Annotated in this window: 44 protein-coding genes and 1 pseudogene (1 of these 45 running past the window's edge); 25 read left to right on the plus strand and 20 right to left on the minus strand. The window is 63.7% G+C overall.

Annotation, left to right across the window (positions count from 1 at the left end; translation table 11 throughout):
- Window positions 1-365 precede the first annotated feature (365 nt).
- The 5 genes from J4P02_RS27990 to J4P02_RS28010 all read left to right on the plus strand — a co-directional run bounded on the left by J4P02_RS27990 (window position 366) and on the right by J4P02_RS28010 (window position 4438).
- Entirely contained in the window at window positions 366-929 is a 564-nt protein-coding gene (locus J4P02_RS27990) for a histidine phosphatase family protein (RefSeq protein WP_426196529.1), read from the plus strand.
- A gap of 80 nt (window positions 930-1009) precedes the next feature.
- Entirely contained in the window at window positions 1010-1771 is a 762-nt protein-coding gene (cobF, locus tag J4P02_RS27995) for a precorrin-6A synthase (deacetylating) (RefSeq protein ID WP_426196531.1), read from the plus strand.
- 268 nt (window positions 1772-2039) lie between these two features.
- Window positions 2040-2819, plus strand: a complete 780-nt coding sequence (locus J4P02_RS28000) for an ABC transporter substrate-binding protein (protein ID WP_426196533.1) — start codon at window positions 2040-2042, stop codon at window positions 2817-2819.
- Between the two features lie 103 nt (window positions 2820-2922).
- Window positions 2923-4035, plus strand: a complete 1113-nt coding sequence (locus tag J4P02_RS28005; protein ID WP_426196535.1) for a succinylglutamate desuccinylase/aspartoacylase family protein — start codon at window positions 2923-2925, stop codon at window positions 4033-4035.
- Window positions 4036-4057: 22 nt separating this feature from the next.
- Entirely contained in the window at window positions 4058-4438 is a 381-nt protein-coding gene (locus tag J4P02_RS28010; RefSeq protein ID WP_426196538.1) for a hypothetical protein, read from the plus strand.
- 14 nt (window positions 4439-4452) lie between these two features.
- Here the strand turns inward: J4P02_RS28010 and J4P02_RS28015 are convergent, their stop codons facing one another.
- Window positions 4453-5250, minus strand: a complete 798-nt coding sequence (locus J4P02_RS28015) for a hypothetical protein (protein WP_426196540.1) — start codon at window positions 5248-5250, stop codon at window positions 4453-4455.
- A 130-nt stretch (window positions 5251-5380) separates the two neighbouring features.
- Here J4P02_RS28015 and J4P02_RS28020 point away from each other — a divergent pair, with 130 nt between their 5' ends.
- Complete coding sequence (locus tag J4P02_RS28020) at window positions 5381-6097, plus strand: alpha/beta hydrolase (protein ID WP_426196542.1); 717 nt, start codon at window positions 5381-5383, stop codon at window positions 6095-6097.
- A 13-nt stretch (window positions 6098-6110) separates the two neighbouring features.
- Here the strand turns inward: J4P02_RS28020 and J4P02_RS28025 are convergent, their stop codons facing one another.
- The 3 genes from J4P02_RS28025 to J4P02_RS28035 form a co-directional block, all read right to left on the minus strand.
- Complete coding sequence (locus J4P02_RS28025) at window positions 6111-6689, minus strand: hypothetical protein (protein ID WP_426196544.1); 579 nt, start codon at window positions 6687-6689, stop codon at window positions 6111-6113.
- A gap of 160 nt (window positions 6690-6849) precedes the next feature.
- Window positions 6850-7764 (minus strand): DMT family transporter, encoded by a 915-nt coding sequence (locus J4P02_RS28030; protein WP_426196546.1) that lies wholly within the window; start codon window positions 7762-7764, stop codon window positions 6850-6852.
- Between the two features lie 99 nt (window positions 7765-7863).
- A complete protein-coding gene (locus J4P02_RS28035; protein WP_426196548.1) occupies window positions 7864-8640 on the minus strand; it encodes a helix-turn-helix domain-containing protein in 777 nt (258 codons plus the stop codon).
- A 635-nt stretch (window positions 8641-9275) separates the two neighbouring features.
- Between J4P02_RS28035 and J4P02_RS28040 the strand changes: the two genes are divergently transcribed.
- Window positions 9276-9791, plus strand: coding sequence for a chalcone isomerase family protein (locus J4P02_RS28040; protein WP_426196550.1), 516 nt, complete (start codon window positions 9276-9278; stop codon window positions 9789-9791).
- Window positions 9792-9902: 111 nt separating this feature from the next.
- Here J4P02_RS28040 and J4P02_RS28045 read toward each other — a convergent pair whose 3' ends face one another.
- The gene (locus tag J4P02_RS28045) at window positions 9903-10352 is read right to left on the minus strand and encodes a thiol-disulfide oxidoreductase DCC family protein (RefSeq protein ID WP_426196552.1); all 450 of its coding nucleotides are present in this window, start codon (window positions 10350-10352) and stop codon (window positions 9903-9905) included.
- Window positions 10353-10509: 157 nt separating this feature from the next.
- Here J4P02_RS28045 and J4P02_RS28050 point away from each other — a divergent pair, with 157 nt between their 5' ends.
- Window positions 10510-11835 (plus strand): Nramp family divalent metal transporter, encoded by a 1326-nt coding sequence (locus tag J4P02_RS28050; protein WP_426196554.1) that lies wholly within the window; start codon window positions 10510-10512, stop codon window positions 11833-11835.
- A 122-nt stretch (window positions 11836-11957) separates the two neighbouring features.
- Here the strand turns inward: J4P02_RS28050 and J4P02_RS28055 are convergent, their stop codons facing one another.
- Complete coding sequence (locus tag J4P02_RS28055; protein WP_426196558.1) at window positions 11958-12890, minus strand: LysR family transcriptional regulator; 933 nt, start codon at window positions 12888-12890, stop codon at window positions 11958-11960.
- 191 nt (window positions 12891-13081) lie between these two features.
- Here J4P02_RS28055 and J4P02_RS28060 point away from each other — a divergent pair, with 191 nt between their 5' ends.
- Both J4P02_RS28060 and J4P02_RS28065 read left to right on the plus strand, forming a co-directional pair.
- Window positions 13082-13507: a DMT family transporter gene (locus J4P02_RS28060; protein ID WP_426196660.1), complete on the plus strand. Its 426-nt coding sequence runs from the start codon at window positions 13082-13084 to the stop codon at window positions 13505-13507.
- A 2-nt stretch (window positions 13508-13509) separates the two neighbouring features.
- Window positions 13510-13959, plus strand: a complete 450-nt coding sequence (locus tag J4P02_RS28065) for a DMT family transporter (RefSeq protein WP_426196560.1) — start codon at window positions 13510-13512, stop codon at window positions 13957-13959.
- 19 nt (window positions 13960-13978) lie between these two features.
- On the opposite strand, the gene glcF is transcribed toward J4P02_RS28065, so the two are convergent.
- The 4 genes from glcF to J4P02_RS28085 form a co-directional block, all read right to left on the minus strand.
- The gene (gene glcF, locus J4P02_RS28070) at window positions 13979-15211 is read right to left on the minus strand and encodes a glycolate oxidase subunit GlcF (protein WP_426196562.1); all 1233 of its coding nucleotides are present in this window, start codon (window positions 15209-15211) and stop codon (window positions 13979-13981) included.
- Window positions 15212-15214: 3 nt separating this feature from the next.
- A complete protein-coding gene (gene glcE, locus J4P02_RS28075; RefSeq protein WP_426196564.1) occupies window positions 15215-16279 on the minus strand; it encodes a glycolate oxidase subunit GlcE in 1065 nt (354 codons plus the stop codon).
- Entirely contained in the window at window positions 16279-17778 is a 1500-nt protein-coding gene (gene glcD, locus J4P02_RS28080; protein WP_426196566.1) for a glycolate oxidase subunit GlcD, read from the minus strand. Before glcD ends, glcE begins: the two co-directional genes overlap by 1 nt.
- Before the next feature lie 98 nt (window positions 17779-17876).
- Window positions 17877-18104 carry a DUF6555 family protein gene (locus J4P02_RS28085; RefSeq protein WP_025130690.1) on the minus strand — a complete coding sequence of 76 codons (228 nt, stop codon included), beginning with the start codon at window positions 18102-18104 and terminating at the stop codon, window positions 17877-17879.
- 214 nt (window positions 18105-18318) lie between these two features.
- On the opposite strand from J4P02_RS28085, the gene J4P02_RS28090 reads away from it, so the two are divergent.
- The 3 genes from J4P02_RS28090 (at window position 18319) to J4P02_RS28100 (ending at window position 20387) form a co-directional block, all read left to right on the plus strand.
- Window positions 18319-19095: an AraC family transcriptional regulator gene (locus J4P02_RS28090; RefSeq protein WP_426196569.1), complete on the plus strand. Its 777-nt coding sequence runs from the start codon at window positions 18319-18321 to the stop codon at window positions 19093-19095.
- Between the two features lie 130 nt (window positions 19096-19225).
- Window positions 19226-19399, plus strand: a complete 174-nt coding sequence (locus J4P02_RS28095; RefSeq protein WP_426196571.1) for a DUF1427 family protein — start codon at window positions 19226-19228, stop codon at window positions 19397-19399.
- Between the two features lie 31 nt (window positions 19400-19430).
- The gene (locus tag J4P02_RS28100) at window positions 19431-20387 is read left to right on the plus strand and encodes a quinone oxidoreductase family protein (protein ID WP_426196573.1); all 957 of its coding nucleotides are present in this window, start codon (window positions 19431-19433) and stop codon (window positions 20385-20387) included.
- A gap of 74 nt (window positions 20388-20461) precedes the next feature.
- Here the strand turns inward: J4P02_RS28100 and J4P02_RS28105 are convergent, their stop codons facing one another.
- The 3 genes from J4P02_RS28105 to J4P02_RS28115 all read right to left on the minus strand — a co-directional run bounded on the left by J4P02_RS28105 (window position 20462) and on the right by J4P02_RS28115 (window position 25397).
- On the minus strand, window positions 20462-21490 hold the full coding sequence (locus J4P02_RS28105; protein WP_426196575.1) for a purine-nucleoside phosphorylase: 1029 nt from the start codon (window positions 21488-21490) through the stop codon (window positions 20462-20464).
- A gap of 108 nt (window positions 21491-21598) precedes the next feature.
- Window positions 21599-22555 (minus strand): nucleoside-specific channel-forming protein Tsx, encoded by a 957-nt coding sequence (locus J4P02_RS28110; RefSeq protein WP_426196577.1) that lies wholly within the window; start codon window positions 22553-22555, stop codon window positions 21599-21601.
- 256 nt (window positions 22556-22811) lie between these two features.
- On the minus strand, window positions 22812-25397 hold the full coding sequence (locus tag J4P02_RS28115) for an autotransporter domain-containing protein (protein WP_426196579.1): 2586 nt from the start codon (window positions 25395-25397) through the stop codon (window positions 22812-22814).
- A gap of 768 nt (window positions 25398-26165) precedes the next feature.
- Here J4P02_RS28115 and J4P02_RS28120 point away from each other — a divergent pair.
- Window positions 26166-36641, plus strand: coding sequence for an autotransporter-associated beta strand repeat-containing protein (locus J4P02_RS28120; protein ID WP_426196662.1), 10476 nt, complete (start codon window positions 26166-26168; stop codon window positions 36639-36641).
- 127 nt (window positions 36642-36768) lie between these two features.
- Here the strand turns inward: J4P02_RS28120 and J4P02_RS28125 are convergent, their stop codons facing one another.
- Window positions 36769-37176: a hypothetical protein gene (locus tag J4P02_RS28125; RefSeq protein WP_426196581.1), complete on the minus strand. Its 408-nt coding sequence runs from the start codon at window positions 37174-37176 to the stop codon at window positions 36769-36771.
- 175 nt (window positions 37177-37351) lie between these two features.
- On the opposite strand from J4P02_RS28125, the gene J4P02_RS28130 reads away from it, so the two are divergent.
- From J4P02_RS28130 to mnmH, 3 genes are read left to right on the plus strand one after another with little or no spacing between them, the layout of a single operon-like run.
- Window positions 37352-37717, plus strand: a complete 366-nt coding sequence (locus tag J4P02_RS28130; protein WP_426196583.1) for a DUF4440 domain-containing protein — start codon at window positions 37352-37354, stop codon at window positions 37715-37717.
- A 44-nt stretch (window positions 37718-37761) separates the two neighbouring features.
- Window positions 37762-38796 (plus strand): selenide, water dikinase SelD, encoded by a 1035-nt coding sequence (gene selD / locus J4P02_RS28135; RefSeq protein WP_426196585.1) that lies wholly within the window; start codon window positions 37762-37764, stop codon window positions 38794-38796.
- Window positions 38796-39896 carry a tRNA 2-selenouridine(34) synthase MnmH gene (gene mnmH / locus J4P02_RS28140; protein WP_426196587.1) on the plus strand — a complete coding sequence of 367 codons (1101 nt, stop codon included), beginning with the start codon at window positions 38796-38798 and terminating at the stop codon, window positions 39894-39896. The genes selD and mnmH overlap by 1 nt, the downstream gene beginning before the upstream one ends.
- Before the next feature lie 52 nt (window positions 39897-39948).
- Here mnmH and J4P02_RS28145 read toward each other — a convergent pair whose 3' ends face one another.
- The 3 genes and pseudogenes from J4P02_RS28145 to J4P02_RS28155 all read right to left on the minus strand — a co-directional run bounded on the left by J4P02_RS28145 (window position 39949) and on the right by J4P02_RS28155 (window position 42260).
- Entirely contained in the window at window positions 39949-40290 is a 342-nt protein-coding gene (locus tag J4P02_RS28145) for a DUF6124 family protein (RefSeq protein ID WP_426196589.1), read from the minus strand.
- Between the two features lie 420 nt (window positions 40291-40710).
- Window positions 40711-40917 (minus strand): annotated as a pseudogene (locus J4P02_RS28150) (type II toxin-antitoxin system HicB family antitoxin); the annotation flags it as partial.
- A gap of 554 nt (window positions 40918-41471) precedes the next feature.
- A complete protein-coding gene (locus tag J4P02_RS28155) occupies window positions 41472-42260 on the minus strand; it encodes a hypothetical protein (protein WP_426196591.1) in 789 nt (262 codons plus the stop codon).
- A gap of 533 nt (window positions 42261-42793) precedes the next feature.
- On the opposite strand from J4P02_RS28155, the gene J4P02_RS28160 reads away from it, so the two are divergent.
- A complete protein-coding gene (locus tag J4P02_RS28160) occupies window positions 42794-45133 on the plus strand; it encodes a hypothetical protein (protein WP_426196593.1) in 2340 nt (779 codons plus the stop codon).
- A 606-nt stretch (window positions 45134-45739) separates the two neighbouring features.
- Here J4P02_RS28160 and J4P02_RS28165 read toward each other — a convergent pair.
- Window positions 45740-46795: a permease gene (locus J4P02_RS28165; RefSeq protein WP_426196595.1), complete on the minus strand. Its 1056-nt coding sequence runs from the start codon at window positions 46793-46795 to the stop codon at window positions 45740-45742.
- 362 nt (window positions 46796-47157) lie between these two features.
- On the opposite strand from J4P02_RS28165, the gene J4P02_RS28170 reads away from it, so the two are divergent.
- The 6 genes from J4P02_RS28170 (at window position 47158) to J4P02_RS28195 (ending at window position 54499) form a co-directional block, all read left to right on the plus strand.
- Window positions 47158-47862 (plus strand): glutathione binding-like protein, encoded by a 705-nt coding sequence (locus tag J4P02_RS28170; protein ID WP_426196597.1) that lies wholly within the window; start codon window positions 47158-47160, stop codon window positions 47860-47862.
- Window positions 47863-48222: 360 nt separating this feature from the next.
- Entirely contained in the window at window positions 48223-49074 is an 852-nt protein-coding gene (locus tag J4P02_RS28175; RefSeq protein WP_426196599.1) for a PhzF family phenazine biosynthesis protein, read from the plus strand.
- A gap of 266 nt (window positions 49075-49340) precedes the next feature.
- Complete coding sequence (hemB, locus tag J4P02_RS28180; protein ID WP_426196602.1) at window positions 49341-50315, plus strand: porphobilinogen synthase; 975 nt, start codon at window positions 49341-49343, stop codon at window positions 50313-50315.
- 116 nt (window positions 50316-50431) lie between these two features.
- Window positions 50432-50953, plus strand: coding sequence for a sigma-70 family RNA polymerase sigma factor (locus J4P02_RS28185; protein ID WP_426196604.1), 522 nt, complete (start codon window positions 50432-50434; stop codon window positions 50951-50953).
- On the plus strand, window positions 50950-51921 hold the full coding sequence (locus tag J4P02_RS28190) for a FecR family protein (RefSeq protein WP_426196606.1): 972 nt from the start codon (window positions 50950-50952) through the stop codon (window positions 51919-51921). Before J4P02_RS28185 ends, J4P02_RS28190 begins: the two co-directional genes overlap by 4 nt.
- A gap of 103 nt (window positions 51922-52024) precedes the next feature.
- Complete coding sequence (locus tag J4P02_RS28195) at window positions 52025-54499, plus strand: TonB-dependent siderophore receptor (protein ID WP_426196608.1); 2475 nt, start codon at window positions 52025-52027, stop codon at window positions 54497-54499.
- Here the strand turns inward: J4P02_RS28195 and J4P02_RS28200 are convergent.
- Complete coding sequence (locus tag J4P02_RS28200) at window positions 54496-56046, minus strand: FAD-dependent oxidoreductase (protein ID WP_426196611.1); 1551 nt, start codon at window positions 56044-56046, stop codon at window positions 54496-54498. The two genes, J4P02_RS28195 and J4P02_RS28200, sit on opposite strands and share 4 nt — an antisense overlap.
- An 82-nt stretch (window positions 56047-56128) precedes the next feature.
- Entirely contained in the window at window positions 56129-56743 is a 615-nt protein-coding gene (locus J4P02_RS28205) for a LysE family translocator (protein WP_426196613.1), read from the minus strand.
- A gap of 258 nt (window positions 56744-57001) precedes the next feature.
- On the opposite strand from J4P02_RS28205, the gene J4P02_RS28210 reads away from it, so the two are divergent.
- Window positions 57002-57671: the 5' portion of a DUF1615 domain-containing protein gene (locus tag J4P02_RS28210; RefSeq protein WP_426196615.1), read on the plus strand. Its footprint extends 425 nt past the window's final position; the window shows 670 of its 1095 coding nt (coding positions 1-670); the start codon lies at window positions 57002-57004; its stop codon lies beyond the right edge, outside the window.

The raw sequence follows: 57671 nt of genomic DNA on the forward strand, positions 1-57671 counted from the left end.
GCCGGGTTAGCCGCCCCAGGCCATGGATGGCCTGTGGCGGCGGCCCACGGATCAATGCCGGAGTGCGGGCATGCCGAGCCTCAGCGAGGCACCGAGTGGAGGGGCAAGCGTTTTTGGTTCCTTTTTAGGCGACTGTAAAAAGGGACTCGCTGTAAGAGCGAAACCAATAGCCGCAACACCCGCAGAAACGGATATGTACCCAGTCCCTGGGCACCTTCCCAGCACAAGAAAAAAGCCAACCAAAATCAGCTTCCAGAGAAACTTAGACCTTTCAACTAACAGCCACTGCCCACTTCAGAATCCACCTTCTCTACCTCTGCCAGGCAGCGTAGGCTTGCCAACCAACAACCCCAGAGTAAAGCACCGTGCCGGCCACCCACCTGACCCTGATCTGCCACGCCCGCACCGCCGCCCAGAAGCTCGCGCGCCTGCCCCGGGACGAACCCCTGGAACTGGATTGGCAGGCCCAGGCCCTGAGCCGCGCCGGTGAATTCAAGCGCAGCACCCGGGTGCTCTGCGGGCCGGAACTGCGCACCCGCCAGAGCGCCCAGCTGTTCAGTGCCGAACATGAAGTGCAGGACGCCCTGCGCGACTGTGACTTCGGCGCCTGGCAGGGAATGCGCATCAAAGAATTGCAGGAACGCCAGCCCGAGGCGCTGCAGGCCTGGCTCATGGACCCGCAAGTGGCGCCACCGGGAGGCGAGTCGGTGGCCCAGCTGTGCAAGCGGGTAGGGCAGTGGCTGGAGCTGATGGCCGGGCTTCCCGGCCACTGGCTGGCGCTGACCCATCCCTTCGTCATGCGTGCCGCCTTGTTGCAGGTGATGCAGGCACCGCTTGCCAGCTTCAACCTGATCGACATCGAGCCCCTGTCGCGGATCGACCTGAGCCACGCCGGCCGCTGGCGCCTGCGTCTGGATGCTCGCGACTGAAGCGTTGCCCCGAGGCATTTCCCGGCGTGGCCGGGCCCTGCATACTGGTCCCCCGGCAGCGCTATGAGCACCTGAACCCCATGAAAAACCTCCTGGTCATCGGCATCGGCGCCGGCAACCCCGACTACATCACCATTCAGGCGATCAAGGCGCTGAACCGCTGCGATGTGGTGTTTCTCATGGACAAGGGCCCGAGCAAGGACTCGCTGATCGATCTGCGCCGCGAGCTGTGCGAGCGCTATATCAGCGAGCGACCGTTTCGTTTTGTCGAGGCGCAAAACCCCGAGCGCGAGCGGGGCGATGTGGATTACCGGGCCAGTGTGCAGGGCCTGAACCGCGACAAGCAGCAGGTCTTCGAACGGCTGATCAACGAGGAGTTGGCGGACGGTGAAACCGGGGCCTTCCTGGCCTGGGGCGATCCGGCGCTGTACGACAGCACCTTGCGCATCCTGCAAGCGATCCTGGCCAGTGGCGCGGCGCAGTTCGACTACCAGGTGATCCCCGGCATCACCAGCGTCCAGGCCCTGGCGGCCCAGCACAAGGTGCCGCTCAACAGCATCGGCCGCTCAGTGGAGATCACCACCGGCCGGCGCCTGGCGGCAGGGCAGGTGAGCGACGCCGACAGCCTGGTGGTGATGCTCGATGCCGAGGACTCCTATCGGCAGTTACGCGATCAGGACCTGGATATCTACTGGGGCGCCTACCTGGGCACCGCGGATGAAATCCTCATCAGCGGCCGTCTCGACGAGGTTGCCGACGAGATCCGCCGGGTGCGCCTGCAAGCCCGGGCGACCCATGGCTGGATCATGGACACCTACCTGCTGCGCAAACCCCAGGACTGAACCCCATTGCCTGTAGGAGCGGGCTTGCCCGCGAAAGCGCCGGCATCGACACCAGCGCACTTGCAGTGCGGCCTGGGCGCTTTTTCAATGGCCCATGCACCGGTTCGGGGCATGCACCCTGACCCTTGAATGGGCTTGTATTTTTCTATAAGTATTTGTCGCATAAACACAATTTGCATCCCGGGAGCCGCTCTAGACTGCTGGCCACTTCGATTTGCCCAAAATCGAAACCAGCCAATATAAAAGCCTCCGTCTCCTGGAGTTATAAATGAACAAGTTTGTGCTGTTTGGTGCTCTGGCACTGTCGCTGTTTTCCTTTACCGCTTCGGCCGACGAGGCCAAGCCGATCCGCATTGGTATCGAAGCCGGCTACCCACCTTTCTCGATGAAGACCCCCGACGGCAAGCTCACCGGCTTCGACGTCGACCTGGGCAACGCCCTGTGCGAGCAGATGCAGGCCAAGTGCACCTGGGTCGAGCAGGAGTTCGACGGTCTGATCCCGGCGCTCAAGGTGAAGAAGATCGACGCCATCCTGTCGTCCATGACCATCACCGACGACCGCAAGAAAAACGTCGATTTCACCATCAAGTACTACCACACCCCCGCGCGCTTCGTGATGAAGGCCGGCACCACCATCAAGGACCCGCTGACCGAGCTCAAGGGCAAGAAGGTCGGTGTGCTGCGCGCCAGTACCCACGACCGTTTCGCCACCGAAGTGCTGGTGCCGGCCGGCATCGACCTGGTGCGCTACGGCTCGCAGCAGGAAGCCAACCTGGACATGGTTTCCGGGCGTATCGACGCGCTGCTGGCGGACTCGGTCAACCTTGACGACGGTTTCCTCAAGACCGACGCCGGCAAGGGCTTTGCCTTCGTCGGTCCCGAGTACAACGATCCGAAGTACTTCGGTGGCGGCGCCGGCATTGCCGTGCGCAAGGGCGACAAGGAGCTGGCGGAGAAATTCAACACCGCCATCACCGAGATCCGCGCCAACGGCAAGTACAAGCAAGTGCAGGACAAGTACTTCAACTTCGACGTCTACGGCGAGTAAGCCGCTGGCGTGAAAAAAGGTGGCGCCCGCGGTTCGGGCGCCACCTTTTTTATGCGCCGCTGTTTTATTCTGCGCCACGCCTTTTCGATCCCCTGGAGCTGCCATGCAACGCATCGACCATTCCCTGCCCTGGGGCCACTTGGGCACCTCGCGCCAGCTCAGCGTATTTCGCTTCGGCAGCGGCCCGCGCAAGGTGTATATCCAGGCCAGCCTGCACGCCGACGAACTGCCGGGCATGCGCACTGCCTGGGAACTCAAGCAGCGCCTGGCCGAGCTGGAGCAGCAGGGGCGCCTGCAAGGGGTGATCGAACTGGTGCCGGTGGCCAACCCCATCGGTCTCGACCAGCAGGTGCAAGGCAGTCACCTGGGGCGTTTCGAGCTGGGCAGCGGCAAGAATTTCAACCGTTCCTTCGTCGAGCTCAGTGGCCCGGTGGGCGACCTGATCGGCAAGCAGCTGGGGGCGGATGCGGCGGCCAATATCAGCCTGATCCGCCGCAGCATGCTCAAGGTGCTGGACGATCTGCCAGCCCCCGCTTCGCAGCTGGAGGCCCTGCATCGCCTGCTGCTGCGCCACGCCTGCGACGCCGATATCACCCTCGACCTGCACTGTGATTTCGATGCGGCGATCCATCTCTACGCCTTGCCCCAGCACTGGCCCCAGTGGCAGCCCCTGGCGGCACGGTTGAAGGCCGGGGTGGCGCTGCTGTGCGAGGATTCGGGCGGCAGTTCCTTCGATGAATCCTGTTCCGCGCCCTGGCTGCGCCTGGCCCGGGATTTCCCCCGGGCCGCCATTCCCCTGGCCAACCTGGCCACCACCCTGGAGCTGGGCAGCATGGGCGACACCCGGGTGGATCAGGCCCAGGCCAACTGCGAGGCGATCCTCGGCTTCCTCGCCGAGCGGGGGCTGATCAGCGGTCAGTGGCCGGCGGTCCCGGATACCTGCTGCGAAGGCATGCCCTTCGAAGGCACCGAATACCTGTTCGCCCCGCACCACGGGGTGGTGAGTTTCCTGCGTGAAGCCGGGGACTGGGTGGAGCGCGGCGATGCCCTGTTCGAAGTGGTGGACCCGCTCAACGACCGGCTCAGCACCGTACGCGCCGGTACCAGTGGCGTGCTCTTCGCCCTGGATCGCGGGCGCTACACCCAGCCAGGCATCTGGCTGGCCAAGGTGGCCGGGCGCGAAGTGATTCGCGAAGGCAAGTTGATCAACGATTGAACCCTGGCCGGCGTTGGTAAGCATGAGCCGAGTTTCCCAGAGCATCCGCCTGCTGTTCGCCCTGTGCCTGCTGGCGGCGACCTTCAACCACCTGCGCGCGGCCTTCGAGCATGGCTTGCTCTGGGACTATGGCTATGGCGTCGACACGCCCCTGGCCAGCCGCGCCTTCTGGGGCTCGCTGACCCTGTTCGATCCGCTGGCGGCGCTGCTGCTGTGGCGGCACCCGCGCTGGGGCCTGCTGCTGACCCTGGCGATCATCCTGCTGGACGTGCTGCACAACAGCTTCTATGTGGCTGCCCATGACCAGTGGCTGGCAAGCTTCTACCTGTCCCAGGTGGGCTTCCTGCTGCTGGTATTGCTGTTGCTGCCCCTGGCCTGGCGCGGGCTGTCGGCGAGAAGCTGAGTTCGAGCGCCGGGTCAGGGCGCCTTTTTCTCCATGGCGTCGAACAGGCTCCCCAGGCTGATGGGGTCGAGGCAATCCGGAGCCTGGTCGCGGGCCTTCTGGAAATAGCCCCGGGCTGCGGGCTTCTCGACATCGCCCTTGATCGCCAGCAGGTAGTAAGCGTCGGCGCGGAACTGCTGCAGGCTCAGTTGCACCGGGGTGTAGAGCTCTTTCAGGGTGGCCAGCGGCCGCTTGCGATCGACCTCGGGCATCTTCCATGGCTTGAAGCAGAAGGAGTTGAGGGCCGGCAACGGGTAGTGCTCCGCATACGGATCTGGCCGCTCCAGGGCCTTGAGCAGTTGCGCCTGCAGGCGCAGCAGTTCGGGGTCATCGAACTTGAAGCGTTGGAACGCCGTTTCGCAGTCACGCAACTGCAGCACGGCGGCCGCCAGCAGGCCCTGATCCGCAGCGCTCTGGTACAGCGTGCAGGCCTTGTTGTGTTGCGCGCTGTAGTCATGGCCGGGCAAGGTCTTGCGGCCTTCCTCGATGTTCGCCAACAGGTAGCTGGCGACCCCATGCCCGCCGTCGCTGGCCTTGCGCAACTGGTTCTCGTAGACCTCTGCTTTCTGTGCCGCTTGCTGCATGGCCTCGACCAACACCTGTCGATCCGCCGATTGCTGTTCCTGCTCGAGCAATTGCTCAAGCCGTTGCAGGTTGTCCTCGTTCATGTGCAGGGCGTTCTGGAAGGCGGCCTCGGCTTCGGCACTGGGCGCAGCCTGCAGCGCAGTGCACAGGCCAAGGCCGAACAACAGGGGTAAAAGATGCCGCTTCAATGACGTTTCCTCCTTGAGTGGTCGCGCAGGATACGGGGCATAAAGGCAATAGGCCAGTATCTGGGTGATTATCCTTCGGGCCGGGCGATGCTAGGCTCTGGCGATCTTTTTTACCCTCAAGGAACCCCACATGATTCGCTACCTGGCGCTGTTGGCGCTGTTGGCCGCGCCTTTGGCCCACGCCGACAACAGCCTCCATCACGACCTGCCGCTGCCCTATCTGGAGCAGGCCCCGCGCGACACCCGCAACCAGCCGCTGGTGATCTTCCTGCATGGCTATGGCAGCAACGAGGCCGACCTGTTCGGCCTGCGCGAGGGCTTGCCGGCGGGCTACACCTACCTCTCGGCGCGGGCGCCGCAGACCCTGGAGGAAGACAGCTTCCAGTGGTTCCAGCGCAAGGGCCAGGGCCCCTATGACGGGGTGACCGAGGAGCTGGCCAGCAGCGCCGAACTGATCGGAGAGTTCATCCGTGCGGCGCAGGCCAAGTACCACACCCAGGCGGACAAGGTGGTGCTGGTGGGCTTTAGCCAGGGCGCGGTGATGGCTTATGAAGTGGGCCTGCGCCAGCCGCAGTCGGTGCGGGGGATTGCCGCCCTGAGCGGGAAGATCCTGCCGCTGTTGGCCGGGCAGGTGCAGAGCAGCCCGGCGCTGCAACGGCTGGGGATCTTCATTGGCCATGGCACCCTCGATCAGCGCCTGCCCTACAGCGATGCCGAGGCGGCCAACCGCCTGCTGCGGAGGTTGGCCCTGGCGCCCCAGTTCCATGCCTACCCGGGCATGGGCCACAGCATCAGCCAGGTGGAAATCGACGACCTGAAGCGCTGGCTGCAGGGGCTCGAACCCTGAGCCGGCAACGGCCTCACTGACCGAGAATCTGCTTCATCAGCGCGGCGTGGCCGGCCTTGTCGGCGGCCCGGGAAATCACCTGGATCACCGCCATGCGCGAGCCGGAACCGGCGATCAGGGTCGAGTTCAGGGTCTGGCCGCCGCCCTGGGTGGCGGTGCTGTCGACCTGGCGCACGCCGAGGCCCTTGAGGGTCAGGCTTTTTTCGCTCTGCTTGCTGAAGTCCGGCAGGGCTGCGGCCTGTTGCGAGAGAAACCCGCTGACCGCCGCATCGAGAAAGGCCCCGTCGTTGTCCTTGACCTGGGCGCCATTGGGAATGGTGTTCTGCGCGGCGATCACCACGGTGCGGGTGCTGGCATTGGAATACAGGGTGCCGCTGGCGCCACCGGTGCCCTTGGCCTCATCGCCGGCCGGCAGGGCGGAGGCACTGAAGCCCTTGGGCAGGGTAAAGCTCAGCTTGCCGTCGAGCATCGACACCTTCTCCCCCGGCGCCTGTTTGGCCGTGGCTTTGCCGGCGGCACTGGCGTTCAAGGCGCCGAGGCCCGCGACGGCGGCGAACACCAGGATCAGGGCTTTTTTCGCGAAGGATGACATGGGCAATCTCCAGGCATGGAATCAAGGGCGCGCATCATCCCATGGCCGTCCCGGGCGCCTCCAGAGGGATTTTTTGCTACGGACCAGTGGCCGTTTCTACCCGGTTGCGCGGGGGCCTGCTCAACTGCATTTTTCTGGAGTTCCTTACAGACGATAAATTTCAGTGGCGAGATTTGTGCTGCTGTGAAGTCGCGATGACCGCCCCGGTAATGATGAGCAGCGCAGGTACGAGCAAGATGGGGCTGGCATCGGTCTGGCCAACCAGGATCAACAACAGCGTCGAGAACAAGGGTGCGAGATAGGAAAGGGCGCCGAGGCTTGCCAGGTTGCCGTGCTTGGTGGCGTGATCCCAGGCGAAAAACGCCAGGCCGACCGGACCAAGACCAAGGGCGATAATGGCAACCCATTGGCCTGTATCAGGGCGAACAGTGGTTTCGAAGGCCAGATGACCGATGAGCCCGGCAACTGCCACCAAACCGCATATGCCCCCGATAATGCTGCTGGGTACGTTATTGAACCGTCGATTGATTACCGAGTAGCTGGACCACACCAATGCGCAGAGCAAGGCTGCTGCATAGCCGGCAAGCGGCATGGCGCCAACGCTGTTTTGTGACCGCAGTTGCATGATGAACGCGGTGCCAGCGAGTCCGAGGATCGCCCCCAGCAGTTGCCGTCGGTGTAGCGTTTGGCCTCCTGTCATGCTTGCCAGAAGTACGATCAACAGCGGCCAAAGGTAGGCAATCAGGCTGGCTTCGGCTGGGGGGGCGGCTTTGAGTGCGAAAAAATACAGCGCGTGATAGGAAAAGATGCCCAGAAATCCTGTCGCCCAGACATTCCAGGGCTGACGCCAACCGCGAAATCCCTCCGCACCACGTAGACCGAGAATGCCCAGGCTGGCTAGAAATGCCACGGCGAAGCTCAAAGCCAGTAATTCGAAGGGTGGGATGCCCGAAGTAAAGCTGGTGAGCAATGCCAGGCAGGACCAGAGAAATACCGCAATCACTCCGATGACTGTGGCTGAACCTACTGTCTGGGTGGTCTGGCTGGTACTGGAAGGTGTTGTCGTTTGAGTCATGAGCCCGTCCGATGAGCATTTCGCAACGGGGATGGTAGAGAGTCCGATTAATTCGGTATTGGTATTTGCTGCTGGATCTTTGTTCCAGACTGCATGTTTTCAGCCGGCTCTGGAGATTTTTCTGGCGAATGCTGGGGTCAAGTCGTGGCTTTTCTTTAATGCATGGTTCAAGGCGCTCTGGTCGGAGTAACCCACCCGGTGGGCAATCTCGGCGATCGACAGTTGAGTATCGCGCAGCAAGTCCATCGCCAGGTTCAAGCGCAAACGGGTCACATGAGCAAAAGGAGTGGTTCTCAAGTGCTGCTCGAACACAACATACAAGCGTCGTTCGCTGGTGCCTGAGACTCGGGCGATCTCTGAGACGGTCAGATGCTTCTCGAGATTGTTCTCTATATAGGTAAGCGCTCTGGCAAGGGTGAACTGTCCATGGTCGGGTGTGTTGTTGTGAGGTAGTACCAGGGACGACATCAACAAGGTGCTCCAGGATTGCGCCACCTCTGAAGAGCCAGTCAGCAATGCTGCGCTGTGTGTCGCGTAGTCAAGCAAATGGCGGATTTCGGGACGTACCGGGAAGAAGCTTCTTTCATTGAGTTTCTTGATGGTTTCAGCTTCAGTTTTTTGCATGCCGGTAGAGGGAAGCGGTACATCAAGAACCAGGAAGGTATTGGAAGTCTTGGCGGAAAACGCGTGAGGGGTTCCGGCTGGAATGATCACGCCTTGGTTCCAGTCGACTTTACCGCCACGGCCGTCGACTTCGATGTCCATTGAGCCTGTTTGGGGCAAGACTATTTGGTGGTAGTCGTGAGCATGCAGTTCGACCTCTCCTGAGTAGGACCGAAGGGCCAGCGAAGCCTTCTGTGTGTCTGTATTGCTCATCAGACTCTTCCCTAGGCTTTGTGCGAAAAGCCTTGATACTCGGTGATGCAGCGTTGAAAACGGTCTCGGAATGCTCATTTACAACTCGTAAACTCCGCTTCCTCGACCGTTTTTGCCTTGCCTGACCTTCGTCTCAAAACTTTTCGTACAGAGCCTAAGACCAAGGAGGCATGATGCATGAGTGACTCAAGCCGGCGCCAGTACCCCGATATCAGGCGAACGCAGACATTTTTGCACTGCTCTAGCCTGTCATCTAGCAGTCAGACCTGCTCAACCCCAGCGCCGGCTGGCGAGAGCGATCAGCCAGAGGAAGACAGGCACGGTCGACCGTTCCAACAGCAGCATGGGCAGGCTCGGCGATGAACGGTAGGTCACGCTGGCATCCCAATGGCTTTTTCGCGCGTAAGAATGGGCGAGGGCGGGAGAGGTCAGCGGCGGCTGGCACCTTGACACGCTGCAATGGGGCGGCACGGAAACCGGGCGCTGGGGAGTGCCTGCGGGTCTGTGGCTCGCCCCGCCTTTACGGACCTGGGGCCAGGCCCCGATACGGGGCCGGGCCAGTTCTGCGGTCGGCTGCCTCAGGTCCCCTTTTTTCATCGGCCAGTGCTGCGCTGGCCTGGCTGGAGAGGCACGGCATGACAGCGATAGGGCGTTACCTGGCTTGCGCCCTGCTGTTGTTCTGCGGCGCAGCCCATGCCGATTGGCGGGACGCGGTGCCCGAGGCCCGGATGCTGGGTTCGGGGCAGTTCAGCTGGTTTGGTTTCAAGGTCTATGACGCGCGGTTGTGGAGCCCGCAGCGGCCCCTGGCGGCGGACCAGCCGTTTGCCCTGGAGCTGACCTATCAGCGGCGCATCAGCCGCGACGAACTGGTGCAGGCCAGCCTCGACGAGATCAAGCGCTTGTATGGCGCAGGGGTCAGCGCCGCCCAGCTGGCGGACTGGCGGCAGCAGATGCAGCAGTCCTTTGTCGATGTGACGCCGGGGCAGCGGATTACCGGTGTTTACCTGCCCGGGCGCGGGGCGCAGTTCTTCGTCGACCAGCGCTTGCAGCACACTGTGGCGGACAGCGCCTTTGCCCAGGCATTTTTTGCCATTTGGCTGGACCCGCGCACCCGCAATCCGCAGTTGCGTGCACAGCTGTTGGGCCAGTAGGAGCCGGCTTGCCGGCGAAGAGGCCCTTGAGTCGGGTGCAAGCCTTGCCGACGCCTTCGCTGGCAAGCGGAACGCCGCCCGGCCAGCTCCTAGGGGTGAAGGGGCCTGCGGTTACGGGTTGTCGAGAAAACGCCCCTGATGGTCGGGGCTGGGTAGCAGGCAGACGTCGTAACGGCCGAACAGGCGATAACGATGGCGCGCGATCAGATCGTAGCCCCAATCCCGCAGCGGCCGCGGAACCCAGCGCAGCAGGCGCAGGCAGCACCAGGGCGCGGGCAACTGCGCCATCAGGCGAATAAAGGCGTCGGAGCGCTGGGACGGGCGCTGGCCCTCGATCAGCACCACGCTGTCGAACCGGTTCAAGGGCAAGCCGAACCAGGCCAGCAGCGCCTGGCCCTGGGGCGACTGCACCGAGGCCAGTTTGATCTTGCGTTCGCTGTCGTGGCGAATCACGAAGCGCACCGAGGCATTGCACAGCTTGCACACCCCATCGAACAGCAGCACCCGGTCGCCGGGTTGCAGGAAAGGGGGCTGGGTGTCGCGTGTCGTGGAGCAGTTCACAAGGCAATCCGGGAATGGCGATCGAGGCCCGGAATGGGCTTCGACAGGGTCTGGAATCTTCGCAGCATACTCGCCTTGGCCGGGAAAATTCAGGCTTGGGCCTCTGCGCCGAAACCTCTAAGCTGGGCTCCTGCGCCCATTCGCCCTCGGATCCTTCGTGAAATTCAGCCTGCCAAAAACCGCCACTGCGCCCTTCTGTCCGCCGGAGGTGGCGGGTACGGTCACCGTCGATCCCCGCGCTTCGCTGTTCCAGCGGCTGCTGCGTTTCGCCGGCCCGGGGTTGCTGATATCCATCGGCTACATGGACCCGGGCAACTGGGCCACGGCCATCGAGGCCGGCTCGCGCTATGGCTACAGCCTGCTGTTCGTGGTGCTGCTGGCGAGCCTGGCGGGCATGGCGGTGCAGTGCCTGTGCTCGCGCCTGGGCATCGCCACCGGACGAGATCTGGCCCAGCTCTGCCGCGAACGCTACAGCACCCGCTCGGCGCGAACCCAGTGGCTGCTGGCGGAAGTCTCGATCATCGCCACCGACCTTGCCGAGGTGCTGGGCTGCGCCCTGGCTTTCCACCTGCTGCTGGGGGTGTCGCTGAGTACCGGGATTGTCATCACCGCCTTCGACACCTTGCTGGTGCTGGCCCTGCAGAACCGCGGCTTTCGCCGGCTGGAGGCGATCATGCTGGCGCTGGTGGCGACCATCGGCGTGTGTTTCTTTATCGAGCTGTTGCTGATCAAACCCTACTGGCCGGAGGTGGCCCGGGGCTTTGTGCCTTCGCTCTCGGCCATCAACGACGCCGCGCCGCTGTACCTGGCGATCGGCATTCTCGGTGCCACGGTGATGCCGCATAACCTGTACCTGCACACCTCCATCGTGCAGACCCGGCTGGTGGGCCGGGACCACGCCAGCCGCGCCGATGCCATCAAGCTGGCGCGCATCGACACCATCGGCTCCCTGGCTTTGGCGCTGCTGGTGAACGCGGCGATCCTGATCCTCGCCGCCGCGGCCTTCCACAACAGCGGCCACAGCGATGTGGTGGAAATCCAGGACGCCTACCACCTGCTCGACCCGCTGGTGGGCGGGGCCCTGGCCAGTGTGCTGTTCGGCGTGGCCTTGCTGGCCTCAGGGCAGAGTTCGACCTTCACCGGGACCATTGCCGGCCAGGTGATCATGGAGGGCTACCTGAACCTGCGGATTCCCTGCTGGCAGCGGCGCCTGATCACCCGCGGCCTGGCCTTGATCCCGGCGTTTATCGGCGTCTGGCTGCTGGGCGATGGCGCGGTGGGCAAACTGCTGGTGTTGAGCCAGGTGGTGCTCAGCCTGCAACTGCCATTCGCTCTGTACCCGCTGATCCGCATGACCGGCGACCGACGCCTGATGGGCGAGTTCGTCAACCGCTGGCCGACCCGGGTACTGGCCTGGAGCCTGTTTGCCCTGATCAGCGCGGCCAATGCCTGGCTTCTAGTGGAAGCAGCGGCAAGCTTCTAGCGACAAGCGACAAGCCAGAGCCGCCCGTTGGAGGCAGCTGCAAGCTTCTAGCGGCAAGCCGCAAGCCAGAGCCATCCGCGCAAGGCTTTGAGCTTGCAGCTTGCAGCTTGCCGCTGCTCACGCTAGCGATCCCAGTAAGGCACCGGGCCGAATTTTTCGACGAAGAAGTCGATCACCGTGCGCACTTTCAGTGACAGCCGGCGGCTGCCGGGCCACAGGGCGGCGATCTGCTGCGGTTCGAGGCTGGTGGCCACCTCGTAGTCCTCGAACAGCGCCACCAGCCGGCTCTGGTGCAGGGCCTCGCCAATCAGCCAGGAGGGGAACAGCACCAGCCCCAGGCCCTGTTCGGCGGCCTGGGTCAGGGTGTCGGCGTGGTTGCCGGTGAGCGGGCCCTTGACGCTGTAGGGACTCCACTGTTCAGCGCCCTGGCGGAAGAACCAGCGCTGCTGGCCGCTTTCGCCCTTGTAGGCCAGGCACTGGTGCTGGTGCAGCTGCTCCGGGTGGCGCGGGGTGCCGTGGCGGGCCAGGTAGGCTGGGCTGGCCGCCACCCGGTAGCGCTGCGGGGCCAGCAGGCGCGCCTGCATCGAGGAATCTTCGAGAATGCCGATGCGAAACAGCAGGTCGGTGCCGTCCTGCAAGGGGTCGATGTAGTTGTCGGTTTGCTGGATATCCAGTTGCAGCTTCGGGTAGCGGCCATGCAATTCACCGAGCCAGGGCGACAGGTGACGCTGGCCGAACACCACCGGGGCATTGATCCGCACCAGCCCGGTGGGTTCGTCCTGCTGTTCCTGCAGCGCCTGTTCGGCTTCCTCCCACTGCGCCAGCACCCGCCGCGCATGCTGCCCCAGCAGGCGGCCGGCCTCGGTGGGGCTCACCGCCCGGGTATGGCGATAGAGCAATTGCTGGCCCAGGGCCTGTTCCAGCAGCTGGATCTGCCGCGAGATCGAGGAGGGCGCCAGCCCTTCGCGGCGGGCCACGGCGGAAAAACTGCCCTGGTCGAGCACTGCGATATACAGGCGCAGGGCCTTGAAACCGAGGTCGTTGAAACCTTGCATGGGACATCCTTGCTGTGCGTTCTGCGCAAAAGTGTTGTCTGCATGCTGGCATTTATCGCAAAGCATCGGCAATCGATAATGCCCGCCATTCCTTGATGCCGAACAGGTGCCCCATGTCTTTCGATGCTTTGACTCCCGCGCTGCCGACCCCGGCGGCGCACCCAGAACCGCGCGCTGGCTGGCAGCGCCTGATGCTGTTGCCACTGGTGATCCTGGCGGGCATGGGCCTGTCGGTGGAGGCCGGCCTGCTGGGCCCGCTGGGAGCCCAGGTGGGGCATCTGTGGGCGACCCTGAGCATCTTCGGCGTGGGTACCGCGCTGCTGTTGCTATTGCTGTTGTTCAGCGGCCCGCAGCCGGGCCCGGCCTTCAGCCAGCTGCCGCGCTGGCAACTGCTGGGCGGGGTGCTGGGGCCGATCTACGTGGTGGTGCTGACCCTGGCCACACCCCATATCGGCGTGGCCATGACCATGATCGCGATCCTTTCCGGGCAGGTGGGCAAAAGCGTGCTGATCGATCATTACGGCTGGTTCGGCAGTGTTCGCAAGCCGGTCAACGGCGAACGCTGGCTGGCCCTGGTGCTGATCGTGCTGGCCCTGATCCTGATTGCCCGAGGTTGAAGATGAACCTGATTCTATTGCTGGTCGTGGTGGTGGCCGCCGGTGCGCTGCTCAGTGTGCAGGCGGCGATCAATGGTCGCCTGGGGGAAGGTGTGGGGGTACTGCGCAGCAGCCTGCTGACCTTTGCCGTGGGCGCCCTGATCACCGGGTTGCTGATTGTGTTTTTCCAGCCGCCCCAGGCCATGAGCCTGCTGCAGGCGCCGAAATGGCAGCTCTGCGGTGCGCTGTTCGGGGTGTGCTACATGCTGGTGATGGTGGGCGCGGTGCCTCGGGTCGGTACTGCGGTGGCCACGGTGGCGGTGATTCTCGGGCAGTTGGGCATGGGCCTGCTGATCGACAACTTCGGCTGGTTCGGCAACCCGGCCATCGAACTGTCCGGCAGCCGCCTGCTGGCGATGGCGTGCCTGGCCCTGGCACTGCTGTTCATGTACCGCAGCAAAGCGGCGACTTAGCAGTCGCAAGTTCCAAGTTTCAAGCTTGCCGCTTGGAGCTTGCCGCTGACTCCACTGCTTCTATCCAGTGCCGCACCGGGGTGCGGCCGGCGCTGTCGAGGTGGATCTGGCAGCCGATATTGGCGGTGACGATCAGCTCCGGTTGGCCGCTTTCCAGGGCCTGCAGCTTGGCGTCTCGCAGTTGCCGTGCCAACTCCGGTTGGGTCAGTGAGTAGGTGCCCGCTGAGCCGCAGCACAGGTGGCTGTCGGGCACCGTGGTGAGCTGGAAGCCCAGGCCTTGCAACAGGCTTTCCACGGCGCCGCCGAGTTTCTGCGCGTGCTGCAGGGTGCAGGGGCAGTGGAACGCCAGGCGCTGTTGGCCATGGACGCCGAGCTGTTCCAGGGGTTCGTCGCGCAGCACTTCCACCAGGTCCCGGGCCAGGGCGCTGACCTGCCGGGCCTTGGCGGCATATTGCGGATCGTCCGCCAGCAGGTGCCCATAGTCCTTGATAAAGGCGCCACAGCCGCTGGCGGTCTGGACTATGGCTTCGGCGCCTTGTTGCAGGTGCGGCCACCAGGCGTCGATATTGCGCCGGGCGCGTTGCAGGCCGGCCTCCTGGGCGTTCAAGTGGTAGTCCACGGCGCCGCAGCAGCCGGCCTCGGGCACCGGTTGCAGGCTGATGCCCAGGCGATCCAGCACCCGCGTCGCTGCGGCATGGGTATTGGGCGACAGGCCCTGCTGCACGCAGCCTTCGAACAGCAGCACCCGCCGTGCGTGGCGCAGGGCCGGCAGTGGCGTGGCCTTGGGCACCTGGCGCGGCAGCTTATGCTGCAGGGCTTGCGGCAGCAGCGGGCGCAAACGACTGCCGCCCTTGATCAGGGCCTTGAACAGCTGCGGGTTGGCGCTCAGCGCTCGCAATCCCTGGCGCAGCAATTGCTGGCCGGCGGGCCGGGGCACGGCGGCATCCACCACGGCGCGGCCGATATCCAGCAGGTTGTGGTAGTCGACCCCGGACGGGCAGGTGGTCTCGCAGTTGCGGCACGACAGGCAGCGGTCCAGGTGCATCTGTGTGAGCGCGGTGGCCGGGGCGCCTTCGAGCACCTGCTTGATCAGGTAGATGCGCCCCCGCGGGCCGTCCAGTTCGTCGCCCAGCAATTGGTAGGTGGGGCAGGTGGCGTTGCAGAAGCCGCAGTGCACGCAACTGCGCAGGATGCGCTCGGCCTCGGCGGCCCGGGGCAGTTGCCGGGCCTCGGCGCTGAGGGTGGTCTGCATGGTCTAGAGCTCCGCGTAGAGTCGGCCGGGGTTGAAGATCCCTTGCGGGTCCAGCTGCGCCTTGAGGCGCTGGTGGTAGTGCAGCAGGGTCGGCGCCAGAGGGTGAAAGGGGCTGTCGTGCAGGCCATGGCTGTAGCAGCTGGCGTGACCACCGACGGCGCTGACGGCGGCGCGGATCTCTGCCGCCGCGGCATCGGTCTTCAGCCAGCGCTGGGCGCCGCCCCAATCCAGCAGTTGTTCGCCGGGCAGTGCCAATAGCGGCGTGTTGTGGGGCACCGACAGCCGCCACAGCGGCAGGCCAGGATTGAAGAACTCCAGCTGCTGTTCGTTGAGCCGGCTCCAGTAGCCCGAGTCCAGGGGCTCGCCGCCGAGGCGCTGATGGGCCGCCGTCACCGAGCCTTCACCGCCTTCCAGGCGCAGGTGCAGGCGCTGGCCATCATGGCAGGCGGCACTGATGGGCAAGGGCTGCTGGCCCCATTCGGCCAGCAGGGCCAGGGCGCGCTGGCGGTCCATTTCAAGGCTCAGGCTCAGGCATTGCCGGGGCTTGGGCAGGACCTTCAGCGACACTTCGGTGATCAGCCCCAGGCAGCCGTAGCTGCCGGCCATCAGCCGCGACAGGTCATAACCGGCGACATTCTTCATCACCTGGCCGCCAAAGCGCAGGTGCTCGCCGCTGCCGCTGATGATCCGCGTGCCGAGGACGAAATCCCGCACCGCGCCGGCCCAGGGGCGGCGCGGCCCGGACAGGCCGCTGGCGAGCATGCCGCCCAGGGTCGCGCCGGCGCCGAAGCCTGGCGGTTCGCAGGGCAGCATTTGCCCGGCGGCGTCCAGGGTGGCGTGCAATTCTTGCAGCGGGGTGCCGGCCCGGGCGCTGATCACCAGTTCCGTAGGGTCGTAGCTGAGGATGCCGCGGTGGCTGCGGGTATCGACAATCTCCCCGGCCGTCTCACGGCCGAGAAAGGCCTTGCTGTTGGAGCCCTGGATGCGCAGCGGGGTATTGGCTTGCAGGGCCGCGCGCACCTGCTCCAGCAAGGCCTCGGCGGCATCGAAAGCGCTGGGCGCATTCATCAGAATCGCTCCAGTTCGGGGAAGGGCAACTGCCCGTGATGGACATGCATGGCGCCGAACTCGGCGCAGCGCTGCAAGGTCGGGATGTTCTTGCCCGGGTTGAGCAGGCCGCTGGGGTCGAAGGCCGCCTTGATGGCGTGGAACAGGCTCAGCTCGTGCGGGTTGAACTGGGCGCACATCTGGTTGATTTTCTCCCGGCCCACGCCGTGCTCGCCGGTGATGCTGCCGCCCACCGCCACGCACAGTTCGAGGATCTTGCCCCCCAGGGCCTCGGCCCGTTCCAGCTCGCCGGGCTGGTTGGCGTCGAACAGGATCAGCGGGTGCATGTTGCCGTCGCCGGCATGGAACACATTGGCCACCCGCAGCTGGTGCTGGCCGGCCAGGCGCGCGATGCCCCGCAGCACCCCCGGCAACTGGCGGCGGGGAATGCTGCCGTCCATGCAGTAGTAGTCCGGCGCCAGGCGCCCCACCGCCGGGAAGGCATTCTTGCGCCCGGCCCAGAAGCGCAGGCGCTCGGCTTCGTCCCGGGCCTGGCGTATTTCACTGGCGCCGGCCCGCTCCAGCACCTGGCGCACCCGCTCGCAGTCGTCGTGGACATCGGCTGCCACACCGTCCAGCTCGCACAGCAGGATGGCCTCGGCGCCCACCGGGTAGCCGGCGTGGATAAAGTCCTCGGCGGCACGCAGCGCCAGGTTGTCCATCATCTCCAGGCCAGCGGGGATGATTCCTGCGGCAATGATCTCGGCGACGGCGCGGCCGGCGGCTTCCACCGAGTCGAAGGCCGCCAGCAGCACCTTGGCGATCGGCGGCTTGGGCAGCAGCTTGACCCTGACCTCGGTGATCACCCCCAGCAGGCCTTCGGAACCCGTGAACAGTGCCAGCAGATCGAAGCCCGGCGCGTCCAGGGCATCGCTGCCCAGGGTCATGGGTTCGCCCGCCACGCTGAGCACCTCGACCTTGAGCAGGTTGTGCACGGTCAGGCCATATTTCAGGCAATGCACGCCGCCGGCGTTTTCCGCGACGTTGCCGCCGATGGTGCAGGCTATCTGCGAAGAGGGGTCGGGGGCGTAGTACAAGCCGAAGGGCGCGGCGGCCTGGGAAATCGCCAGGTTGCGTACTCCGGGCTGGAGCCGGGCGCAGCGCGCGGCGGGATCGATCTGCAGGATCTCCTTGAAGCGCGCCATCACCAGCAGCAGGCCCTGGGCCAGGGGCAGGGCACCGCCGGACAGGCCCGTGCCGGCGCCCCGGGCCACCACCGGCACCCGCTGCGCGTGGCAGATCTGCAGAATGCGCTGCACCTGGTCCAGGCGCCGGGGCAGGGCCACCAGCAGCGGCGTGCAGCGGTAGGCGCTGAGGCCATCGCACTCGTAGGGCTTGAGCTGCGGCTCTTGGTCCAGCAATTCCAGGTCTGGCAGCTGTTGGCGCAGGGCCTGGATCAGGGCCTGCTTGTCGACCCTGGGCAGGGCGCCGTCGAGGGCTTCGTCGTGGATCAGGCTCATGGGCAGGACCTGGAGAGCGAGCGCCAAGCTTTTGGCTGCGAATTTTTGGCTGCAAGCTCAAGGCGTGCAGCCGGCCGCTTGCAGCTTAGCTGGTGGTGCTAGACCGATGGGCGCCAGGTGACATTCTCGATGCCGAACTTTTCTGCCATGGGCTTGCTGGTTTTCTTCACCTGTTCGCGACCGAACCGGCCGATCCGACCCACTCCCGCGTCGCAACTGGCCCAGTGCCAGGCCTCGGCGTTGTCCATCTTTTCCTGGCGGATGATGAAGGACTTGGGCGCGCCGTGGAGGGTGTATTCGATGACGAAGAGCTTTGCATTGTTCATAGAGCCGTTATTCCTCCCTGTGGTTCTTGAATGATCCTTGGCGTGTGGAAAAATTCATTTCAATTGGCACCCGGCGGGACCAAGGGTCGTGACGCCGTGCCGGTGCCAGGGCAACCACATATTGCGCTTGGATGAAACAACGAGTTGGCCGCTGTGGCGCCCCTGCCAACGGCATGGTTACCATGGGCGCCCAACTGCCTGCCGCGACCCTGCCATGGCCCTAGCCGCCCCTCCCGACCTGAGCGACACCGCGATACCCGTGCAGCCCCTGGCGCGCACCTACCCGCGCGGGTTGTTTATCGAGCCCCACGAGCACACCTGGGGCCAGTTGCTCTATGCCATGAGCGGGGTGATGTGGGTCGAGACGCCCCACGAGGCGCTGGTGGTGCCGCCCCAGCGAGCGGTGTGGCTGCCGCCAGGAGTGGTGCACGGGATTCGCGTGGTCAGCGATTTGCAGATGCGCAATATCTACCTGCGGCCGTCCCTGGCGGCGACCCTGGATGCCGGGGTGCAGGTGCTGCAGGTGGACAACCTGTTGCGGGAGTTGATCGTGCGCCTGGTGGAGCTCGATCCACCGCAGCCGGAGTATTACGAGGCGCTGGCGGGGTTGGCCCTGCTGGAGTTGCAACGGGCCCGCCGCTGGCAGTTGAAGATCGCCTTGCCGGACGCATCCGACCGGCGTTTGTCGAGCCTGTGCCAGGCGGTGATGGCGGAGCCGTCCCTGGCCATTTCCTTCGAGCAGCATGCCGCCGCGGCGGGGGCCAGCGTGCGCACCCTGGCGCGGCTGTTCAAGGAACAGTTGGGCCTGGGCTTTGCCGAATGGCGACGCCAGGTGCAACTGGCCACCGCTGCCGCGGAGCTGATCCAGGGCGTGCCGGTCAGCCGTATCGCCCGGGAGCTGGGTTATTCCCCCAGCAGCTTCAGCGACATGTTCCGCCGCGAACTGGGGGTGGCGCCGTCCCAGTATGCCGCCGGTGAAGCCTCCGCCTGAGCCGTGTTGCGAGCGCTTTGGCCGAAATCCTGAAGTACTTGACCGACCCCGCGCCGTCCTGCTGCCTAGACTCTGCCCACCGCCACACTGGCCGGGTGCCAACCCACCCGGTTCGCCTCTGGAGCCTTGCATGAATTACCTGATGTCCCTGGCAGTCGGCCTGTTGGCCGGGCTGCTTTACGGCGCCTTGCAGGTGCGTTCCCCGGCGCCGCCGGCCATTGCCCTGGTGGGCCTCTTGGGCATGCTCGGCGGTGAACGGTTGTGGCCCCTGGGGCGACAGTTGCTCAGTGGCTGGCTGTCCTGAATCTCTCTATTTCGACGCGATGGAACTGACGATGAAAGCATTGCAATTTTCCGCCACTGGCGACTTGGCCGCCCTGCAGGTGGTCGAGGTGCCGACCCCGGTGCCGGATGCCGATCAGGTGCTGGTGCGGATCAAGGCCGCGGGCCTCAACCCCAGTGATGTGAAGAACGTTCTCGGGCGGTTTCCCTACACCACGCTGCCGCGGATTCCCGGTCGGGATTTCGCCGGGGTGGTGGAGCAGGGCCCGGCCGAGCTGATCGGCCAGGCAGTCTGGGGTACCGGCAAGGAACTGGGCTTTTTCGCCGATGGCAGCCATGCCCAGTACCTGGTGCTGTCGGCCCGGGGCGTGGCCCACAAGCCCGAGCACCTGAGCTTTGCCCAGGCGGCGAGCCTCGGCGTGCCCTACACCACCGCCTTCGATGCCCTGGAGCGCAGCGGCGTGACCCGCGACAGCCGCTTGCTGGTGATTGGCGGCGGCGCGGTGGCCACGGCGGCCCTGGCCCTGGCCAAGGTGCGCGGGGCCCGGGTGCTGGCAGCGGTGCGCCGGCCAGAGCAGGTGCAGGCGCTGGCAGCCCAGGGGTATCCGACCTTGCACCTGCAGCAGCCGGAAACCCTGGCGGCGCAGGTGGCCGAGCACTATGCCGGCGGCGCTGAAGTGATTTTCGACACCACGGGTTTCTGGCTGCCGGCGGCGGTGCCGGCCCTGGCCACGTTCGGCCGCATCGCGATCATTGCCGCGCCGCTGGACGGCCATGTGCAATTGCCGGCCTTGGCCCTGTACCGCAAGGGCGGCTCGGTGGTGGGGATCAATTCGCTGCTGTATGGCGTAGAGGAGTGCGCGGCGATGCTGGAGCAGTTCGGCCGCTATTTCGATGAAGGCCTGCTGCCGTTGCCGGAAGGTTTGTACGAGTCGCCGCTGGAGGAGGGGTTGGCGCGTTACGCCGAGGTCAACCAGGGGCGTGGCGAGAAGGTCATCCTGATGCCCTGAGCCGTTTTGCTCAGGGGCCCCTTCGCCGGCAAGCCGGCTCCTACGACAACCGGCTTGCCGTTCGGGTGTTGCGATCAGGCTTCGGGCACGCCTTTTTCCCAGGTCGACCAGTGCTTGAGGATGTCTTGCACCAGCGGGTTGCCGGCCCGGTAGAGGTTTTCCAGGGCCGGGATAAAACCGCCCTGATCGGCGTACTTGAGCAGGTTGTCCACTTCGCTGGCACCCGGTGCCGGGCGGTCGAAGTCGGAGCCGGCGCGCACCACCGCCAGGCGCTGGATGTCCACCAGGCCCTCGCGGCTGGCCCGCAGCAGGGCTTCGTAGGTGGAGTTGTCTTCCTGCTGGGTGGTGCAGTAGGTGCCTTTGCCGTCGGTGAGCAGGCGGGTCCAGACTTCGGCCCGTTCACTCAGGCGCGTGCCGGAGAACCAGGTGTTGCCCGCCAGGGTGTCGCAGCGGGTCACCACCGGCGGCTGGTTGGCCGGTGCCTGGGGGTATTTCAAGCGCCAGGCCGCGGATTCCTTGCTCTCGCTGAGGGTTACCTGGTGACTCAGGGCGAAGGCCTTGGCCTGGAGTTTCGGGTTCAGCTCGAAGACTTCGGTCTTGTAGTCCAGGGGCGGCTTTTCGTTGGGGCCCTTGGTGTTGATCCCCAGGTAGCCGGTGGGCCAGTCCTTGGGTGCATCCCGCGAGTCCAGCTCCCACTGGGTGCCGAATTCCACCAGGTAATGGGCCCAGGCAGCGGTGCCGATGGTGCCGTGTTGCGGGCTGATGCCGGCAATCCCGGCGATCAGGAAATAGCTCTTGCGCAGGTCGAATTTCGGCGACAGCGCCAGGGCCAGGGTCGAGGCCGCGGCATTGGTCTGGCCCATGCCGGTGGTCAACAGGCACACGTCCTGGGTATTGCAACGAATGGTCGGATACTCCGCCGACAACCCCGGCACGCGGATCTCGCGCTTGAGCTCCAGGCGCTCGATCCAGTGCTGCGCCTCCGGCGCGAACATGCTGATCAGCACCACCTTGGGCTTGATCGGCGCCTCATTGGCCCAGGCGCCGCTGGCGAGTACAACACTCAAGCCCAGTCCCCATGAAACCTTTTGAATCCCACGCATATAACCTCCATGACTGCCGTTAACCGGCGCTTATCCTGCCTGATCAAGATGGCAACTCATCGCACTGTCCCTGACTTGCCGCTTATCGCTTGTAGCTTGCCGCTGCTTCTAGAACTGATAGCCGACCCCAGCGTAGTAGCCCCAGCCATTGGAGCGGGCGCGGAACTCGCCGTCGCCGAAGTTCAGCACGCTGCCGTCCTCCCAGTTGCCGCCGTTGTGGAAGTAGCGGCCCACCAGGGTGAAGCGCAGGTGGGTGAAGGAATACAGCAGCACGTTGGTGGCCACGGTGGCGTTGGCGGTGCGCGCCGGATTGTCCTTGTGCAGGTCGGAGCCGAAATCGAAGTTGGTGAAGCCGATGTAGGTGAGCGAGGCGCCGTTGCTGAATTTGTCGATGGGCACGATGTATTTGAGCTGGGCGCGGTAGCCGTCCCAGGAGTACTCGTTGCTGGCGCCGTAGTTTTCCCACTGGTAGCGGCCATAGAAGTTGGCCGAGAGGTTGACCCGCGAATGGGTGTCGATATCGGTGCCCAGGCCGCTGTACAGGGTATTGGCGCGGTTGGCGGTGCGGCTGCCGTGGTCGTAGATCCAGTCGAAGGCCACATACCATTCCTTGATTGGGCCTATGGCCAGGCTGCGGCCGGCCAGGTAGTCGATGGAAATCCGTGGTTCGTGCTCCATGAACAGTGGCGAGCCGTGGTCCCAGATGCCCTTGTCGTGGCTGTTGCCGATATCGAGGATTTTCGGCAGGTCGATGTAGCCGTACAGCTCGAACGGGCCCTTGCGCCCGAAGTATTCGTATTCCAGGTAGATATCGTCGGCCGGGCGCGGGCCGAAGCTGATGTCCTTGCTACCGATCAGCATCAGGTCCTGGTTGTACCAGTCGGAGAGGTAGGCGCCGGGCTTGGCCGGTTGTGCGTCGGCGCTCAGGCTTTCGCCCTGGGCCGAGGTGTCGGAAGTGGGCGTGGCTGCCTGGGCGAGGGCGCTGGGTAGTCCCGTAACGCCAAGCAGAAAGAGTGAAGCAGCCAAGGTGTGGCAGGACGCGAAGCGTCGCAAAGCGCTGTGCATGGAAAGTCCCTGTTCTTGCGGTGTGAAGTCCCTGATGTTCGATTCCAGGCTAGACGGAGGCGAACACCCACGAAATAACAGCTAGCAAACGTTTGCACAAGGCGTACCAATTCGCAGTGGCACTTTCGAAATCACTCGGAATACCCCGGTTGCAGCTGCCGGCAGCCCGGCATCCGCAGGTGAGGGGGGGATATTGCGGGGCATCTTTGGCCCTCCGCCTGCGTCAGCCTCAGGGGAGGGCTCCAGGATGGGGCATCTAGAACGCGTAACTGGCTTGCAAGGCCAGCGAGTTAGCCGTGAAGCCGCTGCGCGCCTGGTAGCTGTAGCCCGCCCCGATCACCAGGGATGACAGCGCATAGTTGAGGCCGATCTTCGCTTCATGGCGGTCACGGGCGACCTTGGCGCCCTGGACGGTGAAGGCCGAGTCGCCGAGGACAAAGCTCGAGGTCTGAGCGACAGGGTCGCCGATCAGGTCGTGGTAGGTCATCAGGCTGGCTTCAGGCTGCAGCCGGCCCCGTTCCAGGGGCCAGTTGCCTGCCACTCGCAGGCCCGCGCCCAATTCGCCGACTTCGTACGCCTGGGAACCGGTATCAAGGGCTGCGGAGGAACCGTGTTCCTTGAAGCCGTCCATGTTCACCCTGGCATAGCGGGTTGCCACGCGGGGCTCAAGCAGCAGGTTGTCGGTCAGGCGGAAGCGGTAGCCTGCCAGCAGGCTCATGGACAGCTGGTCGCTGTCATAGCGGCCCTTGGCGGTGGTGCCGGCGACATGGCGCTTGCTGTCGTTCTGGTTGTGGCCATAGCTGAGGCTGCCGTTGGCGAAGCCGTCCTGCAGCGCCCAGTTGCCATACAGCGACAGGGCATGGCCTTGTACATCGGTCTTGTTGCCAAGGTCGGAATGGATGTTGGCATTGATGCGCGAATAGGCGAGGCCCAAGGTCGTGGCGGCATTGAGCCGACCGTCGACACCCACCGCCAGCACGCTGTTGTTGGCGGAGTAACCGTTCTTGTGGTCACGGCGATTCTGATCCAGGTCGCTGTCCAGGCCTTGTATCCAGACACCTTGGGCGTCCGTTGGCTGGTCGTCCGGCCCCGTGCCACGCAGGTGATCCAGGCGGCTGAAAATGGCCTGGTTGAGTTGATCCTGCCCGTGCAGGGTGGTCTCCAGCACGCCTCGGCTGACGTCGGGCTTCAGGCGTTCGCCCTGTGCCACCAGGTCGGCGGTGGTGGATTGCCCCGCCAATGCCTGAAACACCGGGTCGCTGTTACTCAGGCGTCCCAACACTTGGTTTTTCAGTGAATTGACTGCCTGTGCGGTACTGGGGTCGGCGCCCTGGTCGAGCAATTGCTGTTGCAGTTGCTGATCGCTTTTCAATCCCACCACTGCCGAAACCGCTTGGGCATCCGTGGAGTAGCTGAGTACATCCAGCAGTGCCGAGCGGCTGCTGACGCTCAGGCCATGGTCTTGCAGGTTGTTGGCCTGGACCAGGGTGTAGCGGGTGCCACTGGCATTGGCCTGGAAATCGCCAGGCTTGGCACTCAGGGTCACTTTCGACGCTGGGGCGAAGGTGGCGTTGCCGTTGACTGTCAGATAGGGCGTGCCAGGTACCACGCTGTTGCTCAGGCGCATATCGATAGCGGCGCCACTGGCCACCGCCAGGTCACCGCTGATGTTCGTGCCCTGAGCTGCAAGGTTGAGCGAGCCCGAGTTGATGTTCAGCGGGCTGACAATGCGCTGGCCGATGAAGTCTGCCTGGCCGCTGACGTTGACCTGCACCAGGTCGAGCAGGTCGCCCTGGATCTGCCCGCCGCTCCAGTTCAGTTCGGCGAGGTGCGCGCCGTTGATGGCGGTGCCGCTGTTGCTGCGGATGAGCCCGGCCTGCTGGTTGATTTCGAAGGCTGAGGTCTGGTCAGCGGCGTCGACGGCAATCGCCACGCCGTCGGCCAGCAGGGTGCCGCGGTTGATGATGCCGCGCTGCCCCGAAGCCAGGTTTTGAGTGAAATGGGCACCGCGCAGTTCGATCGACCTGGCCTGGTCGCCCAGGCCTTCGATGGTGCCGGTGTTGAGTAGGTAATCCACCGTACCGTCGTAGAAAGCCACGCTGGCGGCATCCTTGCCCGTGGCGGACAGCAGGCCGCTGTTCTCGATCTTCAGCGCGCTGGTGTGGGTTTCCACTTCCAGGGCGTTGGTCTCTTCGCCCCTCACCCTGACGCTGCCCGAGTTGAGCACCTTGCCGCCGATAAACACCTGGTTCAGGCCAGAGGCATCGATAGCGATGCCGATCGCCTCCGGGGCGGAAATGTCGATGGTGCCGGTATTGGCCAGGTTCCCCTGGATAGTGGCGCGGTTGACAAAGATCCCCTCGTGATTGGTTCTCAGGGAATTGCCACCGGCGCTGATCTGGATGGTTCCCGATTGGATGACGCTGCCGTCGATGGTGGCGTTGCCAATTTCCATTCCTGTGGCATCGGGGGTGTTCAGCAGCAGGATGGTGCCGTTCTGATTGATATCGCCGGTGATATGGCTGCCCGCTGCAGCACTGAGATTGAACGTGCTGTCGATCTGTATTCCGCTGACCCTGGGCAGCCCGTCCAGGGTGATGTCTGCTCGATTGAGCAGGGTGCCCTGGATATCGGTGGTGCGAAAGTCCGCGCCGGAGATGATCCCCGGTGACGCCGGGGTGGTTTGGGTGAACTGCCCGCTCAAGGTCAGTGACTCGCTGAAGGAGGCCTGGTCCCAGCTGTTTGTACCGCTGCCAAGATCGATCTCAACCGCGCCTGCTTGTGCACTGGCGGCGCCCACTAGCAGGGCCAGGAGGTTTTTCTTAAACGATTTGCTCTTCATGCATACTCCATTGCTGAACAATACTGCCGTGATACCTGGCAGGTGCTGGGGTTTGCGGGCAGTGAGGCGAAGCTCTGCCGGCAAGTGCCTCAGTGGCTGCGCGACCTTAGTTCACGGGTCGCCAACTAATTGATTTTCCAGGGTGCCTGGAAAAAGAGCGCGGATTCTCCCTGAGTTGAATGCCTTTTCAAATAGGTAACTTCGCAAAATTGATGCGGCGCAATGCCGCCCGATCCCGTCGGGGGCTTTTGAACGACCGGAAGCTTGGGGGTTGGGCGGATCGAGGAAAAATCGATTCAAGTTGCGCAATTGGGTTATGCCAGTTCGGCGCTGACCTTTCGCGGAAGTTGGAGCCCGCTCTGGCTTGGTCATTTGACTTGGCGTTTGGGTCAGTGTTTTTTGCGCTATTTGAGGCAAACAAGAGGTGTCTATTTTTTGGCTGTGGACGCTTTAGTTGCCTTTTCTGAGGCCAACTAGTTGAAACTTCTGAAGTTGATTGCTCACTGGAAAACCCGTGAACCCACGTCAAACTAAAGTATTAATGCTATTTGACAAGAGGAAAAAAGCCACGCGGTTTTCTTTGTCGTCTAGGTTTCGTGCTCAGGAGATATTACCTGTTGTCAGGTTTTTTACCTTGATGCGCAACGAAATCGAATAGTCCTGCCAGGCTGCGCAGAAGTTCACGGATGAAAAGCTTGACCCCTCAAGGAGTTGAGCGTGGAACAAGGTCAGTTCAAGGATTCGGTCGCCAAACTTTCACCTCTCTCCATGGCCGTTCGCCTGGGTGTGGTCGGGCTGGTCTGGGGGCTGCTGAGCCCGAGCGCCATGGCAGTCTGTTCACCGGCCAGCCCGGTGGCGGGGGATACCGTCACTTGCAGTGGCAATGCCACGGCGATTCTGACCAATGCCTTCTCCAGTGCCGCCGATGCCTTGACGGTCAACGTTACCAGCGGCTCGACCTTCAATTCGCTGCTCGGTGGAACGGCGATCAGCCTCACCGGTAACAACATCACCCTGAATAACGCTGGCACCATCGACCCCTCGTTGCTGGGGCTGGTGACCCTGCTCAGCAACGGTGCGGTGATCGGCAACGGCGCGTCAGGCACGGTGAGCGTCAACAATGCGGCCTCGGGGCTGCTCAGCGGGACGTCGGGAATTCTCGGGTTGAACCTGGGGACCCTCAACGGCATGGCGCTGAACATCAACAATGGCGCCGGCGGCAGCACCAGCATCGTCAACGACGGCACCATCAGTTCCCAGGCCCTGTTGGGGCTGACCCTGGTGTCTGCCGATGCGCCGGTGGTGGCGGTGTATGGCGGCTCCCAGGTGTCGATGAACAACAGCGGCTCGCTGGTGGGACGGGTGGCTTTCCAGTCCTCAGCCGGCGGCAACAGCTTCGTCAACAGTGGCTCGATCGTCGGTGGTGTGTCCCTGGGGGCTGGCAGCACCAACACCTTTACCGCCATCACCGGTTCCACGGTGCAGAGCGGTGGCGGGGTGGGGGTGAGCCTGGGCGGGCTGGTGGGGGTCGACCTGACCTTCGCCCCCACCGGGCAGATCGACGGCGGGGCCGGCGGCACCAACGGCCTGGTGCTGCAAAATACCCTGGGGGTTGGCGGCGGCACGTCCGGTTCGGGCACGGTGTCCAGTGCCAACTACGTCAATTTCAACAACCTGGTGCTCAACAGTGGCACCTGGACCCTGCAGGGGCCGGTGGTCAGTGGCAACACCACCCTCAATGGCGGTGTGGCGCTGTTCAACAACAGCGGTACCTTCGGCAGCGGGCTGCTGACCTCCAATGGCGGGATACTGCAGGCCAGCAGCGCCGGCCTGACCCTGAGCAACCTGATCAGCCTGGGCAGTGGCGGCCTGGTGCTCCAGGGCAGTAACAGCGTGACCTTGGGCGGGGTGATTTCCGGCAGTGGCGGCTTGACCAAGAACGGCAGTGGAGCACTGACCCTCAACGGCGCCAACACCTACAGCGGCAACACCACCCTCAACGCCGGTACGCTGCAGGTGGGCAACAACCTGGCCCTGGGCAGCGGCAGCCTGACCTTTGGCGGCGGCGCCACGCTTGCCGCGGTGGGTACGGTGAACCTGGCCAATGCGCTGATTCTCAACAGCAGCATGAACACCACCGGGGCGGGGGCACTGACCCTGTCCGGGCTGATCAGTGGCAGCAGCGCAATCAACAAGGGCGGCAGCGGCAGCCTGATCCTCAGCGGTGCCAACAGCGGCTACAGCGGTACCACCAACCTGAGCTCCGGGACCCTGGTGCTGGGCGACAACAATGCCCTGGGCAGTGGTGTTCTGACCGTCAACGGCAGTTCCAGCCTGGACACCACCAGCGCCCTGAGCCTGAACAACAACCTGACCCTCAATGCCAACCTGACCAACCTGGGCACCAACAACCTGACCCTCAACGGCGTGCTTTCCGGAACTGGCGGGCTGGTCAAGAACGGTGCCTCCACGCTGACCCTCAGCGGCAACAACAACTACCAGGGCACCACCACCCTCAGTGGCGGCAGCTTGCTGCTGGGCAGCAATACCGCCCTGGGCACCGGCGCCCTGAACACCGCGGCCGGGGTCACCCTGGACACCACCACCGCCGTCACCCTGGCCAATGCCCTGAACATGGCGGCCAACCTGACCCTCGGCGGCAGTCAGGCGCTGGGCCTGTCCGGCTCGATCAATGGCGCCGGCGGTTTGATCAAGAACGGTAACGCCAGCCTGACGCTGTCCGGCAACAACGGCTACCTGGGTAATACTGCGCTGAATGCCGGCACCCTGGTGCTGGGCAGCAACCTGGCCCTGGGCCTGGGCATGCTCAATGCCGCCGCCAACACCAGCCTGGACAGCAGCACCGCCGTCACCCTGGGCAATGCCCTGAACCTGGCGGGCAACCTGTCGCTGCTCGGCAGTTCCAACCTGAGCCTGGGTGGGGTAGTCGCCGGCAACGGCAGCCTGACCAAGAACGGTTCGGCCAACCTGACCCTCAATGGCAGCAACACCTATACCGGTGGTACCACGCTGAATGCCGGCACCCTGACCCTGGGCAACAATGCCGCCCTGGGCAGCGGCGCCTTGACCGTGGCCGGCGCCTCGCACCTGGCGAATAACGCCAGCCTGGACCTGCTCAACGACATCACCCTGAATGCCGACCTGACCCTGGACGGCGTCAACCCGTTGATTCTCGACGGGCTGATCAGCGGCACGGCCGGGCTGATCAAGAATGGCGCGGCCAACCTCACCCTCAACGGCGCCAACACCTATCAGGGCGGCACCCTGCTCAATGCCGGCAGCCTGACCCTGGGCAATGCCAGTGCCCTGGGCAGTGGCGCGCTGACCGTGGGTGGCGCCAGTTCGCTGAATGCCAGCAGCGCCCTGACCCTGAACAACGCGATCAATCTCAATGCCGCGCTGACCCTGGGCGGCAGCAACGCCCTGACCCTGGACGGGGTGATCGGAGGCACCGGCAGCCTGATCAAGACAGGTGCCTCAAGCCTGACCCTCAATGGCAGCAACACCTACCAGGGCGGCACTGCGCTGAATGCCGGCACGCTGATCGTCGGCTCCGGCAGCGCCCTGGGCAGCGGCACCCTGACTGCCAGCGGCGGTACCGTGCTGGATGCCAGCAGCGCCCTGAGCTTGAACAATGCGCTGAACCTGCAGGGCAGCCTGACCTTTGCCGGCAGCAATGCCCTGACCTTGACCGGGCTGGTCAACGGCGTAGGTGGACTGATCAAGAACGGTGCCGCCGACCTGATTCTCAGCGGCGCCAACGGCTACCTGGGAAACACCGCGCTCAACGTCGGGCGCTTGGTGGTCGGCAACAGCACGGCGCTGGGCAGCGGCATCCTGAATGCCGCGGCGGGCACCACCCTGGATGCCAACACCGGCGTGACCCTGAACAACCAGGTCAACCTGAGCGGAGGGCTGAATATCGGCGGTACGGCCGACCTGGGGCTCAGCGGCCTGATCGCCGGCGCCGGCAGCCTGATCAAGAATGGCACCGCCAACCTGAGCCTCGCCGGCAACAACACCTATGCCGGCGGTACCACCTTGAATGCCGGGACCCTGACCATCGGCAGCAATGCGGCGCTGGGCAGCGGCGCCCTGACCGTGGCCGGAGCGGCCAGCCTGGACAGCAGCGGCGCCTATGCCCTGAACAACAATCTGGCCTTGAATGCGGCCCTGAGCGTGCTCGGCAGCAATGACCTGAGCCTTGGCGGCCTGATCAGCGGCAGTGGGCAATTGATCAAGAACGGTGCGGGCAACCTGACCCTCAACGGCATCAGCACCTACCTGGGGGGCACCACCCTGAATGCCGGCACCCTGACCATCGGCAACAGCAGTGCCCTGGGCAGCGGCGCGTTGACCGTGGGTGGCGCCGCGACCCTCGACAACAGCACGCCACTGAGCCTGGCCAACGATGTCACGCTCAATGCCGACCTGACTTTGGCCGGCAACAATGACCTGGTGCTGGCCGGGATCGTCAGCGGCAGCGGCGGGCTGATCAAGAACGGCTTGAGCGACCTGACCCTGCAGAGCAGCAACAGCTTCAGCGGCGCCCTGGACATTGCCGCGGGCAGCGTCACCACTCTGGTCAGCGGTGCCCTGGGCAATGCCTCCGGGGTCAATATCGCCCTGGGGGCGGGCCTCAATCTCGGCGCCAGCGACACCGTGGGCGGGCTGACCGGAGGGGGGGCGCTGCAGGTGAATTCCGGGGTGGCGCTGAGCATCGGCAGGGGCAATGCCAGCAGCACCTTTGGCGGCAATATCGACGGCAACGGCCAGTTGCTGAAGATCGGCAGCGGTACCCTGACCCTCAGCGGCATCAACGGCTTGACCGGGGCCACCCAGGTCAATGCCGGCACCCTGAATGTCAGCGGTTCCCTGGCCAGCTCCAGCGTCACCGTCAACAACGGCGCCAGCCTGACCGGCAGCGGTTCGTTGCTGGGGGCGGCGAACGTCGCCAGCGGCGGTCACCTGGTCTTGAGCTCCGGCAATGTGCTGTCGGTGAACTCCCTGTCGCTGGCCAGCGGCAGCAATCTGGATGTCAGCCTGGGGGCGCCGTCCACTACAGCGCTACTCAGCGTAGGGGGCAACCTGGCCCTCGATGGCCAGCTCAATGTCAGCGATGCCGGTGGTTTTGGCGTCGGCCTGTATCGCTTGATCAACTACACCGGCAGCCTCTCGGGCTCGGGCCTGAACGTGGCCAGCGTGCCGGTGGGCTACAACCTGGGGGACCTAGTGGTGCAAACCAGCGTGGCCAATCAGGTCAACCTGCTGGTGTCGGCGTCCAATCCCAATATCCGTTTCTGGGACGGCAGCCAGACCGTGCCTAATGGCACGGTGGACGGCGGCTCCGGCACCTGGACGGCTGGGGGCACCAACTGGACCTCGGTGGACGGCTTCCTCAACCAGACCTGGGCCAGCGATTTCGCGGTGTTCCAGGGCACTGCGGGCACGGTCACGGTGCAGGGGCCGCAGAGCTTCACCGGGATGCAGTTCGTCACCGATGGCTACAACCTCCAGGCCGGTGCGGCGGGGGTCCTGACCGCAGTCAACGGCACGGGCGGCAATACCGCGATTCGGGTCGACCCGGGCGTGACTGCCACCCTGGGCGTGGGCATCAATGGCAGCGGCACCCTGGCCAAGCTCGATAGCGGCACCTTGGTGCTCAATGGCGCCAACACCTACAGCGGCGGCACCCTGCTCAATGGCGGGCGCCTGGTGGTGGGCAACAACAGTGCCCTGGGCAGTGGCGCCCTGACCGCAGCGGCAGGTACCACCCTGGACAGCAACAGTGCCGTGAGCCTGGGCAACGCGGTCACTCTGAACGGCAACCTGAGCATTGGCGGCACCCAGGCCCTGACCCTGAATGGCGTGCTCAGCGGCGCCGGGGGGCTGATCAAGAACGGCTCGGCCAACCTCACCCTGGGCGGCAACAACACCTACCTGGGGGTGACTGCGCTGAACGCCGGCGGCCTGATCCTGGCCAGCAACAGCGCCCTGGGCGGCGGTACCCTGAACGCCGCAGCGGGCACCACGCTGGATGCCAGCAGCGCCCTGAGCGTCGGCAACCAGATCAGCCTGGCGGGCAACCTGGGCATTCTCGGTAGCGCCGACCTGACCTTGTCCGGGGTGATCAACGGTGCCGGTGGCCTGACCAAGAGTGGCGCGGCCAGCCTGACCCTCAGCGGCGCCAACGGCTACCTTGGTGGCACCACCCTGAATTCCGGCACCCTGGTGGTGGGCAACAGCAGCGCTCTGGGTTCCGGTGCGCTGACCGTGGGCGGCGCCGCCACCCTGGGCAACAACGCCGCGCTGGCCCTGAGCAACAACCTCACCCTCAACGCCAACCTGAGCCTGGCGGGCAGCCAGGACCTGAGCCTTGGCGGGGTGATCAGCGGTACTGGCGGCTTGACCAAGAACGGTGCCGCCAACCTGACCCTCAACGGCATCAACACCTACTCGGGCGGCACCACCCTGAATGCCGGCACCTTGGCCGTCGGCAACAGCAGCGCCCTGGGTTCCGGCGCACTCACTGTGGCCGGCGCAGCGACCCTGGCCAACAGCGCGCCTCTGGTACTGGCCAATGACGTCAATGTCAACGCGGCCCTGACCCTGGCCGGTAGCAACGACCTGACCCTGGCCGGGACCCTGGCCGGCAGTTCGACTCTGATCAAGCAGGGCCTGAGCGATCTGACCCTGACCGGCAACAACAGCTTCAATGGCCTGCTCGACGTGCAGGCCGGCAGCCTCAGCACCTTGGGCAGCGGTGCCCTGATCAGTAACGCCAGTGTCAACCTGGCCGCCGGCAGCAGCCTCAACCTGGGCGGCCAGACCGACCTCGCCAGCCTCAGCGGCAGCGGCACCGTGGTCATTGCTGGCAACAATGTTCTGACCCTGGGCAACACCAACCTGAACTCCACCTTCGCTGGCAGCCTCAATGGCAGCGGGCAATTGATCAAGGCCGGCACCGGCACCCTCAATCTCAGTGGCAGCAATGGCGTGACGGGTGGCACCAGCATCAACGACGGGACATTGAATATCGGCGGTTCCCTGGCCAGTACCCTGGTCGAGGTCAACAGTGGTGCGACCCTGACCGGCAACGGCAGCCTCAGCGGTTCGGTGGTGGTCAATGATGGTGCCCACCTGGCCCTGAGCACGGGCAACACGCTGTCAGTGGGTTCGCTGCTGATGGGCAGCGCGGCGATCCTGGATGTGAGCCTTGGCGCGCCGGTCAGCGGTGGTGGCAATCCGCTGCTGAATGCCACGGGCGATTTGAACCTGGACGGCACCCTGAACGTCAGCGACCAGGGTGGTTTTGGCACGGGTGTCTATCGTCTGGCCAACTACGGCGGCAACCTGACCAATACCCTGACCCTGGGCAGCCTGCCCGGCAGCGTGACCCCGGGCGACCTGCAGATCCAGACTGCGGTGAGCAACCAGGTCAACCTGCTGGTCACCGCACCTAACACCACCGTGCTGTTCTGGGATGGCTCGCAGACCACGGGCAACGGCGCGATCGAGGGCGGCAGCGGCACCTGGAGCAGCGCCGGCAACAACTGGACTTCGGTGGACGGCACGGTCAACCAGGCCTGGGGCAACAGCTTCGCGGTGTTCCAGGGCACGGCCGGAACGGTCACCGTGGACGGCACCCAGAACCTCACCGGCATGCAGTTTGTCAGCAACGGCTACAACCTGGTGGGCGGTAGCGCCGGCCAGTTGAACCTGGTCAACGGCGGCACCGGCAACACCGCGATCCGCGTCGACCCGAACGCCATCGCCACCCTGGGGGTCACCCTCAATGGCACTGGCACCCTGGCCAAGCTCGACAGCGGCACCCTGGTGCTCAACGGTAACAATGGCTACACCGGCGGCACCGCGCTGAATGGCGGCACCCTGGTGGTGGGCAACAACAATGCCCTGGGCACGGGCGTGCTGACCGCCGCCAACGGCACCACCCTGGACAGCAACAGCGCCGTTAGCCTGGGCAATGCCACGGTGCTCAACGGCGCCCTGAGCGTCGGCGGTTCCAACGCCCTGACCCTGGGCGGGGTGATCAGTGGCAGCGGCGGCCTGATCAAGAACGGCAACGCCAGCCTGACCCTGAATGGCGTCAACACCTACCAGGGCGGCACCCGGCTGAATGCCGGGCAACTGATCCTGGGCAACAATGCCGCTCTGGGCACTGGGGCGCTGACTGTCAGCGGCAATGCCCAGCTCGACACCTCGAGTGCCTTGCAACTGGGTAACGCCATCAGCCTCGGTGCGCAGTTGGCCCTGGCCAACAACCAGAACCTGACCCTCGGCGGCGTGATCAGCGGCAGCGGCAGCCTGGTGAAAAACGGCAGTGGCAATCTATTGCTCAGCGGCGCCAATACCTACAGCGGTGGCACCGTACTCAATGCCGGCAGCACCCAGGGCGACAGCAGCAGCCTGCAGGGGGCGATTGTCAACAATGCCACGCTGACCTTCCAGCAGGCCGCCAACGGCACCTATGCCGGCAACCTCAGCGGCAATGGCAGCCTGATCAAGAACGGCAACGGCAGCCTGCTGCTGACCGGCAACAACGGCTTCACCGGCAGCACCCAGGTGCAGGCCGGCTCGCTGCTGGTCAATGGCTCCCTGGCCAGTGCCACGGTGCAAGTGGCCAACGGCGCCAGCGTGGGCGGCAGCGGTCAGCTGGGCGGCGCGCTGAGCCTGGCCAACGGCGCCACGCTCAAGGCCAGCGGCAATGCCACGCCGCTGTCGGTCGGTTCCCTGGCGCTGTCGTCCGGCAGCTTGCTGGACTTCACCCTGGGCCAGGCGACGGGCTCCAACACCCTGGTCAATGTTGCCGGCAACCTGACCCTGGACGGCAGCTTGAACATCACCGATGCCGGTGGTTTCGGCATCGGCGTCTATCAACTGTTCCGCTACGGCGGCAGCCTCACCGATAACGGCCTGAGCTACGGCACCTTGCCCGGCGGCGTAGTGCCGGGCTCGCTGAGCCTGCAGACGGCCCTGGCCAACCAGGTCAACCTGGTGGTGCAGGGCGCTGCGGGCCAGGTGCAGTTCTGGAACGGCGGCAAGACCAGCGCCGATGGCAGCATCACCGGTGGCAGTGGCACCTGGGGCCCTAGTACCAACTGGACCGACCCCACCGGCACCCAGACCCAAGGCGCGGGCAACCAGTTCGCGATCTTCGGCGGCCAGGGCGGCACGGTCACGGTGGTCGGCGCCCAGAGTTTCACCGGCTTGCAGATACTGGACAGCGGCTACAACTTTGTCGCCGGCAGCAACGGCAGCCTGAGCCCGACCAATGCCACTGACGGCAGCCTGGCCAAGATCCGAGTGAATGCCGGGGTCAGTGCGCAGATCGACGCGCCGCTGGTGGGCACCGGCGGCATCGAGAAAACCGACGCCGGCCTGTTGCTGCTCACCGGCGCCAATACCTACAGCGGCGGCACCACCGTCAGCGGCGGCACCCTGGCGGGCAACACCACCAGCTTGCAGGGACGGCTGCTGGTGAATGCGCGCATGCTGTTCGCGCAAAACAGCAATGGCGTGCTCAATGGCGTGCTCAGCGGCACCGGCACCGTGGTCAAGCAGGGCGCCGGGTTGTTGATGCTCAATGGCAACCACCCGTTCAGCGGCACCCTGGCGGTGGAGCAGGGCACCTTGCAAATCGGTGATGACCCGGGCTCGGTGGCCGGTACGGTGACGGTCAGCAACGGTGCGGTGCTGCAAGGCAATGGCAGCGTCGGCGCGCTGAGCAACGCCGGCCTGGTGATTTCCGGTGGGCCGATCGGCAACTTGAGCGTCACCGGCAACTTCAGCAACGCCAGCAACGGCACCTTGCAGTTGACCCCGACCTCGGCCAGCAGCCCGGCGCTGCAAGTCGGCGGCAGCGCCAGCCTGGGCGGTCGCCTGGTGGTCAGTGGCCTGACCCCGCGCAGCGGCAGCACCAGCTATTCGCTGATCAACGCCGCCGGCGGCCTCAATGGCACCTTCGCCAGCAGCAACCTGCCACAACTGGTGTTCCTCGATACATCCCTGGTCTACGGCGCCAATCAGCTGAGCCTGAATGTCAGCCGCAACCAGACCCAGTTCACCGACGTGGCCCTGACCGCCAACCAGCGGGCCACCGCCGCGGCGCTGCAGGCCTATTCCGGCGACGATGACGACCCGGCGGATCAGTTGAACAACCAGATCCTCGGCCTCGACAGCGCCGGCGCGCAGGCGGCTTTCGACAGCTTATCGGGGGAGATCCACGCCAGTACCGCTAGCGCCTTGCTGGAGGATTCGCGTTATGTGCGTGATGCCCTCAATGACCGCATGCGGCAACCGGCGTGCGCTGCCGAGGACGACCCGCGGCAGGCGCTGGCCAGCAGTGCCAACCGCTTGAGCAGTGGCGGTTGTCAGGGCGAGATGGTCGGCTGGATGCGGGTGCTGGGCACCTGGGGCGAGATGGAGGGCAACAGCAACAGCGCCAAGCTCGATCGCAACCTGTCGGGCTTTATTCTCGGCAGCGATCGCCAGCTCGACGACACCTGGCGCGCCGGTGCCGCCGTGGGCTACACCCGCAGCGACCTGAGCGCCAGCCGGCGCCAGTCCGATGCCACGGTCAACACCACGCACCTGGCGGCCTACGTCAATTCCCAGTACGACGCCCTGGCGGTACGCCTGGGGGCGGCCTACAGCTGGCACAAGATCGAGAGCAAGCGCAATGTCAGCGTCGGCAGCTACAACGATCGCCTGAAAGCCGACTATGACGCCCGCAGTGCCCAGGTGTTCGGTGAAGTGGGTTACGCCATGCAGGCCGGCAGTATTGCCCTGGAGCCGTTCGTGGGCCTGGCCTATGTCAACTACGACAGTGATACCGGCAAGGAAAAGGGCGGGGCGGCGGCGCTCAAGGTCAAGTCCAGCCAGGACGTGACCTTCTCCACCGTTGGCCTGCGCGCCGGCCAGCGCATCACCCTGGGCAACGGTCAGCAAATGACCCCGCGCCTGGCCGTAGGCTGGCGTCATGCCTATGGCGACACCAAGCCGGATGCCGACCTGAGCTTTATCGATGGCGGCACCTCGTTCACCACCCAGGGCGTGCCGATCGCCAAGGACAGCGCGCTGCTGGAGGCGGGCCTGGACTACCAGATCAGCCCGGCCGGCAAGCTGGGTATCGGTTATTCGGGGCAGGTGTCCAAGGAGACCAAGGACCACGCCGTGACCTTGAGCCTGACCCTGGGCTTTTGAACGGCAACAGGTTGCTAGCCGCTCGCAAGGGCGGCTTTTTCTTGCCTCGCGACTGGCCCTGTTCGGTGGCGGTCACGGGGGTTGCCGTGCGCTCGGGCGCCTGAGTGCCCCGCGGCGCAGCGCCGGGCTAACGGATGGACGCGGCTTTTTTCTCGACCAGTGCCGCACCCATGACCAGCATCTCCGGCAGATGCTTGCGCTGCTCTGGCGAGGCCATACCCAGATGCTGGTCGCCTTGCCAGAGCTCCCCGGCCACGATTCTCAGGTCGAGTCCGGTTTGCGATTCTCGCAGCGTTTCATGGCCGACCCAGTGCCAGCGCTGCTTGTGCACGGGCGCCTTCGAGGTGTAGAGCCGCAGTGCAAAGGTGTCTGCCAGTGCGTCGGGCAGTTGCCGGGTAGTGACGCTGCTGGCGTAGAGACCCAGCAGGATCGTGTCCTTGTAGCGTTGTGAAACGTACAGCACCTTGGCCGGCCTGAAGCCCTCGCTGATAGGAATCAGCACGATGTCGCCGGCGATGGTGGGTCTTGTGCTCATGGCCCTGGCCTTTTTGAGTCGTTGATTAAGCCGCTGGTCGCTGCTTGGACATTCATGCAGCAGCGCAGTATTGCTATTTCTGCGCTGAGCACCAGCCCTGAAGAGCCCTGTCCGGCCTTGAGCGGGCGTGGATGCTAGAGTGCGCCCGTGATCTGCCGCCACGTCAGGAGTGAATATGCAATTGTCCGAACACCTGCTGTTGCTCGAGCGCCAACTGCAGCAAGCCGAAGTGCGGGCCGACCGCCAGGCGCTGGAGGCCTTGCTGGCCGAAGAGTTCCTTGAGTTCGGCGCCAGCGGTGGGCGCTGGGACAAGGCCCAGGTGCTGGCCGACCTGCCGCAGCAGGATTTCATCGAGCGGCGTATCAGCGAATTCGCCGTGCAGCGCCTGGCGCCCGACCTGGCCCAGGCCACCTACCTGTGCCATAACGCCGCAGTTGGCGCCCGCCCGGCCACCAGTGCCTGGCGCAGCTCGCTGTGGCGCCACCGCGAGGGGCGCTGGCAGATGCTGTTTCATCAGGGCACGCCGCGGCCCAATACCTGACCCCTCTGCTAGAATCCCCGCTCCCTGAATTCACGAGGTGCCCCATGAGCGAGCCGATTCGCCTAACCCAGTACAGCCATGGCGCTGGCTGCGGTTGCAAGATTTCACCCCAGGTACTGGAAGTGATCCTGGCCGGCAGCGGGGCGCAGAACCTCGACCCCAAGCTCTGGGTCGGCAACGCCTCGCGGGATGATGCGGCGGTGTATGAGATCGATAGCGAGCGCGGGGTGGTGTCCACCACCGACTTCTTCATGCCGATTGTCGATGACCCCTTCGACTTCGGCCGCATCGCCGCCACCAACGCCATCAGCGATATCTACGCCATGGGCGGCGACCCCTTGATGGCCATCGCCATTCTGGGCTGGCCGGTGAATGTGCTGGCCCCGGAAGTGGCTCGCGAGGTGATCCGTGGCGGTCGCGCAGTGTGCGATGCGGCGGGCATTCCTCTGGCCGGTGGCCACTCCATCGACGCGCCGGAGCCGATCTTCGGCCTGGCGGTGACCGGGCTGGTGGAAAAACGCTTTATGAAACGCAACGACACCGCCACCGCCGGTTGCCTGCTGTACCTGACCAAGCCCCTGGGGATCGGCGTGCTCACCACCGCCGAGAAAAAGGGCAAGCTGCGCACCGCCGATATCGGCCTGGCCCGCGACTGGATGTGCACCCTGAACAAGCCCGGCAGCCGTTTTGGCAAGCTCGAAGGGGTGACCGCGATGACCGACGTCACCGGTTTCGGCCTGCTCGGGCACCTGGTGGAAATGGCCGACGGCAGCGGCCTGACCGCGCACATTCACTACGACCGCGTGCCGCGCCTGCCGGGGGTCGAGTACTACCTGGATGAGGGCTGCGTGCCCGGCGGCACCTTGCGCAACTACAGCAGCTATGCGGAGAAAGTCGGGCGGGTGCAGGAGCTGCACAAGCGCGTGCTCTGCGACCCGCAAACCAGTGGCGGCTTGTTGGTGGCGGTGACCCCCGAAGGCAACGCCGAATTCCTCGCCCTGGCGGCGGAGCTGGGCCTTGCGCTGGCGCCGATCGGCGAGCTAGTGGAGCGACAGAGTCACGCGGTCGAGGTGTTCTGATGCCTCTGGACTGCACCGACTACCGCGAGATCTTCCTCAACGACCGGCCGCTGATGGACACCCGTGCGCCGATCGAATTCACCAAGGGCGCCTTTCCCGGGGTGCTCAACCTGCCGCTGATGACCGACCAGGAACGCCAGCGGGTCGGCACCTGCTACAAGCAGCAGGGCCAGCAGGCGGCCATTGTGCTGGGGCACCAGTTGGTGTCCGGCGAGATCAAGGCCCAGCGGGTGCAGGCCTGGGCCGAGTTTGCCAAGGCCCACCCTGATGGCTTGTTGTACTGCTTCCGTGGCGGCCTGCGTTCGCAGATCGTCCAGCAGTGGCTGAAGGAGGCGGGTATCGATTACCCGCGGGTCGGCGGTGGCTACAAGGCCATGCGCACCTTCCTTCTGGACACCACCGAGCAGGCCCTGCAGCAATGCGATTTCGTGCTGCTGGGGGGCATGACTGGCACCGGCAAGACTGAACTGCTGGGGCAACTGGACAACGCCCTGGATCTGGAAGGCCACGCCAACCACCGCGGCTCCAGCTTTGGCCGCCGCGCCACCGGGCAGCCGAGCAATATCGATTTCGAGAACCGCCTGGCGATAGACCTGCTGAAAAAGCGCGAGCGCGGGGTGCAGAGTTTTGTCCTCGAGGACGAAAACCGCATGATCGGCAGCTGCGCCTTGCCCCTGTCACTGCACCAGGGCATGCAGGGTTTTCCCATGGTCTGGCTGGAGGACAGCCTGGAGAGCCGGGTGCAGCGCATCCTCGACGACTATGTGGTGAACCTCAGCGCGGAATTTGTCGCGGTGCATGGCGAGGAGGGCTTCGCCCTGTTTGCCGAGCGCCTGCTGGAAAGCCTGAACAAGATCCACAAGCGCCTCGGTGGCGAGCGCCATCAACGGCTGTTCCTGTTGATGGAAGCCGCCCTGGCCGAACAGGCCCGCAACGGCGATGTGGAACTGCATCGGGCCTGGATCCAAGGCTTGCTGGGTGAATATTACGACCCGATGTACGCCTTCCAGCGCGAGAGCAAGGGCGCGCGGATCGAGTTCATTGGCGATCATGCTGCGGTGCTCGACTACCTGCGCCAGCGCCAATCGCCATCCCGCTAGTTATCAGTAAACCGCGCGCTCACTCGATATGAGCGCGCGGTTGCGGTTGCCGTCAGCGGGCCGGGTGTGGGCTGTCGAGCAAGGCCTCGACCACGGCCCGGGCCATTTCCACGGAATGCACCATGGACCAGATCAGGCCGCGCTCGATGCCGCTGGCGCGCTCGGTGATTTCATCGGACACCTCTTCGGCGCACTTGAGCAGCAGGGCAACGTGCAGCAGGGCGTCTTCGGCATTGACCCCGGGTTGTACGGCGAACAGCGGATTGCCCTGGGCATCGCGCAGGCCGAAGGGGCGTGGCCGGGTCGCTTTCAGGGCGCTGAGCAGGTTGGCGTTGGCACGATCCAGTTCGGGGTCGCGCAGCGAGCGGGGTGGATCGGGGACGAGCTTTTTCATGAGATTGTTCCTCCAGTCGTTAAGGAACTGCCGGAGCTCACTTCCACATGAGAGGGTGGCAGCTGTACGCAGGTGTGGAAGACCGGGACTGAAGGATCCGGCGCACCCGAGAGTGCCCCACGTACAGCTGCCATAAAACGAGATCACCCGCATTGAAAACTACGGGTGTTCGTATGAGGCAGGCTGCACGTTCTTCATGTCCGGACTTCCACATCCGAGTCGCTGATTTTGCTGCGACTCAGGGAGACTGCCTGACGAAAACCAAGGGCACAAGCCGCTCAAAGGCGTTGGGGATTCTCTCGGATAAGCCTTACAAAACAAAGCGAAAACTCTAGCGGCGGGAACGGCATTCCCTGACCTGTTTGTTGCAAGACGATGCTGTGGGGGAGGGATGGCGCTGCGATCAGAGGGCCGCGCTCAAGGGATTTCAGCGGGGACACCCGATTGCTCGCAGGTGCTCAAATAGTCATCCACCGCCTCTTTGAAGGCGATTTCCAGCTCTGCCAGGGTTTGTCCTTCGTAGCTCACCAGGGCGCTGATGAACTGGAGCCTGCCAAAGAGGCAGTGGTCCTCGGTGCCGACTTCGATAGAGCCGTAATAGCCCTTGTGTTGCAGCAGGTTGTGCACGGTATCCAGGCCTCCCGATTTCAGTGGTTCGATGATGTGGCGATGTATGTCGGTCTATAACACATGACCGGTGTGTTCTTTGAGAATAAAAACTATCGCGAACTCTCAATGTATTGATATTAATCAGATTTTTCCGAGATGCGCATCCACTGGACCCTATTTCGGACCTACATCCTGGAGAGCAACCCCCGAGCACCCCTTATTGTATGCGGAGGCAAAACTCTTGGATGGCTGCACAGGTCGAGCGGAGCAAATCGTCGTCCATTGAATCAGAAGTGTGTAGGCATCTTCGGCGAGCGTCGAGGCTACGCTGAGACGAATTGAGAAGCCGGCTTTTTCAATAGTCTTAATCGGAAGAGGTTAGTCGTGTCTTGCTATTTCGACTCATATCAGGCTTTACGTCACCGCGAAATCGCCCCAGACAAATACACCAATCACCCTTTTGTCATTAGCACGGACATCTCAGAATGGATTTTTTCACCATAACGCTCCTGGTTCTGATCGGAATACGGTAGTGAAGAGGCGGCACGAAACAGCTAACTAAATAAAATCTATCAGCGCCGCTGCCCGTGGCTCGACTTAGGCTCCCATGGCCTCGGTTCGTGTTTGTGTCGGGTGCAAAACTGTACGGGCCAGCCCAGGACGCGAAGCAAGCTCCGGCCCAACCAAGTCATCCTGTAGGTCCACCAATCAATTGATTTCAGCTCAACCAGGTTTAGAGCGCCGGATTCGCGCTCGATACAGAGCCGGCGCTCAAAGTCGAACCATGGCTGGAGGCGGCCTTGGTATCGATCAGGGATGGAAAGGGCTTGTACATTTGCAGCGGTGAATGAACCTTCAATCACTTCCAATCCTGTCTCTGTTCCGCTGCAATTAGATAGCGTGAATCCAAATGCCATATAGAATCGGTTCCGTTGCTCCCGGGCAGCAGGGGTAGCCGCGTCGACCAAAGACAAGAAACCGGGATCAACTGTGTAATCCGGGATACCTCTGTTCTGCAACCAAGTAAGGACGCACGCCATCAATGCCGGCCCCAACCCTATACCTTGCTTACTCATGATGAGCTGCCCAGTTGGACCGATTTTAATCTGGCATGTAACGTGGCAAATGGTGACTGAAACCTGATTATGCCAGGTGTGAAATGTGGATCTAGCTCCAGTGTGAACGCCACGTGCACGGAAAAACTCGTATTGATCCGCAGCGCCGAAGTCTAGGGTCGCGCACGAGTATTCAGTGATCACCGGTATGATCTCGCGCTGGTAGCCAATCTCGCGCTCAAATATCAGCAAATCCTTGATGTGGCAGAGCTGCTCTAGCTGGTTGGAAGCACGTTTTATGCTCATCCAAAATCCTTAGTCATGGAAATGGTCTTCAAGAAAATTGCCGAGGACAACTCTACGCGCCCCGGATGATATTACCGAGATTTTTGAGCAGCCTAGGCTAGATTTTGTAGTCGTCATGGGAGCGTTATATGACGCATTTGTGACCTATGAAGTCGGCAGGGACCTTCGGAGTACCTGGCTACTGCAAATACTCCTCGGGGCCGATGACCACTTTAGTGATAGGTTCCGATGAACTAGGCTTGCAACCTAAATTCTGGCTCGCTGATCCAACCTGCTAGAGAAGTCAGTGGGCAGTCCTGACGGGTCAATGATAGGGCGCGTTGTTTCTATCATCGTGGATCTGCTCGAAGCCGTATCGCATCTTACGAGCAAGACGTTAGCGCGCCTTGCATATCCTTCTACTGTCTACAATCGCTACGCGAACTTTAAAAGCTTGCGGCAACTAATTTGATTGATGCTAATGTTGATATTAGTGAGCGATCTTATGAAATTCTGTTTTTCTTGGAGTAACCACTGGCCGACGAGGTGGACCGATGCGAAAGTTGCCCTTCTTAGCAGGCATAGCTTTGGTAATTCTCTGGGGGGCACCGCAGGCCCGCGCGACGACCAACACCAACTGTATCGCCCAGAAGCCAACTGTTGTCTGTAATATTGCATGGCGGGAAGGTTGCAGAGCAGTTGATCTTAAACGGCTTCCTGGCTGCCAGGCTGACGGTAAAGAGTCTGTGGAGAAACAGGCTGTAGAGGTCGAAAATGCATCTTCAAAACTCTTAGAGACGCGGAGCGCTGTCGATCTGACTGAGCGAATCAACCTCCCTGTTGACATGCAGATGATCAGTTCACCAATCGATGATTTGAAGCTGTCGGAAAGCATTCCGACTACACCTGTTAAAGACAAGGCTGACGGAATTCTTGCCCGTCTAGATACCAACCCGTTGGACGCCGCCACTCAGGGAGAAGCACGATCTATTATTCGAGCTTGCAATAGCGACGGAAGTGCCAAGACTCCTCGAAACATGTTCCGGTGCTCAGGCTTCCTTGTGACACCGATTGTAAGGTTGAACTGTGTAGGTAATGGTGCCTGCATGCCCACAAAGTGGCCGTTTACATCTAGCAATGGGGCAGGTCCTCGATCAGCGTGGGCTTTGGAGGTTGCCTACGATCAGATCGACACATCGCTCAATGATGGCTTCGCATTCGCCCGCCCGTGGGTCGCGAGCGACAAAGATATTCAAGACTGTCGGGCAAAAGCTTTGGTTATTTCTACAGAAGGAGCCGACGAACGTACCATTCAGTGTCTGACCCTTCGTATGGGCGGTATTGCAGCCCAACGTGCTATGAGTTGCTTCAAGAAGTTTCCGGACGACCCCGTGAACTTTGCTGGCTGTATCAGCGACGTGAAAATAGATAGCGTCGCGCTCAAACAGTCAAACTGTGTCCTGAATGGTGATCAGTCCGATGCTTGCTTGTCAGCACTAGGGGTTTCCTCCGAGAAGACTCAAGAGTGCCGAAGCGCCACACCTGGCAACGACGCAGCTATTCAGACATGTATCACGTCTCTCCCCCGCGAGATTGGTCCTACAGCCGAGTGCGTTCGTGCGTACAGGGGGGACATATCTGCAACAGCTCATTGTATAAGCGGCGTGGCCAAGATCGGGGGGGCGAAAGCGACGGTCGCCTTCAATTGCGGGATGGATTTGGCCAATGCTGGCACTAGCGTTGAGATTCAACAAAAGATGTTCAGCTGCCTCGGTAAGCAATCTCCGGGTGTTGCGAAATTCTCCACGGCGATTGAAAAGTACAAAGGGACAATGGAATGCCTGCAGGACCCATCAAAGGGCTTGGACGAGAAAGCCCAATGCGCACGTGATGCGGGCTTGCCTTTCCCGAAAGAGATGGAGCTCGCTCAGTGCACAGCTCAAGCTGATAGTGGTGCGCAACTGGCCAAATGCGCAGGCGTCAAGGGCGCTGCTGCTGTCGTGGCCATGGAGCACTGCATTCGTGAGGCGGGAGACGACAATACCAGGCGCACGCTATGTGTTGGAATGCAGGTTGGGCTTCCTCCTGAAGAACGACGGGTTTTAGAGTGTGCTGCTACCAGCCACGGCGCGGCAGAGGGAGTCGTGTGCATTGCAGGCCCAAAATTGCCGGCACAAGTCGCCAAAGTTGCAAGCTGCGCAGCAAGCTCACAAGGCAGCCCTGCAGGTACCGCCATCTGCTTAGCCGGCCCCTCGATGAATGCCGAGCTTCGCATCGCTGCAGAATGTGCTTCTACAACTGGTGGGGAGCCTATGAGCTTCGCATCGTGTGCCGGTGGCCGCCTGGCAATGAAGGAGTTGCAACAATGTGTAGCGGGTGGATTCAAGGCCGAGAATGGATGCTTTGGCGAAAACAATGAAATCGTCAAATACTTTAAAGCTCAAGAAGCATTACTACGAAACTCATTGCGTATCGTCGGTCTCGAGTCGGGTTATCAAAACATGCTTAATGACCTGAAGAACGGGAAGCTGGGTGAGAATAATGAAGTAACCCGTATCTTGAGACTTATGAACGACATCGCAACCAAGCCTCCTGCCGAGACCATCAATAATGCCGTGGAAGAGGCAAAAAAAGCAGGCACTTTAGTGGCCGATGGCGCTGCAAAGCTCAATGAGGAGCTAAACAAGGTTCAAGAACAGGCATCTCAAGCAGTCGAAAATGCTATGCCAAGAGTCCCGCCAGTTACAGCAAAGACCGATATTCCTGGCGGTGGATCGGTTGAGGTTAAAGTAGGTCCGATGGGAGGTACGGTCACCGCTGGGAACAACGAGGTAAGCCTAGGAAGTAGCCCTCATGTGAAGGTTGGAGGTGTATGCATAGGCTTTGGCTGCTGATAACCATTGGAGGAGTCATGAATATTTTGGTGAGATCTATTATGTTCGTTACCTTCGGCGTCGCAGTTTGCTTTGCAGCGAACGCGCAAACGTTGAAATTTGAGGGCACTTCCGCAATTGCTGCAGGGTCGATAAATCCCCCCGACCCTGTAGATGGGTGCAACCGTGCTAAGCGAGACGCGGAAGAAAAGGCTGCAAATGCCGGAACCAAAAGTCTCGAGTCATGGGACCATCTAAGTGTTGACAGTGATTGTTCTTTGACTGCACCAGGAGCGACTGGGGTTGGCTTCTTTTATATCTTTACCGCTCGCGGTAATTTCAGATCCTGATCTAACTGCATCGCGCTAAGTTGGTCTGTTGTGCTCGGTATCTGAAAGCATTGGTGTGTTTTGCCGGTCATGCTACCGGAGAGAAAACGATCTCTCGAAGAAGGGAATAGACGGTGGCTCCCTTCGTACTGCGATAGTTTTTATTCTCAAAAACCAGGGATGCGCGTTGTGCCGACTGAGCATCGAGCCGAGATCGAGCCGATGCAAATGCCTGGAGCCGATGTGTTGCTGCCTCACTCGAGCCTGACCCGAAACGGCGGCAGCAACTGCCAGGGCCTTACAGCAATACCGCACCAATCAACCCGCAGACGATGCCCACCAGCATGGTCAGCAGCGCCACGGTGACCAGCACCCGGGCATCGAAGTCTTTGCGCAGCATCAACAGCGACGGCAGGCTGATGCTGGGCAGGGTCATCAGCAGGGCCACCGCCGAGCCGGTGCCCAGGCCCAGGGTCATCATGGTCTGCACGATGGGGATTTCCGCCGCGGTGGGGATCACGAACAGGGTGCCGGCAATCGCCAGGGGCACCAGCCACCACAGGCTGTCACCCATGGCGCCGTCGATGTGCGGGAACAGCCAGACCCGCGCCGCGCCCAGCGCCAGCACGGCGACGATATAGATCGGGATGGTGCTCCAGAACAGCTGCCACAGGGTCTTGCCCCAGCGCACCAGGAACGGCTGCCGGTCGACGCTGCTGGCTTCCACCACGGCATCCACCGCGGCTTCCGGGAGTTGTTCCGGGCCGGCAATCCGCTGCGCGATCAGCGATACGCCAAGCACCAGGACAATGCCCGCCACCAGACGCAAGGCGGAAAACCCCCAGCCCAGGACAAAACCCATGAATACCAGGGTGGCCGGGTTGAGCACCGGGTTGGCGATCCAGAAGGCCAGGGCCGCGCCCACGGAAACCTTCTGCCGGCGCAGACCGGCGGCCACGGGCGCGGCGCAGCAGGAGCACATCATGCCCGGCAGGGCGAACAGCCCACCACGCAGGGTCGAGCCGAAACCGGCGCGGCCGAACAGCCGCAGCAGCCAGTCACGAGGGATCAGCACCTGCAGCAACGAACCGAGAATCACTGCCAGCACCGCAGCCTTCCAGATCGCCAGGAAGTACACCTGGGAATAGGCCAGGGCCGCGCTCCAGGGCGAGCTTTGCTGATCGTTGAGGATCGACGCGCCGATGCTGTGGCTGTCGGCGGCGACAAAGGCCTTGAAGTAGTAGGGCGACCACTTCACGTAGTACAGGCCGACAGCGGCGATCAGCAGGAACAGCAGGGGTTTCCACCAGAGCGACCAGCCACGGGCGGGCTGGGTGGAGACGAGGTTGGACATGAAGGGTATTCCACGCAAAGACAATAAGCGGGAATTGTAGCTGCTGAAGGTGCCAAAGGGAGTAAGCGGCAAGCGGCAAGCGACAAGCAAAAAGCAAAAAGCAAAATGCCCCAAGCTTTTAGGCTTGAGGCTTGAGGCTTGAGGCTTGAGGCTTGAGGCTTGAGGCTTGAGGCTTGAGGCTTGAGGCTTGAGGCTTGAGGCTTGAGGCTTGAGGCTTGAGGCTTGAGGCTTGCAGCTTGCAGCTTGCAGCTTGCAGCTTGCAGCTTGCAGCTTGCAGCTTGCAGCTTGCAGCTGCGCTGCGATAATCCCCAGCCTTCGCCGCCCGCGGCGCAGCCCCCTTTGACTGTCACCGGAAGCCTGTCATGACCGATCTTTCCACCTTCGCCGTTACCCAGAAATGGCCTGCGCAATTCCCTGAGTGGATCCAGCTGTATTCGTTGCCGACGCCCAATGGGGTCAAGGTGTCGATCATGCTCGAAGAGATCGGCCTGCCTTACGAGGCGCATCGGGTGAGCTTCGACACTCAGGACCAGATGACGCCGGAGTTCCTCAGCGTCAGCCCGAACAACAAGATCCCGGCGATTCTCGACCCCCATGGCCCGGGGGATCGGCCTTTGGCGCTGTTCGAGTCGGGGGCGATCCTGATTTACCTGGCGGACAAGAGCGGGCAGTTGCTGGCCCAGGAGTCCGCGGCGCGCTATGAAACCATCCAGTGGCTGATGTTCCAGATGGGCGGCATTGGGCCGATATTCGGCCAGGTGGGGTTCTTCCATAAGTTCGCCGGCAAGGACTATGAGGACAAGCGTCCCCTGGAGCGTTATGTGAATGAGGCCAAGCGTTTGCTGGGGGTGCTGGACAAGCACTTGCAGGGGCGGGAATGGATCATGGGCGAGCGCTACACCATTGCCGATATCGCCACCTTTCCGTGGATTCGCAACCTGATCGGTTTCTATGAGGCGGGGGAGTTGGTGGGGATCGACAGCTTCCCTGAGGTGAAGCGGGTGTTGGCGAAGTTTGTGGCGCGGCCGGCGGTGGTGAGGGGGTTGGAGATTCCTCGGGTTGCTTGAGGGATTGAGTACATATCCGTTTTCGGGGTAGCGGCGGCTAGCTCGGCATCCATGCCGAGCTGCCCCCCTGCGCAATGCCTGCACTCGGCCTCCTGAAGGGGCAGGCAGATCAAAAGCAAGATCAAAATCAAAAGCTGGAGCCAAGCGCGTTTTACGCGCTTATCGTAGGAGCCGGCTTGCCGGCGAAGAGGCCCTTACGGCTGGCAGCGTCCTGGCTGACGCCTTCGCTGGCAAGCCAGCTCCTACGTTGGTTTTCTAAGTGAGCCGGTGTAAGAGCGGAACCAATAGCCTCATGACCGCTGCATCGAAGCTGTAGACTCCCCAGGCCAATTACAACTCCAACACGTTCACAGGCCCCTAATGCCCGCCCTGAATTTCAAGCAAGTCGACGTCTTCAGTGCCACGCCCTTGAAGGGTAATCCCGTGGCTGTGGTGTTTGATGCCGATGCTCTCAGCGATGAGTGCATGGCGACTTTCGCCAACTGGACCAACCTCAGCGAAACCACCTTCCTGCTCAAGCCTCGCGACCCCCGCGCGGACTATCGCCTGCGGATCTTCACCACCCTCCAGGAACTGCCCTTCGCCGGCCACCCGACCCTGGGCAGTTGTCACGCCTGGCTCGAAGCCGGCGGCGTGCCCCGGGGCGAGGAGATCATTCAGGAGTGCGAGGTGGGCCTGGTGCGCATTCGTCGTCAGGGCCAGCAGCTGGCCTTTCTCGCGCCGCCGTTGCTCAGGTCCGGTGCGGTGGAGCCTCAGGTGCTGGAGCAGGTACGTCGTGGCCTGCGCCTGGCGCCGCAGGACATCCTCCAGGCGCAGTGGGTCGACAACGGCGCCGGTTGGCTGGCGGTGATGCTCGGCGAACGCCAGCAAGTGCTCGACTTGCAACCCGATTACCCGGCACTGATCGGCCTTGCCGTGGGGGTGATCGCGCCTTGCGATCCGGCGCGGGATAACAGCGATGCACAGTTCGAAGTGCGGGCCTTTATCGCTGGCGATGGCATGCCCGAAGACCCGGCCACCGGCAGCCTCAATGCCGGCATCGCCCAGTGGCTGCTGGGCGCCGGCCTGGCGCCGGCTCGCTACAGCGTCAGCCAAGGCCTGAGCATGGGCCGGGCAGGGCGGATTGAAGTGGAGCAGATCGGCGATGAAGTGTGGATCGGCGGCAGCGTCGTCACCTGCATAGAAGGGAAGCTGCTAGCGGCAAGCTGTTAGCGGCAGGAAACAGCGGCCAGCCAAACGCTGCGCACTTGTAGCTAGAAGCTTGCCGCTGCTTCTCTTTTTGTTGCGTCAGATGGTCGCAGGTTGCCAGCGCCGGCCTGCGCCAAGCCCCTGAATAGCGGGCCCGGCGGTGATTGTTGCGGGATTCACAAGGCTCTCTTGAGCGTCTCGGGGTTTGTACCAGGGGGCCTGCGGGCATAAGCTTTGGGCCTTTTTTCGACATAGCTTGTGTTGTCCCGCGCTCAGCCTTAGGAAAAATCATGTCCAGCCAGTTCCCAGAAGCCCGTCCGCGTCGCCTGCGTCGCTCCGAACAACTGCGCAGCCTGTTCCAGGAAACCGAGTTCACCCTCAACGACCTGGTGCTGCCGATTTTCGTCGAGGAGGAAATCGACGATTTCGTGCCGATCAAGAGCATGCCGGGGGTGATGCGCATTCCGGAATCCAAGCTGGCCGGGGAGATCGAGCGCTACGCCCGCGCCGGGATCAAGTCGGTGATGACCTTCGGCGTGTCCCACCACCTGGATTGCGACGGCAGCGACACCTGGCAGGAAAACGGCCTGGTGTCGCGCATGTCGCGCATCGCCAAGGACGCGGTGCCGGAGATGATCGTGATGTCCGATACCTGCTTCTGCGAGTACACCGAGCACGGCCATTGTGGGGTGATGCACGGCCATGAAGTGGACAACGACCAGACCCTGATTAACCTCGGCAAGCAGGCGGTGGCTGCGGCCCGGGCCGGCGCCGATGTGATTGCGCCGTCGGCGGCCATGGACGGTCAGGTCCAGGCCATCCGCCGGGCCCTGGATGCCGCCGGTTTCACCCAGACGCCGATCATGGCCTATTCCACCAAGTTTGCCTCGGCGCTCTACGGCCCGTTCCGCGAGGCCGGCGGCAGTGCGCTCAAGGGTGATCGCAAGAGCTACCAGATGAACCCGATGAACCGCCGCGAAGCGGTGCGCGAATCCTTGCTGGACGAGCAGGAAGGGGCCGACTCGCTGATGGTCAAGCCGGCGGGGGCCTACCTCGACATCATCCGCGACATCCGTGAGGCCTCGCGCCTGCCGGTGGCGGCGTACCAGGTGAGTGGCGAGTACGCGATGATCAAGTTCGGTGCCCAGGCCGGTGCCATCGACGAGCAGCGGGTGGTTCGCGAGAGCCTGGGCTCGATCAAGCGCGCCGGCGCCGACCTGATCTTCACCTACTTCGCCATGGACCTGGCCCTGGCCGGAATCTGACCGCGGCGGGCCCTGCCCGATGCCACGAACGCCCGGTGCGGCGTTCGTGGCTATTGCCAAAACTTTCGTCTCTACATGACAATGCGATTCATTATCAAATATGAATCCCTACTGTCATGTCCGCCGACGACCTCTCCCTGCGCTGCGCCGTCAACCACCTCTATACCGATCACCATGGCTGGCTGCATGGCTGGTTGCGCCGTCGCCTGGGCAACACATTCGATGCCGCCGACCTGGTGCAGGACACCTTCGTGCGGGTGCTCAAGGCGCGCAATGCCCTGGAGATCCGCGAGCCGCGGCCCTATCTGTCGCGCATTGCCCATGGCCTGCTGATCGACCTGTTTCGCCGCCGTTCCCTGGAGCAGGCCTACCTCGAAGCCCTGGCCCAGGTGCCCGAGGGCGAGCACCCGTCGCCGGAAGAGCAGAGCATGCTGTTGCAGGCGCTGCTGGAAATCGACCGGCTGCTGGATGGCCTGGGCAGCAAGGTCAAGCAGGCCTTCCTGTTGTCGCAATGCGATGGCCTGACCTATGAGCAGATCGCCGAGCGCCTGCAAGTCTCGGTGCGCAGCGTCAACAACTACATGGCCAAGGCCATGGAGCATTGCTGCCTGATGCAAATGCGGATGCAGCTGGCATGAGCTTCGCCAGCCTGCAACTGAGTGTCGGCGAGCGCCAGGCCATCAGCGGCGCGGCGCGCTGGTATGCGCAATTGCGCTCCGGCAGTGTCAGCGAACAGGAACAGGCGGCCTGGCGTGAGTGGCTGGCGGCCGACCCCTTGCACCGCCAGGCCTGGGAGCGCATGCAGCAACTGGGCGAGCAGATGGCGACACTGCCCGGCGGCCTGGCCGGCTCCACCTTGCGCGGGGCAGGGCGCTCGCGCCGCGAGCTGATGCGCAACCTGGTGGTGCTGGCGTCGGCGGGCTCCCTGGGTTGGCTGGGCTGGCAGAGCGACAGTGCCCAGCAACTGCTGGCGGACTACCGCACCCAGATCGGCGAGCGCCGCGAGGTGCGCCTGGCGGACGGCAGCTCGCTGCTGCTTAACACCAACACCTCGGTCAATGTGCAGTTCGACGGCACCCAGCGCAAGGTGCAGTTGCTCTGGGGCGAGGTGCTGGTCAGCACCGCTGCCGATCCCTTGCAGCGACCCTTCCGGGTGCTCACCCGGCAGGCCGAGGTGCTGGCCCTGGGCACGCGCTTCGTGTTGCGCAGCGACGAGCGTGAAGATCAGGTAGCGGTACTGGAACATGCGGTGCAGGTCAGCCTGGCCAATGGTGCCGCGCCGCGTCGGGTCGAGGCCGGCCAGCAACTGGCGTTCAGCGCCGGGGCCTTTGCCGCGCTGCGGCCCAACGATGCCTCGGTAGGCGCCTGGCGCCAGGGCAGCATCATCGCCATCGACCGGCCCCTGGGGGAGTTGCTGGCCGAACTGTCGCGCTACCGCCGTGGGGTGCTGCAGTGCGATCCGCAGATTGCCGGGCTGAAGATTTCCGGGGCCTTCCCCATCGACGACACCGACCGTGCCCTGGCGGCGCTGGAAAGCGGCTTCTCGCTAGAGATCAAGCGCTACACCCGTTACTGGGTGCGGGTCTCCGACAGCCAACTGGGCTGAATCGGCCCGGGGAAAAATATTTTTCCGGGCCTTTGCATCTTTGCCGACCCTGGTCCGGCTTATCCCCCAGTGGATCCATTTTCGAGAGCGGGGAAGGCAAAGCATGTCTGAAGTTCACAAGTCGAAGCTGGCCCGGGCCATCAAGGTCGGGCTCTGGGGCGCGCTGGCAGTCCATGGCGTGGCGCTGCTGCCGGTGACTGCGGTAGCCGCCAGCGAACAGACCGCGGTGCGCCGCTTCGATATCGCCGGCGGTGACCTGACCGAGGTGCTGAGCCGTTACGCCAGTGCGGCCGGGGCGGCGATTTCCTTCGATGCCCGGCAGACCGCCGGCTTGCGTTCGGCCGGGCTCCAGGGCGAGTACGGGGTGCAGGAAGGCTTTGCGCGGATTCTCGCCGGCAGCGGCTGGCAGGCCGAGCAGCAGGGCAACGGCAGCTATGTGCTGCGCCCCGTGCCCCAAGGTAGCGGCACCCTGCAGCTGGGCACCACCCAGGTGCAGGGCCAGGAGCTGGGGGCCACCACCGAGTATTCCGGTTCCTACACCACAGGTGCAGTGACCATCGGCAAGGGCCAGCACTCCCTCAAGGAAACCCCGCAGTCGGTGACCGTGATCACCCGCAAGATGCTCGATGACCAGAACCTCAACACCATCGACCAGGTGATGGAGAAGACCCCGGGCATCACCCTTTACGACTCGCCCATGGGCGGCAAGTATTTCTACTCCCGGGGCTTTCGCATGACCGGCCAGTACCAGTACGACGGCGTGCCCCTGGACATGGGCAGCAGCTACGTGCAGGCCGACAGCTTCAGCAGCGACATGGCCTTCTATGACCGGGTGGAGATCCTCCGCGGCGCCGCCGGCATGCTCAAGGGCGCGGGCGGCACTGCCGGCTCGGTGAACTTCGTGCGCAAGCGCGGCCAGGCCACGCCCCACACCGAGCTGACGATGTCCGCCGGCAGCTGGGACAACTACCGCGGCCAGGTGGACACCGGTGGCCCCTTGAACGACGCGGGCACCCTCCGTGGCCGGGCGGTGGTCACCCAGCAGACCCGGCAGTATTTCTATGACCTGGGCGAGCGCAAGGACCAGGTCTACTACGGCGCCCTGGACTTCGACCTCAGCGACGCCACCACCCTGGGCCTGGGCATGGCCTACGAAGATGTCGACTCGCGCCCATGCTGGGGCGGCCTGCCGCGCTACAGCGACGGCAGCGACCTCAAGCTTGGCCGCTCCACTTGCCTGAACACCGCCTGGAACAACTCGCGCAGCAAGCGCGCGACCTATTTCGCCGACCTCAAGCAACAGCTCAACGACGATTGGGCGCTGAAGGTGGCCGGGGTCTACAGCCGCAACACCCAGGACATCGAGTACGCCTTCCCCAGCGGCTCGGTGCCGGTGGGCGCCAGCCGTTCCAATACCCTGATGCTGGCCAGCATCTTTGACTACGACCAGGTCGACTACGGTTTCGATGCCTATGTCGATGGGCACTTCCAGGCCTTCGGCCAGGAGCACGAGCTGACCTTCGGCGCCAACGCCAGCCGCTCCATCAAGGACGACTTCTACGCCGTGGTGGCGATGCCGCAGCGGCAGAACGTGCTGGACCCCGATCACCACCTGCCCAAGCCCGCTGACAGCTACTACCAGAGCAACGCCAGCCGCGGCGGGCCCACCGACCTGCGGGTGCAGCAGCAAGGGCTGTATTCCACCCTGCGCCTGAAGCTGGCCGACCCGCTGACCCTGGTCATGGGCGGGCGGGTCAGCTGGTACAAGTCACAGAACGATTCCGTGGCCTACTGGTTCGATACCCGCACGCCAAGCAGCGCCAGCTCCAAGGAAACCGGCGAGGTCACGCCTTTCGCCGGGGTGCTGTATGACCTCAACGACAACCTCACGGCCTACGCCAGCTACTCCAGCATCTTCACCCCCCAGGGCAGCTATCGCACCCTTAACGGTGCACCGCTCAAGCCGCTGGTGGGCAAGAGCTATGAGCTGGGGATCAAGGGCGAGTGGTTCGACGGCCGCCTGAACAGCGCCTTCAGCCTGTTCCGCACCATTCAGCAGGATGCGGCCCAGGACGACCCGCTGTGCCCCGACAGCACCTGCTCGCTGAACTCGGGCAAGGTCCGCGCCCAGGGCTTCGAGGCCGAAGTCAGTGGTGAAGTGATCGAGCGCCTGCAACTGCTGGCGGGCTACACCTACACCCAGACCAAGACCCTGAAGGACGCCGACAGCAACAATGACGGCCAGCCGTTCAATTCCTATGTACCGCGGCACCTGCTGCGAGTCTGGGGCGACTACCAGCTGGGCGGTGCCCTGGAGCGCTTCAACCTGGGCGCCGGGGTCAATGCGCAAAGCGACAACTTCCGCGTCTCGCCCACCAGCGGCAAGCACATCAGCCAGGCCGGCTACGCGATCTGGAACGGACGTATCGGCTATCGCATCGACGACACCTGGTCCCTGGCGCTGAACGGCAACAACCTGCTGGACAAGCGCTACTACACCACCATCGGTACCGAAGGCTTCGGTAACTTCTACGGTGACCCGCGCAACTTCACCCTGTCGGTGAAAGCCGACTTCTAAGGTGTGTGGCGGGCCGGTGCGCTGCCCTGCGGCTGTATCTGACGTTCCTGAAAGTACTGCTCCAGCGACTGTGGGTCGCCGGAGCGCTGGGCCAGTGCTACATAGGTGTCCGGGCGCAGCAGGTACAGGGCATTGCGCGTCAGCCCGGCCAGGGTATGGGCCGGGCGCCAGTCGAACTCCCGCAGCGGCAGTTGCCGTTCGGCGCACCAGGCGCGCAGGGCATCGCTGGCCATGCCGTACACATGCACCTGCCAGCCCAGGTACTGCAGGCTGTCGAAGTTGTCGTGCTCGCCATCCTGGGCCCAGGGCAGGCGGTCGCCGCCATGCACCGAGCCGACACTGCCGGCGCTCAGGGGCATGCCACGGTAGTTGAGGGTGATCTGCGACACGGTGCGAAAGAGGAATTCCCGGGCGCGTTCGAAGGCGGCAATCTTCGGCAGCAGCAGGGGCGCCAGGCGGGTGCGGGCCAGGTAGGCGATTGGCCCATCGGCGGTGGCGAAGCTGAACACTCGGTCGGTGGTGCTCACCAGGCGTTTGGCGAATTCCATGCGTTCGTTCTGATAGGTATCCAGCAGGCTGTCGTCGCTCTGGCCGCGAAGCACTGTCGCCAGTTTCCAGGCCAGGTTGATCGCATCGCCGATACCGGTGTTCATGCCCTGGCCGCCGGCGGGGCTGTGCACGTGGGCCGCGTCGCCGAGCAGAAACACCCGCCCGCAGCGAAAGTGCTCGGCCACCCGGTGGTGCACCTTGTAGGTGGAGAACCAGTTGACCTGGTCGACCTCGACCTTGAGCTGATGCATGGCGCGCTGGCTGACGTCCTCGAAACGCAGGTTCTCCGGGTGTTCGGCGCGCTCGTCACGCACCGTGCCGATCAGCCGCGCGCGGCCGCTGTGGGCCAGGGGAAATACGGCGAGAAAGTCGGCGTCGTCCAGGTCCACGTGCAGCTGGCCATTGATGCTCGGCCCGCGGGCCTCGACATCGGCGACATAGAACACCTGCTGGTAGGTGCCGCCGGGAAAGCCGGTGCCCAGGGTCTTGCGCACCGTGGAGCGGGCGCCGTCGCAGCCGGCCAGGTAGAACGCCTGGCAGTGTTCCTCGCGGCCCTCGGCGCCGCGCAGGCGGGCACTGATCAGGTGGCCGTGGTCGGTGAAGGCCAGCAGCTCGGTGTTGCGCTCGACCTCGACCCCCAGCAGCGCCAGGCGCTCGATCAACAGCTGTTCGTGTTCGTCCTGGGGGAATATCTGCAGGAAGGGGTAGGGCGTCAGGTCCTCGCCGATGGCGCTCAAGGGCAGTTGCGCGGCCTGGTCGCCCTTGACCCAGAGGTTCACCGCCGGCACATGGTGGCCGCGCTCGACTATGGCCTGGGTCAGGTCCAGCTGACGGTACAGCTCAAGGGTCCGCGCCTGCACCGCCAGGGCCCGGGAGGTGGTGCCCGGGCCCTGGGTCTTGTCGATGATCCGCACCTTGACCCCTTGCTGGCGTAGCCAGAGCGCCAGCACCAGGCCGGTGGGGCCGGCGCCGATGATCAGTACGTCACTGCAGTTCATGTGTCTGCCCTCGGTTGCAGGTCAATCTCATGCCTCTGGCTGGGTGGCGAGCTGTGGGGGCGGGCGGCGCCGGCCACAAGGCTCAGCGCTGGGCGAAGGCCAGGTTCAGGCCCAGGCCGGCGAAGCTGGCGGCAAAGCTGCGCCGCAACCAGTTCTGCACCTTGGGCGACTCGATCACCGCGCGGCGGAACAGGTTGGCCAGCAGGCCATAGAGCACGAACACCAGGAAGGTCATGGCCATGAACACGCCGCTCAAGGTGACCATCTGCAGCAGCGGGTCGCTGCCGTCATGGGCGATGAACTGGGGCAGGAAGGCAAGAAAGAAGATCGTCAGCTTGGGGTTGAGGATATTCAGCAGGCAGGCCTTGAGCATCAAGGCTCCGGCGCCCCGGCTGACCGCGTTGCCGTCGACCACGAAGGCCGAGCGATCGCGCCAGGTGGCATAGGCCAGGTACAGCAGGTAGGCGACGCCGGCGAACTTCAGGCCCTGGAAGGCCAGGGCGCTGGTGTGCAGGATCGCCGACAGGCCCAGGGCCGAGGCCAGCAGGTGCGGGATTATCCCCGCGGTGCAGCCGATGGCGGTGAACAGGCTGGCACGCTTGCCGGCCACCAGGGCGGTGGAAATGGTCAGGATCACGCCGGTGCCGGGAATCAGCACGACGATCAGGCTGGTTAGCAGAAAATCCAGGGTCAGCATCCGGTATTCACTCCATCGACAGGGGGGCGGGGCATCAACATACACCTTGCTGCGCCGTCCGGTAGAAGGATTCTAGTCAGACTTTGGCCAATGTCCGCCGCCGTTGCAGGGTGAATTTTGCCCCGATGCGGGCGGTGACCGCCGCCAGGCCCGTGACCACAGGTGGGTGCTGGGGAACGGCGGCGTCCATCCCGGGTCGATATCCGTGGCCCGGTGCTTTACTGCATGGGGTGGCATTCTCTTGCCCTGTGGAGTCCCATGATTTCCTTTCGTCTTGTCAGTGCTGTGCTTGGTCTGGTGCTGCTCGCCGGTTGCGCCAGCCGCTCGGGCCCGCAACCGCCGTCGCTCAGCCCCGAGCAGGCGCGGGCGCGCATCCTGCGGCTGCTGCCGGCCGAGGTCGGCGATCGCCAGGGCTGGGCCCGAGATATCCAGGTGGCGTTCAGCAGCCAGGGCCTGGAGCCCAGCCAGAGCAATCTGTGCGCGGTGCTGGCGGTGACCGAGCAGGAGTCCGGCTTCCAGGTCGACCCGAAGGTGCCGGGCCTGGGGCGCATCGCCCGGGAAGAGATCGATCGCCGCGCGGCCAAGGTGCATGTGCCGGCGCTGCTGGTCAGCGCTGCCCTGCAGCTGCGTTCCAGTACTGGCCAGTCCTACAGCCAGCGCCTGGCCGAGGCCCGCAGCGAGAAGCAACTGAGCGCGATTTTCGATGACTTCATCGCCATGGCGCCCTTGGGCCAGCGCCTGTTCGGCGGCTTCAACCCGGTGCACACCGGCGGGCCGATGCAGGTCAGCATCGCCTTTGCCGAAACCCGGGCGCAGGGCTACCCCTATCCGCTGCAGGGTTCGATCCGCGATGAAGTCTTCAGCCGGCGCGGCGGCATGTATTTCGGCATCGCCCACCTGCTGGGCTATCCGGTGAGCTACCCGCAGC

Source organism: Pseudomonas sp. NFXW11 (assembly GCF_049887815.1).
Classification (GTDB): Bacteria; Pseudomonadota; Gammaproteobacteria; order Pseudomonadales; family Pseudomonadaceae; genus Aquipseudomonas.

Bases quoted from the DNA above. Each gene is read 5' to 3' on its own strand.
- cobF (WP_426196531.1), top strand. From the start codon at position 1,010: ATGAAAAACCTCCTGGTCATCGGCATCGGCGCCGGCAACCCCGACTAC.
- J4P02_RS28000 (WP_426196533.1), top strand. From the start codon at position 2,040: ATGAACAAGTTTGTGCTGTTTGGTGCTCTGGCACTGTCGCTGTTTTCC.
- J4P02_RS28005 (WP_426196535.1), top strand. From the start codon at position 2,923: ATGCAACGCATCGACCATTCCCTGCCCTGGGGCCACTTGGGCACCTCG.
- J4P02_RS28010 (WP_426196538.1), top strand. From the start codon at position 4,058: ATGAGCCGAGTTTCCCAGAGCATCCGCCTGCTGTTCGCCCTGTGCCTG.
- J4P02_RS28020 (WP_426196542.1), top strand. From the start codon at position 5,381: ATGATTCGCTACCTGGCGCTGTTGGCGCTGTTGGCCGCGCCTTTGGCC.
- J4P02_RS28025 (WP_426196544.1), bottom strand. From the start codon at position 6,689: ATGTCATCCTTCGCGAAAAAAGCCCTGATCCTGGTGTTCGCCGCCGTC.
- J4P02_RS28030 (WP_426196546.1), bottom strand. From the start codon at position 7,764: ATGACTCAAACGACAACACCTTCCAGTACCAGCCAGACCACCCAGACA.
- J4P02_RS28035 (WP_426196548.1), bottom strand. From the start codon at position 8,640: ATGAGCAATACAGACACACAGAAGGCTTCGCTGGCCCTTCGGTCCTAC.
- J4P02_RS28040 (WP_426196550.1), top strand. From the start codon at position 9,276: ATGACAGCGATAGGGCGTTACCTGGCTTGCGCCCTGCTGTTGTTCTGC.
- J4P02_RS28055 (WP_426196558.1), bottom strand. From the start codon at position 12,890: ATGCAAGGTTTCAACGACCTCGGTTTCAAGGCCCTGCGCCTGTATATC.
- J4P02_RS28060 (WP_426196660.1), top strand. From the start codon at position 13,082: ATGCTGTTGCCACTGGTGATCCTGGCGGGCATGGGCCTGTCGGTGGAG.
- J4P02_RS28065 (WP_426196560.1), top strand. From the start codon at position 13,510: ATGAACCTGATTCTATTGCTGGTCGTGGTGGTGGCCGCCGGTGCGCTG.
- glcF (WP_426196562.1), bottom strand. From the start codon at position 15,211: ATGCAGACCACCCTCAGCGCCGAGGCCCGGCAACTGCCCCGGGCCGCC.
- glcE (WP_426196564.1), bottom strand. From the start codon at position 16,279: ATGAATGCGCCCAGCGCTTTCGATGCCGCCGAGGCCTTGCTGGAGCAG.
- glcD (WP_426196566.1), bottom strand. From the start codon at position 17,778: ATGAGCCTGATCCACGACGAAGCCCTCGACGGCGCCCTGCCCAGGGTC.
- J4P02_RS28085 (WP_025130690.1), bottom strand. From the start codon at position 18,104: ATGAACAATGCAAAGCTCTTCGTCATCGAATACACCCTCCACGGCGCG.
- J4P02_RS28090 (WP_426196569.1), top strand. From the start codon at position 18,319: ATGGCCCTAGCCGCCCCTCCCGACCTGAGCGACACCGCGATACCCGTG.
- J4P02_RS28095 (WP_426196571.1), top strand. From the start codon at position 19,226: ATGAATTACCTGATGTCCCTGGCAGTCGGCCTGTTGGCCGGGCTGCTT.
- J4P02_RS28100 (WP_426196573.1), top strand. From the start codon at position 19,431: ATGAAAGCATTGCAATTTTCCGCCACTGGCGACTTGGCCGCCCTGCAG.
- J4P02_RS28105 (WP_426196575.1), bottom strand. From the start codon at position 21,490: ATGCGTGGGATTCAAAAGGTTTCATGGGGACTGGGCTTGAGTGTTGTA.
- J4P02_RS28110 (WP_426196577.1), bottom strand. From the start codon at position 22,555: ATGCACAGCGCTTTGCGACGCTTCGCGTCCTGCCACACCTTGGCTGCT.
- J4P02_RS28115 (WP_426196579.1), bottom strand. From the start codon at position 25,397: ATGAAGAGCAAATCGTTTAAGAAAAACCTCCTGGCCCTGCTAGTGGGC.
- J4P02_RS28120 (WP_426196662.1), top strand. From the start codon at position 26,166: ATGGCCGTTCGCCTGGGTGTGGTCGGGCTGGTCTGGGGGCTGCTGAGC.
- J4P02_RS28125 (WP_426196581.1), bottom strand. From the start codon at position 37,176: ATGAGCACAAGACCCACCATCGCCGGCGACATCGTGCTGATTCCTATC.
- J4P02_RS28130 (WP_426196583.1), top strand. From the start codon at position 37,352: ATGCAATTGTCCGAACACCTGCTGTTGCTCGAGCGCCAACTGCAGCAA.
- selD (WP_426196585.1), top strand. From the start codon at position 37,762: ATGAGCGAGCCGATTCGCCTAACCCAGTACAGCCATGGCGCTGGCTGC.
- mnmH (WP_426196587.1), top strand. From the start codon at position 38,796: ATGCCTCTGGACTGCACCGACTACCGCGAGATCTTCCTCAACGACCGG.
- J4P02_RS28145 (WP_426196589.1), bottom strand. From the start codon at position 40,290: ATGAAAAAGCTCGTCCCCGATCCACCCCGCTCGCTGCGCGACCCCGAA.
- J4P02_RS28155 (WP_426196591.1), bottom strand. From the start codon at position 42,260: ATGAGCATAAAACGTGCTTCCAACCAGCTAGAGCAGCTCTGCCACATC.
- J4P02_RS28160 (WP_426196593.1), top strand. From the start codon at position 42,794: ATGCGAAAGTTGCCCTTCTTAGCAGGCATAGCTTTGGTAATTCTCTGG.
- J4P02_RS28165 (WP_426196595.1), bottom strand. From the start codon at position 46,795: ATGTCCAACCTCGTCTCCACCCAGCCCGCCCGTGGCTGGTCGCTCTGG.
- J4P02_RS28170 (WP_426196597.1), top strand. From the start codon at position 47,158: ATGACCGATCTTTCCACCTTCGCCGTTACCCAGAAATGGCCTGCGCAA.
- J4P02_RS28175 (WP_426196599.1), top strand. From the start codon at position 48,223: ATGCCCGCCCTGAATTTCAAGCAAGTCGACGTCTTCAGTGCCACGCCC.
- hemB (WP_426196602.1), top strand. From the start codon at position 49,341: ATGTCCAGCCAGTTCCCAGAAGCCCGTCCGCGTCGCCTGCGTCGCTCC.
- J4P02_RS28185 (WP_426196604.1), top strand. From the start codon at position 50,432: ATGTCCGCCGACGACCTCTCCCTGCGCTGCGCCGTCAACCACCTCTAT.
- J4P02_RS28190 (WP_426196606.1), top strand. From the start codon at position 50,950: ATGAGCTTCGCCAGCCTGCAACTGAGTGTCGGCGAGCGCCAGGCCATC.
- J4P02_RS28195 (WP_426196608.1), top strand. From the start codon at position 52,025: ATGTCTGAAGTTCACAAGTCGAAGCTGGCCCGGGCCATCAAGGTCGGG.
- J4P02_RS28200 (WP_426196611.1), bottom strand. From the start codon at position 56,046: ATGAACTGCAGTGACGTACTGATCATCGGCGCCGGCCCCACCGGCCTG.
- J4P02_RS28205 (WP_426196613.1), bottom strand. From the start codon at position 56,743: ATGCTGACCCTGGATTTTCTGCTAACCAGCCTGATCGTCGTGCTGATT.